General features: G+C 48.5%; 47 protein-coding genes (2 of these 47 cut by a window edge). 19 read left to right on the forward strand and 28 right to left on the reverse strand.

Translation table 11 applies throughout. From position 1 onward, the window contains the following. From ACJJI8_RS03000 to ACJJI8_RS03025, 6 genes are all read right to left on the reverse strand, one after another. Positions 1 to 233: the 5' end (the start) of a riboflavin synthase gene (locus ACJJI8_RS03000; RefSeq protein WP_108734575.1), read on the reverse strand. 430 nt of this gene lie to the left of the window's left edge; only the first 233 of its 663 coding nucleotides appear in the window; the start codon lies at positions 231 to 233; its stop codon lies beyond the left edge, outside the window. Then, a complete protein-coding gene (gene ribD / locus ACJJI8_RS03005; protein ID WP_444934222.1) occupies positions 233 to 1,378 on the reverse strand; it encodes a bifunctional diaminohydroxyphosphoribosylaminopyrimidine deaminase/5-amino-6-(5-phosphoribosylamino)uracil reductase RibD in 1,146 nt (381 codons plus the stop codon). Before ribD ends, ACJJI8_RS03000 begins: the two co-directional genes overlap by 1 nt. After that, positions 1,375 to 1,842, reverse strand: coding sequence for a transcriptional regulator NrdR (gene nrdR / locus ACJJI8_RS03010; protein ID WP_108734577.1), 468 nt, complete (start codon positions 1,840 to 1,842; stop codon positions 1,375 to 1,377). The genes ribD and nrdR overlap by 4 nt, the downstream gene beginning before the upstream one ends. Positions 1,843 to 1,995: 153 nt before the next feature. Further along, positions 1,996 to 3,264 carry a serine hydroxymethyltransferase gene (gene glyA, locus ACJJI8_RS03015; protein WP_108734578.1) on the reverse strand — a complete coding sequence of 423 codons (1,269 nt, stop codon included), beginning with the start codon at positions 3,262 to 3,264 and terminating at the stop codon, positions 1,996 to 1,998. A gap of 219 nt (positions 3,265 to 3,483) precedes the next feature. Then, entirely contained in the window at positions 3,484 to 3,981 is a 498-nt protein-coding gene (locus tag ACJJI8_RS03020; protein WP_444896051.1) for a porin family protein, read from the reverse strand. A 149-nt stretch (positions 3,982 to 4,130) separates the two neighbouring features. Beyond that, positions 4,131 to 4,619 (reverse strand): outer membrane beta-barrel protein, encoded by a 489-nt coding sequence (locus ACJJI8_RS03025; protein WP_444907217.1) that lies wholly within the window; start codon positions 4,617 to 4,619, stop codon positions 4,131 to 4,133. A gap of 480 nt (positions 4,620 to 5,099) precedes the next feature. Here ACJJI8_RS03025 and ACJJI8_RS03030 point away from each other — a divergent pair, with 480 nt between their 5' ends. Further along, positions 5,100 to 5,675 carry a hemerythrin domain-containing protein gene (locus tag ACJJI8_RS03030; protein WP_444896049.1) on the forward strand — a complete coding sequence of 192 codons (576 nt, stop codon included), beginning with the start codon at positions 5,100 to 5,102 and terminating at the stop codon, positions 5,673 to 5,675. A gap of 29 nt (positions 5,676 to 5,704) precedes the next feature. After that, positions 5,705 to 6,148 (forward strand): SpoIIAA family protein, encoded by a 444-nt coding sequence (locus ACJJI8_RS03035; protein WP_282931190.1) that lies wholly within the window; start codon positions 5,705 to 5,707, stop codon positions 6,146 to 6,148. A gap of 68 nt (positions 6,149 to 6,216) precedes the next feature. Here the strand turns inward: ACJJI8_RS03035 and ACJJI8_RS03040 are convergent, their stop codons facing one another. From ACJJI8_RS03040 to ACJJI8_RS03055, 4 genes are all read right to left on the reverse strand, one after another. Continuing rightward, positions 6,217 to 6,918 (reverse strand): putative adhesin, encoded by a 702-nt coding sequence (locus ACJJI8_RS03040; RefSeq protein ID WP_444896048.1) that lies wholly within the window; start codon positions 6,916 to 6,918, stop codon positions 6,217 to 6,219. Between the two features lie 362 nt (positions 6,919 to 7,280). Beyond that, the gene (locus tag ACJJI8_RS03045; RefSeq protein ID WP_444934223.1) at positions 7,281 to 7,943 is read right to left on the reverse strand and encodes a putative adhesin; all 663 of its coding nucleotides are present in this window, start codon (positions 7,941 to 7,943) and stop codon (positions 7,281 to 7,283) included. A 397-nt stretch (positions 7,944 to 8,340) separates the two neighbouring features. Continuing rightward, complete coding sequence (gene fnr, locus ACJJI8_RS03050) at positions 8,341 to 9,063, reverse strand: fumarate/nitrate reduction transcriptional regulator Fnr (RefSeq protein WP_444896046.1); 723 nt, start codon at positions 9,061 to 9,063, stop codon at positions 8,341 to 8,343. Between the two features lie 169 nt (positions 9,064 to 9,232). Continuing rightward, positions 9,233 to 10,099: an SDR family oxidoreductase gene (locus ACJJI8_RS03055; protein ID WP_444934224.1), complete on the reverse strand. Its 867-nt coding sequence runs from the start codon at positions 10,097 to 10,099 to the stop codon at positions 9,233 to 9,235. Between the two features lie 302 nt (positions 10,100 to 10,401). On the opposite strand from ACJJI8_RS03055, the gene ACJJI8_RS03060 reads away from it, so the two are divergent. After that, a complete protein-coding gene (locus ACJJI8_RS03060) occupies positions 10,402 to 11,424 on the forward strand; it encodes an adenosine deaminase (RefSeq protein WP_444934225.1) in 1,023 nt (340 codons plus the stop codon). Positions 11,425 to 11,476: 52 nt separating this feature from the next. Here ACJJI8_RS03060 and fnr (ACJJI8_RS03065) read toward each other — a convergent pair whose 3' ends face one another. From fnr (ACJJI8_RS03065) to ACJJI8_RS03085, 5 genes are all read right to left on the reverse strand, one after another. Continuing rightward, positions 11,477 to 12,205, reverse strand: coding sequence for a fumarate/nitrate reduction transcriptional regulator Fnr (fnr, locus tag ACJJI8_RS03065; RefSeq protein WP_108734587.1), 729 nt, complete (start codon positions 12,203 to 12,205; stop codon positions 11,477 to 11,479). A gap of 70 nt (positions 12,206 to 12,275) precedes the next feature. Beyond that, positions 12,276 to 13,658, reverse strand: a complete 1,383-nt coding sequence (gene hemN, locus ACJJI8_RS03070) for an oxygen-independent coproporphyrinogen III oxidase (RefSeq protein WP_444907212.1) — start codon at positions 13,656 to 13,658, stop codon at positions 12,276 to 12,278. Between the two features lie 123 nt (positions 13,659 to 13,781). Then, positions 13,782 to 14,480, reverse strand: a complete 699-nt coding sequence (locus ACJJI8_RS03075; protein ID WP_444934226.1) for an OmpW/AlkL family protein — start codon at positions 14,478 to 14,480, stop codon at positions 13,782 to 13,784. Between the two features lie 397 nt (positions 14,481 to 14,877). Beyond that, on the reverse strand, positions 14,878 to 15,783 hold the full coding sequence (gene mmsB / locus ACJJI8_RS03080; protein WP_444934227.1) for a 3-hydroxyisobutyrate dehydrogenase: 906 nt from the start codon (positions 15,781 to 15,783) through the stop codon (positions 14,878 to 14,880). A gap of 72 nt (positions 15,784 to 15,855) precedes the next feature. Continuing rightward, positions 15,856 to 16,962, reverse strand: a complete 1,107-nt coding sequence (locus ACJJI8_RS03085) for an enoyl-CoA hydratase/isomerase family protein (RefSeq protein ID WP_444934228.1) — start codon at positions 16,960 to 16,962, stop codon at positions 15,856 to 15,858. 180 nt (positions 16,963 to 17,142) lie between these two features. Between ACJJI8_RS03085 and ettA the strand changes: the two genes are divergently transcribed. Beyond that, on the forward strand, positions 17,143 to 18,807 hold the full coding sequence (ettA, locus tag ACJJI8_RS03090; protein ID WP_444907208.1) for an energy-dependent translational throttle protein EttA: 1,665 nt from the start codon (positions 17,143 to 17,145) through the stop codon (positions 18,805 to 18,807). A 2,459-nt stretch (positions 18,808 to 21,266) separates the two neighbouring features. On the opposite strand, the gene ACJJI8_RS03095 is transcribed toward ettA, so the two are convergent. From ACJJI8_RS03095 to ACJJI8_RS03105, 3 genes are read right to left on the reverse strand one after another with little or no spacing between them, the layout of a single operon-like run. Beyond that, entirely contained in the window at positions 21,267 to 23,384 is a 2,118-nt protein-coding gene (locus ACJJI8_RS03095) for an ATP-binding cassette domain-containing protein (RefSeq protein ID WP_444934229.1), read from the reverse strand. Continuing rightward, on the reverse strand, positions 23,377 to 26,106 hold the full coding sequence (locus ACJJI8_RS03100) for an ATP-binding cassette domain-containing protein (RefSeq protein WP_444934230.1): 2,730 nt from the start codon (positions 26,104 to 26,106) through the stop codon (positions 23,377 to 23,379). Before ACJJI8_RS03100 ends, ACJJI8_RS03095 begins: the two co-directional genes overlap by 8 nt. 2 nt (positions 26,107 to 26,108) lie before the next feature. Further along, positions 26,109 to 27,293, reverse strand: a complete 1,185-nt coding sequence (locus ACJJI8_RS03105) for an HlyD family secretion protein (RefSeq protein WP_444934231.1) — start codon at positions 27,291 to 27,293, stop codon at positions 26,109 to 26,111. Positions 27,294 to 28,266: 973 nt separating this feature from the next. Between ACJJI8_RS03105 and ACJJI8_RS03110 the strand changes: the two genes are divergently transcribed. Further along, the gene (locus ACJJI8_RS03110; RefSeq protein ID WP_444934232.1) at positions 28,267 to 28,584 is read left to right on the forward strand and encodes a hypothetical protein; all 318 of its coding nucleotides are present in this window, start codon (positions 28,267 to 28,269) and stop codon (positions 28,582 to 28,584) included. Positions 28,585 to 28,691: 107 nt separating this feature from the next. On the opposite strand, the gene ACJJI8_RS03115 is transcribed toward ACJJI8_RS03110, so the two are convergent. Both ACJJI8_RS03115 and ACJJI8_RS03120 read right to left on the reverse strand, forming a co-directional pair. Further along, complete coding sequence (locus ACJJI8_RS03115) at positions 28,692 to 31,565, reverse strand: TonB-dependent receptor (RefSeq protein WP_444934233.1); 2,874 nt, start codon at positions 31,563 to 31,565, stop codon at positions 28,692 to 28,694. Between the two features lie 497 nt (positions 31,566 to 32,062). Then, a complete protein-coding gene (locus ACJJI8_RS03120; protein ID WP_444907202.1) occupies positions 32,063 to 32,764 on the reverse strand; it encodes a glutamine amidotransferase-related protein in 702 nt (233 codons plus the stop codon). A gap of 315 nt (positions 32,765 to 33,079) precedes the next feature. Between ACJJI8_RS03120 and ACJJI8_RS03125 the strand changes: the two genes are divergently transcribed. The 4 genes from ACJJI8_RS03125 to ACJJI8_RS03140 all read left to right on the forward strand — a co-directional run bounded on the left by ACJJI8_RS03125 (position 33,080) and on the right by ACJJI8_RS03140 (position 38,286). Continuing rightward, on the forward strand, positions 33,080 to 34,681 hold the full coding sequence (locus tag ACJJI8_RS03125; protein ID WP_444896033.1) for an AbgT family transporter: 1,602 nt from the start codon (positions 33,080 to 33,082) through the stop codon (positions 34,679 to 34,681). Between the two features lie 736 nt (positions 34,682 to 35,417). Then, positions 35,418 to 36,476 carry an AraC family transcriptional regulator gene (locus ACJJI8_RS03130; RefSeq protein WP_444934234.1) on the forward strand — a complete coding sequence of 353 codons (1,059 nt, stop codon included), beginning with the start codon at positions 35,418 to 35,420 and terminating at the stop codon, positions 36,474 to 36,476. A 396-nt stretch (positions 36,477 to 36,872) separates the two neighbouring features. Continuing rightward, positions 36,873 to 37,127 carry a hypothetical protein gene (locus ACJJI8_RS03135; protein WP_413663408.1) on the forward strand — a complete coding sequence of 85 codons (255 nt, stop codon included), beginning with the start codon at positions 36,873 to 36,875 and terminating at the stop codon, positions 37,125 to 37,127. Positions 37,128 to 37,179: 52 nt separating this feature from the next. After that, complete coding sequence (locus ACJJI8_RS03140; protein WP_444934235.1) at positions 37,180 to 38,286, forward strand: YHYH protein; 1,107 nt, start codon at positions 37,180 to 37,182, stop codon at positions 38,284 to 38,286. 82 nt (positions 38,287 to 38,368) lie between these two features. Here the strand turns inward: ACJJI8_RS03140 and radA are convergent, their stop codons facing one another. Beyond that, positions 38,369 to 39,763, reverse strand: coding sequence for a DNA repair protein RadA (gene radA, locus ACJJI8_RS03145; RefSeq protein ID WP_444934236.1), 1,395 nt, complete (start codon positions 39,761 to 39,763; stop codon positions 38,369 to 38,371). 261 nt (positions 39,764 to 40,024) lie between these two features. Between radA and ACJJI8_RS03150 the strand changes: the two genes are divergently transcribed. The 9 genes from ACJJI8_RS03150 (at position 40,025) to ACJJI8_RS03190 (ending at position 48,296) form a co-directional block, all read left to right on the forward strand. Beyond that, a complete protein-coding gene (locus ACJJI8_RS03150; protein ID WP_444934237.1) occupies positions 40,025 to 40,468 on the forward strand; it encodes a pseudoazurin in 444 nt (147 codons plus the stop codon). 13 nt (positions 40,469 to 40,481) lie between these two features. Beyond that, entirely contained in the window at positions 40,482 to 41,279 is a 798-nt protein-coding gene (locus ACJJI8_RS03155; protein ID WP_444934238.1) for an oxygen-binding di-iron domain-containing protein, read from the forward strand. An 81-nt stretch (positions 41,280 to 41,360) separates the two neighbouring features. After that, positions 41,361 to 41,708: a hypothetical protein gene (locus ACJJI8_RS03160; RefSeq protein ID WP_444934239.1), complete on the forward strand. Its 348-nt coding sequence runs from the start codon at positions 41,361 to 41,363 to the stop codon at positions 41,706 to 41,708. Positions 41,709 to 41,816: 108 nt separating this feature from the next. Next, the gene (locus ACJJI8_RS03165; protein ID WP_444915465.1) at positions 41,817 to 42,305 is read left to right on the forward strand and encodes a DUF411 domain-containing protein; all 489 of its coding nucleotides are present in this window, start codon (positions 41,817 to 41,819) and stop codon (positions 42,303 to 42,305) included. Between the two features lie 11 nt (positions 42,306 to 42,316). Then, on the forward strand, positions 42,317 to 44,107 hold the full coding sequence (locus ACJJI8_RS03170) for a copper resistance system multicopper oxidase (protein WP_444934240.1): 1,791 nt from the start codon (positions 42,317 to 42,319) through the stop codon (positions 44,105 to 44,107). Next, a complete protein-coding gene (locus ACJJI8_RS03175) occupies positions 44,100 to 44,846 on the forward strand; it encodes a copper resistance protein B (RefSeq protein ID WP_444934241.1) in 747 nt (248 codons plus the stop codon). The genes ACJJI8_RS03170 and ACJJI8_RS03175 overlap by 8 nt, the downstream gene beginning before the upstream one ends. Positions 44,847 to 44,991: 145 nt before the next feature. Next, complete coding sequence (locus tag ACJJI8_RS03180) at positions 44,992 to 46,263, forward strand: alpha/beta hydrolase (protein ID WP_444934242.1); 1,272 nt, start codon at positions 44,992 to 44,994, stop codon at positions 46,261 to 46,263. A 49-nt stretch (positions 46,264 to 46,312) separates the two neighbouring features. Beyond that, entirely contained in the window at positions 46,313 to 46,825 is a 513-nt protein-coding gene (locus ACJJI8_RS03185; RefSeq protein WP_444934243.1) for a DinB family protein, read from the forward strand. Between the two features lie 451 nt (positions 46,826 to 47,276). After that, the gene (locus tag ACJJI8_RS03190) at positions 47,277 to 48,296 is read left to right on the forward strand and encodes a hypothetical protein (RefSeq protein ID WP_444934244.1); all 1,020 of its coding nucleotides are present in this window, start codon (positions 47,277 to 47,279) and stop codon (positions 48,294 to 48,296) included. A gap of 163 nt (positions 48,297 to 48,459) precedes the next feature. Here ACJJI8_RS03190 and ACJJI8_RS03195 read toward each other — a convergent pair whose 3' ends face one another. The 3 genes from ACJJI8_RS03195 to ACJJI8_RS03205 all read right to left on the reverse strand — a co-directional run bounded on the left by ACJJI8_RS03195 (position 48,460) and on the right by ACJJI8_RS03205 (position 50,968). Continuing rightward, positions 48,460 to 48,672: a hypothetical protein gene (locus tag ACJJI8_RS03195; protein ID WP_444934245.1), complete on the reverse strand. Its 213-nt coding sequence runs from the start codon at positions 48,670 to 48,672 to the stop codon at positions 48,460 to 48,462. Positions 48,673 to 49,017: 345 nt separating this feature from the next. Then, positions 49,018 to 49,815, reverse strand: coding sequence for an SDR family NAD(P)-dependent oxidoreductase (locus ACJJI8_RS03200; RefSeq protein WP_444934246.1), 798 nt, complete (start codon positions 49,813 to 49,815; stop codon positions 49,018 to 49,020). 94 nt (positions 49,816 to 49,909) lie between these two features. Beyond that, positions 49,910 to 50,968 (reverse strand): MBL fold metallo-hydrolase, encoded by a 1,059-nt coding sequence (locus ACJJI8_RS03205; RefSeq protein WP_444934247.1) that lies wholly within the window; start codon positions 50,966 to 50,968, stop codon positions 49,910 to 49,912. A gap of 134 nt (positions 50,969 to 51,102) precedes the next feature. Between ACJJI8_RS03205 and ACJJI8_RS03210 the strand changes: the two genes are divergently transcribed. Next, a complete protein-coding gene (locus ACJJI8_RS03210) occupies positions 51,103 to 51,714 on the forward strand; it encodes a TetR/AcrR family transcriptional regulator (protein ID WP_444934248.1) in 612 nt (203 codons plus the stop codon). A 90-nt stretch (positions 51,715 to 51,804) separates the two neighbouring features. Here the strand turns inward: ACJJI8_RS03210 and gbpA are convergent, their stop codons facing one another. The 4 genes from gbpA to ACJJI8_RS03230 form a co-directional block, all read right to left on the reverse strand. Beyond that, complete coding sequence (gene gbpA, locus ACJJI8_RS03215; RefSeq protein ID WP_444934249.1) at positions 51,805 to 53,499, reverse strand: N-acetylglucosamine-binding protein GbpA; 1,695 nt, start codon at positions 53,497 to 53,499, stop codon at positions 51,805 to 51,807. A 784-nt stretch (positions 53,500 to 54,283) separates the two neighbouring features. Beyond that, on the reverse strand, positions 54,284 to 55,111 hold the full coding sequence (locus ACJJI8_RS03220; protein WP_444934250.1) for a DUF417 family protein: 828 nt from the start codon (positions 55,109 to 55,111) through the stop codon (positions 54,284 to 54,286). A 155-nt stretch (positions 55,112 to 55,266) separates the two neighbouring features. After that, positions 55,267 to 55,635 (reverse strand): cupredoxin domain-containing protein, encoded by a 369-nt coding sequence (locus tag ACJJI8_RS03225; protein WP_282931156.1) that lies wholly within the window; start codon positions 55,633 to 55,635, stop codon positions 55,267 to 55,269. Beyond that, positions 55,636 to 57,671 carry the 3' portion of a heavy metal translocating P-type ATPase gene (locus ACJJI8_RS03230; RefSeq protein WP_444934251.1) on the reverse strand. It continues 208 nt past the right edge of the window, so 2,036 of the gene's 2,244 nt are visible here — the last part of the coding sequence; the start codon falls outside the window, past its right edge; its stop codon occupies positions 55,636 to 55,638.

Consider the following 57,671-nt stretch of genomic DNA (forward strand, 5'->3'; position numbering starts at 1 on the left):
TTTTTCCAGCGGCCCACCGTTGTCACATCCAGGGTTTCCGCAGAGACATCCGCCCAGTAACCATCACCGGGCAGGTCAACAACCGTGAGACAAACACCATTGGTGGCAATACTGTCCCCCAGTTGCACATCACCCAGATCCAGCTTACCGCTGCGCACGCGCACACGCAGGTCGCCGCCCTGGGGTTTTAACTCTGCGATCTCGCCTAAGGCTTCAATAATTCCGGTAAACATCAGCGCTCGATATCGGTTGTTGCAGTAATGCGCCAGTCGTGACCAACTGCGCGCATATCGGTAATCGTAATCGGCAGCATCGAGCCCATACGCTCGATAGGCAGTTCAAACAGCGGCCGCCCGGTGCTACCCAGCAGTTTTGGCGCCATATAAACAATTATTTCGTCGACATGGCCACGACAGAGGAATTCACCAGAGAGGGTCGCACCGCTCTCTACCAAAACTTCATTGCACTGGCGTCGCGCCAACTCCTTGAGCAGGGCGAGCAGGTCTACGCGACCTTCTTTGTCATGGGGTAAAACCACGACTTCCGCACCCGTTTTCTCAATACGCTCGCGGCGCTCGGCCTCCGCGCGCTCTGTCGTGCACACCAATGTGGGGGCATCCCCCTGTAAAATAAAGGCTCTCGCTGGGGTGCGCAGCTGGCTGTCAACAATTACTCGCAGCGGCTGCACTTCGGCGGCTCGCTCTGCGGCCAGCATTTCCAGTGCCATTTCATCGGCGCGCACATTGAGATTGGGATTGTCGAAGCGCACCGTCTCAACCCCGGTGATCACTGCACAACTGCGAGCACGCAGGCGCTGTACATCGGCGCGAGCCGCAGGGCCCGATACCCACTTTGACTCCCCACTGGCCATAGCGGTGCGCCCATCCAGGCTCATGGCGGATTTGCTTCGCACCAGGGGCAGTCCCAGGGTCATACGCTTGATAAAGCCAGGGTTTAGAGCGCGACACCTCTCTTCCAGGATGGGGCCTTCCACTTCGATCCCAGCATCGCGCAATATTTGCAATCCGGCACCGCTGACATTCGGATTCGGGTCCTGCATTCCGTAAATAACCCGGGCCACGCCGGCCTTTACCAGCGCCTCGGCACAGGGACCTGTGCGGCCGGTATGGCTGCAGGGCTCAAGAGTGACATAAACCGTAGCCCCCTGAGCCAGGTCACCGGCATCACTCAGGGCTTCGATCTCAGCGTGGGGTTCGCCGGCCCGCTTGTGCCAGCCTTCGCCGACAATATTGCCATCCCCGTCAGTAATCACACAGCCCACTCGCGGATTCGGCATAGTGGTGTAGAGACCGCGCTCTGCCAACTGAATAGCGCGGGCTATCAGTGCTTCCGCACTGTGTACAACCGTTTGACTCATTCTGTCTTCGATCCCTTACTGGTCAGGCGTTCAATCTCTTCTCTAAACTCGCTGACATCCTCAAAACGGCGATAGACAGAAGCAAAGCGCACATAGGCCACCTGGTCCAGCTCACGCAGTTGCTCCATCACCAATTCACCAATAGCACGCGCCGGCAACTCCCGTTCTCCGGTCGCCTGCAGGGCGTGTTTTATTTGAGATACCGCCGACTCCACCCGCTCAATACTCACCGGGCGCTTTTCCACAGCGCGCTGAATACCCGCGCGCAACTTGTCTTCATTAAACGGCTCGCGCTGGCCGTTTTGCTTGATCACTCGCGGCAGCAGCAGCTCCGCAGTTTCAAATGTGGTAAACCTCTCGTGGCACTCCAGGCACTCGCGCCGGCGGCGTACTTGGTCGCCCTCAGCCACCAATCGGGAATCGACTACTTTTGTTTCTTCTGCGCTGCAGAACGGACAGTGCATGTGGGATTATCCCCGGAATGGAAAATGGGCCGCAGTTTACCACAGCCGTTGCACTGTGTGACCGCAGCACGCACAGCCACAGTGCATCGCAAATTCAACAGGGACACATAAAAAAAGCGGCTCTATGAGCCGCTTTTTTGTCAGTAGTGCTGATCAGCCTTTTTTATACACAGGAAACTCTGCGCAAATACCCAGAACCTTCTGCTTCACATCGGCGATAGTTGCTTCAACATCACCTTTCTCCAGTGCATCCAGCACGTCGCAGATCCAGTGAGTGAGCTGTTGGGTTTCCTTTACACCAAAGCCGCGAGTAGTGATTGCCGGAGTGCCAACACGCAGGCCGCTGGTAATGAAAGGAGAGCGCGGATCGTTGGGTACCGCGTTCTTATTAACGGTGATGTTGGCGTTACCCAGGGCTTCATCCGCATCCTTACCGGTGTACTCTTTGCCAATCAGGTCAACCAGCATCAGGTGATCATCGGTCCCACCGGATACAATGTTGATACCGCGATCGAGGAAGGTCTCCGCCATTGCGCGGGCATTTTCCACAACCTTCTTCTGGTAGGCCTTGTATTCAGGGGTCATGGCCTCTTTGAAAGAAACCGCTTTCGCCGCGATCACATGCATCAGCGGGCCACCCTGACCACCGGGGAATACAGCGGAGTTGAGCTTCTTCTCAATTTCTTCGTTGGCGCGCGCCAGGATGATACCGCCGCGGGGGCCACGCAGGGTTTTGTGAGTAGTAGAAGTCACAACATCGGCGTGGGAGATTGGGGAGGGATACTCACCAGCGGCAACCAGGCCTGCAATGTGAGCCATATCCACAAACAGGTAAGCACCCACTTTGTCAGCGATCTCGCGGAAACGCGCCCAATCCATCACTCGGCTATAAGCAGAGAAACCAGCCACGATCATCTTCGGCTTGTGCTCAAGCGCCAGGCGTTCAACTTCCTCGTAATCCACTTCGCCAGTTTCCGGGTTCAGACCGTACTGCACTGCATTGTAGATCTTGCCGGAAAAGTTAACGCGGGCACCGTGGGTAAGGTGGCCACCGTGGGCCAGACTCATGCCCAGTACAGTGTCACCTGGGGCGCAGAGCGCCTGGTAAACAGCCGCATTAGCCTGTGACCCTGAGTGCGGTTGCACATTGGCGTAATCAGCACCAAACAGCTCCTTGGCCCGCTCAATGGCCAGGGTTTCCACTTTGTCCACGTACTCACAACCGCCGTAATAACGCTTGCCTGGATAGCCCTCGGCATACTTGTTAGTCAGGCTGCTGCCCTGAGCTTCCATTACCATTGGGCTGGTGTAGTTCTCAGAGGCGATTAACTCGATATGGTCTTCCTGACGAGAGTCTTCCTCCTGGATGGCTTCCCAAATTTCCGGGTCGTAAGAAGCTAAAGTGACAGATGAATCAAACATGGTGTTCCCTCGGTAAAGCGGGCTTGAGTAGAGGCTTGTAAAACTCGATACCACAGCGCCCAGACTTATGAGTAGGACCAAAGGCTCCCAGCGTGGGATGGCCCTACTGCTCAATGCATTCTGGGCATTTTAGAAAGGCGCGCATTGTACACCAAGGGCAGCATGAATGCGCAAATGCAGAGACGTGGCGGGACCAACCCGTCCACCTTAAAAAGACGGTCAGAATTTGTACACCACAGAGCCAGACCAGTAATTCACGTCGGACTCAATGATGGTGTAATCCAGTTCCAGGGTCGCCTCGTCGGTCAGTTTGAAACCAGCCCCGAGCCCGGCAGATGCCCCGTTATCCGAGTACTCTTTCTCCCAATTATCTATCTCCAACTCCTCATGGAGGTAGCCGATACGACCTTTCAGATAAATGTTGCCCGGGCTGCGGTAGGTGGCATAAACAGCTTGTGTTGCCAGGGAGTAGTTGTAATCGTACCAGTAGTAGTCGAACTCACCATCAATGACAGAGTCGGTGACTTCTGCCTCGAATCCCCAGCCAGAACCCCAGGTATAACCGGCTCGAATCCCCCCATTTAAAGGACTCTCCCCCCTGGCATCAACATCCAAAACACCGAAAACGCCACCGATATACGCACCCTGCCCATAAGCGGTAGCGGAACACAACAGAGCGGTAACTGCAGCCATTGCCTTGAGATTAAAGCCCACCATCTTCCCCTTAAATCTCGAAGTCTGATCAAAGGGCAGGGATTATAGGGACATGATCAATTGGCACAAGTGTTCACTTAGACAAGTCAGAATGTAACCTGGGAGCTTCTAAAAAGAGATGTCTCCATTAGTTAAATTTAGGAAAGGGACAATTAAAATCTCAGGCTAAACCCGCCTGACCAATAACTGACATCCTTCTCTAATACGGTGTACTCAAGCTCCAGGTGATAAATTTCATTCAGGCTATAACCAATTCCAGCCCCTAAGCTGACACCCAAGTCATCACTACTTTCGCTGCCAACAGAAACGTCTTCATAGAGAAGGCCCAGGCGTCCTTTCAGGTACCAGTCCCCCTCTGTTCTGTAAGTCGCATAAGTAGCAAGAGTACGTATGTCTACATCCACATTCCGACCATAAGCCTCAGTCTCACCACTTAATAGTGAACTGGTATATTCACCTTCCACCCCAAAACCCGAGGCCCGCACATAACCTGCTCGCAGTCCCAAATTCAGTGGATTATCGACCCCCTTGAAATCAAAATCAGCTATTCCGGCCACACCCCCCCAGTAGACGCCCTCGGCAATTGCGCCCGCTGAAACAACGAGTGCCAGCACACCTATACCAGCCTTAACTATTTTCATTAACACTCCCATCCTGTTGCATTAACTTTGTCGTGACACACAAATAGGGCACTGCGGAATAATTCGATGACAACCTACGACTTCAACACCAATAAATTTATTGAACAACGGGAAACATCGCAGCATGCTTAAATGTGCAACAACACGTCATTAGAAATTATTAAAACATGAAGGATCAAACACACCCTTATCTAGGTCCGACAGAAGAGCGTACTTGTGGAAAAAACTGAAGAAAGGGCTACTCGAAAATAGGTTTAATTTATCTTGTGGTCAAATACAACGAGGTACAGATAAGAGTTGAACCAAGGAATTCAGCGGCATGGTCAGCCTCATACCTATTGATAACCCCAGCCCTCCCCTGAGTAGGTAGCGGTAAATTCCACCTTGAGTCCCACTAAGTCCCCCTCACTTGATCCAAATCAACTTTGGATTGGTACATATGGCAACAATAGACCCATCGACAAATCGCGGAGGTCTGGGATGAATGCCATCTACCGACAACTGTGCTGTGACCATAAACATATGCAAGAGTTGCTCAACGCCTTTGAGCAATTACTCCTGGATCTTTTTGGCTGCGGCGACCGCGATCCAAACACCTTGTCACTGATCCTTGATGCTTTGGATTATTTATCGGCGTACCCGGATAGATATCACCACCCAGTTGAGGACTTAATATTTTCCCGGCTGTTGACTAAGCCAGTACATGACAGGGAATCAATTTACGAAGCGCAAATGCAGCATGAAAATATAGCCGCAGCGACAAAACACATGTGCGCTTTATTTTATGCTATTGCCAATGATGCGACCGTTGAACGGAGAGTGCTGCAAGGAGCTTGCAACACCTACCTGAAGCTGCAACGCAAGCATATGGACTTGGAAAATAAATCTATTTTCCCACAGATCGAACAGTACCTGGGGACTACCGACTGGATTTATATTCAGAAACAGGTCAGTGAATTAAGCTGCAGATATTTCGACAGGGCAACCAGAAAAATTTACGAGTCCCTGCACGAAGATCTGACACAACATCAAATGCCCGCGCAGGCATTAGCTTAGGTCACCAAAACAGCAGGGAGGAAATGTTAATGCAGTTTAAACGCCACGGCATATCCATTGGCATGGAACGCATAAATGATGAGTTTTTCCTTTACATAAAGGCAATTGGTGAGTTAACCCATGAGGATTATGAGCATATAACACCACTATTAGAATATGCTCTGGAAGGGGTAAAAAAACCTCAGGTTCAATTGCTGATTGATCTTCGGGATTTCGAGGGCTGGGGGATGCACGCGATCTGGGATGAGTTCAAGCTGGCCTTAAAGCACGGCAATGAATTCTCGCATGTCGCTGTACTTGGGGATGAGGAGTGGCAGCAAATAGCCACAAAAGTCGGGAGCTGGTTTGTTAGCGGTGAAGTCCGCTATTTCAAACAGCAACAAGAGGCCATGGATTGGCTACAGGAAACAAGGAAGACGGGTATTGGTCACAAGGAATCTGAAAAGGAATTAGCTTTCTCCACACACTCCTGATAAGTAGTGGATTAAGGGGGCGTTTACGCCCCCCTTTTTTTACCCGTAAATTACTCAGTTACTTATTTCTAAGTATTCACCTTCCTCTTTTTACTGTCCCAGGAAGGCGTTCCCAATATAAGATTACCTACGCTCAACTCGTTACGGCAAAAAGAACAGTAAATATTCTCATAGTGTAAGTTGTTCCGATGCAGAATATTGAGCACATCAGCCAGGGTTGGACTCTTTTGATTGTGCCTATTTCGAATCGTCAAGAAGTTAGCTTCCATCTTTGTGGTGTACAAAGAAGCACCAACTTTTGCGTCATACAGAGACTTTTGAAAGGGATCATTTAAGTCATATTGCTGCAGTCTTGCCTGATTCCGAATAGCTTTCACATTGTGATTATGGGCTTCATCCACAACATTCTGAATCTGAGCGTAACTCTCACCATCATTAATAAATCGGCGCGATAGGCGACCAAAAATCTGTCCGGCTGTACTGCCGTGGTACCCCTGGAATTTTTTCAACATATAGTTACGGCATATCTTACCCTTGCCAATATGCTCATGAACTTTTGCTTTCCCATCTACAACATCTTGTAGTCCAGGATCTTCCAACGTGTAACCGTGAGGTGCAAAGAAAAGCAGGTTGTCGCCACCGTGGCCTTTATTATAAAAAACCTGCTTGGTTGCGGCACCGTGGGCAGAAATCACCAGGGACGGCGCATCCCCAACATTGGTACCTTCCGGTGCAAAAATTTTGACTAAATCCAATTCACGAACAGGCATATGACACCTATCTAACGTCGAGTACAGAAATAAGAGGGTCACCCCTCCAAACAAAACAACCGTACTAACAACCTACTATGACCAATCATCCATACTCAAGTTTTATTGCATGATTTTTGACATTAGTCACGAAGAGGAAAATTTTTTGGACTAAGTATTAGTCAAATAAGTGAGGTATGAAATAAATATGACAAAAATAAGGAGGAATTGAGGAAAACAGTTTAGGCCCGGCAAGCTCAAGGAAGTGAGCTGTAACAAATTGGTAGATGGTGACCCATAATAAAAATGCATTCACATTTCTAGCTTAACGGGCACCATCTTCTCTCTACTTAAGAATTGAATACGAAGTTAGAAGACACCGTTTAGGTGGTTGGTCGCTGCATTTTGCTGTCCCAGGATGGGGTTCCAATAAGGATATTGCTAAAACTCACTTCGCTTCGACAAAAAGAACAGTAGATATTTTCATAGTGCAGATTATTTCTATGCAGAATATTTAGAACATCCACTAAGGTGGGGTTATCCATTTTTACTCTATTGCGAATAGTCAATAAATCCGCCGACATTACCGGCTTAACCCCTTTCTTAATATAAGGTTGATGCATGGGATTATTGGGATCCAGATTTCGCACCATCTCATTGTGCTCATGGGCATTATCCACAGCCTTTTGCACATCAGCATAGCTCTCACCTTTTATAAAAGGCCGGGTAATACGCCCTAAGATCTGGCCAGTAGTTGACCCGTGATACCCCTGATATTTACTCAGGGTATAATTATGGCAAACCTTTCCCTTACCAATCCATTCATGATATTTCGCGTTGCCACTCAAGACACTACCAATACCTGGATCATTTAGAGAGTAACCATGGGGAGAAAAGAAAAAGAGGTTATCCCCTCCGTGTCCTTTGGGATAAAAAATTTGCTTAGTTGTTGCACCGTGAGCGGAAATTACCAGGTTGGGAGCATCTCCCACCTGCGTTCCTTCCGCTGCAAAAATCTTAACTAGATCAAATTCTCTGACAGGCATACTTCCCTTCCTCTCACTTCTTATTTTGTTGAGGCTTACTGACTAGCGCTCTGTGACAAAGGCTACTATGGCTTATTGGATATTTGCTAGAGGTGTGAAATACAAAAAATACCAGGCAAGGGAGCTACAAATATCCAAGCTATACAGCTAAACCCTCTTAAACAAAGGAGAAAAGAAAACGTTCCCAAAATAGCGGCATTTAATTAGAACCATCGTACCCTTTTTGAGCGGCAGTATTCGCAGTTATTTTGGCTGAAATGGCCCAAGTGCTGCCAAAATAGGCAGGTAAGAGAAACTAACCTCAGGAAGAATTATGCGCCAATACCCGCAAACCAGTCTGACTAAAAAGAACTAGCTTCAAGAAAATCAATTGGAAAAATGAAAGCCTTTACTACTGTCAATCGTAGCCGCAATGGGTTCCAGCCAATTCACTCAACGCCAACAAGTCAAGGATTTCAACCATTCGACCACTAACATTCACCAGGCCATCTCGCTGAAAACGCGAAAATAAACGGCTCACCGTCTCCGCTGTTAACCCCAAGTAATTGGCGATGTCCGTCCTCGGCATAGAAAGTACAAATTCACGGGGGGAGTAACCACGACATGCATAGCGACTGGAAATATTAATCAACAATGCCGCTAAGCGGGCATCAGCAGCACGCTTTCCCAGCAACATTAAGATTTCATTTTCCTGCCGCAACTCTTCGGAAAAAATGCTATAGATTTGCTGCTGCAGTGCTGGAACTTCCTGAGCTAAGGTTTCCAGTTGGTCAAATGGCAACAAGCACACACTGCTGTCTTCCAGCGCCTCCGCATAACTGGGGTGAACCCGACTACTATAAGCATCGAGCCCCAACAGCTCACCAGGAAGGGCGAAATGTGTTACCTGGATATTCCCATCTGCACCAATGACTACCGTTTTGACACTTCCAGAGCGAATCGCATAGAGATTTTGGAAAGGGTCACCTGCTCGATACAAGGTTTCACCCGCTTTAATTACCTTTTTCTTGCGGGTAACACGTTCAAGCCGATCAATATCCGCCTGCACCAGCCCTGCAGGCAAGCACAAACGCCTGACTGAACAGTTACTACAACTTACGGCCTGCGCTGACTTGGTCATAGCTAGGCAACCAAATTCTTTTACTGACAGTAATACTATTGCCGGCCATGAATCAGCTTTTTGACTCTTTCATAAACGGCTTGTCCTGGTAAATACACTCCATAATACTAAGCAACACACATGGTAGTTAGTAACTTGCCCTATGTGCTAAATTCGTAAAGTTAAAAGATTAAAATTCAGGTAAAAAGCTTTCGATTACCATTCGTTGCTGTTTTTTACCATCCTGATCCAAGCCGCTCTTAAAATTGCAAAGTTCATTGGCCCACTTGGATGTTCTGACCCGAATAGGTGGCTCCTCAGCCTGTACCACTTGTAAAACCACGTCGGCTACTTGGTCAGATGTCTGGTATATCTCAGCTGTCTGCTCTGGGCTTCGCGACCTCATACCACCAATATACTGATTGAAGACCCCCTGGTATTCATCTTCGGGATACCCCTGGCTCCGCTCCAACTGCGAAAGCACATTATTGGCAAACTCTGAGTGGATTCCACCGGGCTCGACAGCGGTAAAATTAATATTAAAGGCAGGGGTTATATAACTTGCCAGAGCCTCTGTATAACCCTCAACAGCAAACTTTGCCGCACAATACAGCTCATTGAACGGCTGCCCAACTAGCCCCCCCACTGACGAAATATTGATAACGTGTCCACTACGAGCTTCGCGCATATGGGGTAAAACTGCTTTAGTGCAGCAAACTACACCGAGGTAGTTCACATCCGTCACCCAACGTATCTCTTCTTCGCTGGCGTGTTCAGTGGTCTTTACAAAACCAGCGCCAGCATTGTTGATCAATAAATCGATACGCCCAGCATCCCGGGTAATGGTATCGACGCAGTTCTGAATACTATCAGAATCTGTTACATCCAATTCCATCACTTCGAGAGCCGCCCCCTGAGGAGCGGCATTTATCAGCTGGTCGGCCTTGGAGAGATCTCTCATGGTGGCAAAGACCCTAAACCCCTGCTTGGCCATTTGCAGCGCCAGACTCTGCCCCAGCCCTGTAGAAGTCCCGGTAATCAAGGCAACCTTACTCATTGCTCTCTCCTCAGTATCTGTTAGTCAATCTCAAAATGTAAACTACTCAGTGCAGTATACACATGAATAGCAGAAAGTAAACCGATCAGTATATTTTCTGGCAATATATCTGGCTGCGGCTAAACAATAGGGCTGGCGAGTCAGAATAAGCCGTAAAATAAGCTCCGCCAGCTTTATTCTCAGAGGGCGTAACCTGATACCATTAGCGCCCTTCTATAGCCCAGACAGTTTCTGTGAATCGGAATGTTGGATAGCCTCCGGCGCATTCACGTTCACAGGTAGTCCCGCAACAAGGTATTTCTATGTCCATTGCCGATTTGAACTTTTTGAAAGCACTGCCAAAAGCCGAGCTTCATCTCCATATCGAGGGTTCACTGGAACCGGAGCTAATGTTCGAGTTGAGCAAGCGCAACAATATTGAAATTCCCTTTTCCAGTATTGAGGAAATTAAAGCTGCTTATAAATTTCATAATTTACAGTCGTTCCTCGATATTTATTATCAAGGCGCTTCGGTCCTGATCCATGAGCAGGATTTTTATGATCTGACCATGGCTTATCTCAAGCGCTGTCGTGAAGACAATGTTGTCCACACAGAGATCTTCTTTGACCCCCAAACCCATACAGAGAGGGGCATTGATATCGGTGTGGTTATCAAGGGCATTAACAGCGCTCTTGATGATGCAAGAAATGAGTGGGGAATAAGTAGTCACCTTATTTTGTGCTTCTTACGCCACCTGAGTGAAGAGGAAGCAATTGCCACCTTGGAAGCGGCAAAACCATACCTCAACTTAATAAAAGGTGTAGGGCTGGACTCTTCTGAGCTGGGTCATCCACCCAGCAAATTTGAAAAAGTTTTTGCTATGGCCAAAGAGCTAGGGCTTGAGAGAGTTGCCCACGCTGGTGAAGAGGGGCCTGCCGATTATATCGTAGAGGCTCTCGATCTTCTGGACGTGAGCCGTATCGACCATGGGGTTCGCTGCGTTGAGGACGAAGCACTAATTGAGCGCCTGAAAGCGGAAAATATCCCCCTGACCGTTTGCCCGCTCTCCAATACCGCACTCTGTGTCTACGACAATATGAACCAACACCCCATTTTGTCACTCCTCGAGCGCGGCCTGTGTGTCACTGTTAATGCAGATGATCCCGCTTACTTTGGCGGTTACGTTAATAAAAATTATCTGGCCCTTAGCGAAAGTCTGGGCATGACTAAAGAGCAGGCGAAAAAACTGGCCCTGAATAGTTTTAAAGCGAGCTACATTTCGGAGGCAGATAAAGAAAAGTGGGCGGAGGCAATATCAGCAGTCGAAACGGTTGCTGAAGTTTAGTGGATTGGGTAGTGTCCTGACTGACTATAAAGCCAGGACACTATTTAAAAATTCAGTCTTCATCATAACCACAGTGAGTACCCGCTAGCTCACTGAGTTCAATTAAATTAATAATCTCAACTGATCGACCACTCACCTTAATTAATTTTTCTCGCTGAAAACGCGAGAAAAGCCGGCTGACAGTTTCCGCTGTCAAACCCAAATAATTGGCGATATCAGTGCGCGGCATCGATAAAACAAACGCACTGTGAGAGTATCCACGGCGAGCGTAACGGCTGGAAATATTAATCAGAAGAGCCGCCAAACGCGTATCGGCAGAGCGCTTACCCAACAACATTAAAATATCGTTTTCCTGGCGCAACTCTTCAGAAAAAATGCTGTAAATCTGCTGCTGCAGGGCTGTCACCTGCTGGGCCAAAATTTCCAGTTGAGTAAAAGGCAGCAGGCAAACACTGCTGTCTTCCAATGCTTCCGCATAACTCGGATGTACCCGAGTACTGTAGGCATCCAGACCGAGCAGTTCCCCAGGTAAAGCGAAGTGGGTGACCTGAGTGTCACCATCTGCAGCAATCACCACAGTTTTAAAACTGCCTGAGCGAATTGCATAGAGATTGGCAAACGGATCGCCAGCTCGGTAAAGGGTCTCCCCCGCTTTAATTATTTTCTTTCGACGCGTGATCTGCTCTAGCCGATCAATATCAGACTGACACAAACCAGCTGGCAAGCACAAACGCCTGACTGAACAGTTGCCGCAACTAACAGCTGTAGAGGAATCCATCATACTAAACCGGTCGGTAAACTAATTTGCCGCAATTGTAACGGCTGTCGAGCCGTTAGTCTCCTACCGGTAGCTATAGAACACGTGAATATTTCGCATCTGTTTCTTGACTGTGCAAATACATATCAAATGCAGCGGCAACATTTCTCACGAACCAGCGGCCTTCCTCGGTAACAATAATATTTTCGTTATCCTGATAAATTAGACCATCGTCAAACATAGGCTGTAAGCGCGCTAATTCCTCAGAGAAATACTCCTCAAAGGAAGCACCTATACGCTGTTCAACAAGGTTTTTATCCAGGCGCAAACGACACATTAATTCACTAATAATCCACTGGCGCAAACGATCTTCATCATCCATTAACCAGCCGCGGCAGGCTGCAGATTTCCCTTCTCCAATCGCCTGAGTATATTCTTTTAAGCGATGTAAATTTTGCCAGTAGCCATCGCGACTGTAGCTGATCGCCGATGCCCCCAGACCGACCAAAGCATCTGCCGGCATTAGGGTGTAACCCTGGAAATTGCGCTGCAGCATACCGGCATGGGCTGCCTTAGCCAGTTCATCCCCGGGACGGGCAAAGTGATCCATCCCCAAAAATTCATACCCCGCCTTACCCAGGTGCTCTACAGCCGCCAGCTGCATCGCCACTTTTTCTGCGGCAGAAGGGATTAAATCCGTATCAATCAGGCGCTGGGCCTTAAATCGGTGTGGCAGGTGTGCATAGTGATAGAGAGCGATGCGGTCCGGTTGCAGCTCCAGCACTTTATCCAAGGTGCGGTGCAGGCTGCTCAGCCCCTGCTTGGGTAGTCCGTAAATCAGGTCGTAGGAAATGGACTCAAACCCGCGCTCACGCGCCGCTACGGTCAACTCCGTAACTTGGTCGGCACTGCAGATACGATTGATTGAACGCTGAACTTCGATATCGAAATCCTGCACCCCCAGGCTCAAGCGGTTAAAACCCAGTTCTCGCAGGGTATCCAGGGTCTCTAACTCAAGGGTACGTGGATCGGCCTCAATACTGTATTCAACCCCGTCGCCTGGGCGCAAATCAAAAACTTCAGCCAACCCTCCCATTAAGCGACGCATATCACTATCACTCAAGAATGTCGGCGTACCACCGCCCAAGTGCAATTGGGTAACGGGGACATCAGCCACCTTATCCCGGTACCATTGGGCTTCCTGCAGCAAGTGATCCAGATAACTGGAAGCCAATCCATACTGGTGAGTGATTACTTTATTACAAGCGCAGAAGTAACAGAGAGAACGGCAAAAAGGAATATGAACATAAAGGGACAAGCTGCGAATATCCTGCAGTGCTGCCCAGGGCTCAATTCCATTTAATGTGTGAAAACGATCGGCGGTAGGATACGAGGTGTAGCGCGGGCAGGGTCCGCTATAACGGGATAAGAGTTCTTCAGACAACCCTCCCACGGGGCTTTTAATCTCTTGCTTCATATTCATTCACACCTCGTTCGGTAGTTTGCTTGGAAATCCGACACAAACAAAAAAGCAGCCACCGGGTCTTCGACCAGAAAACCACAGTGACTGCTCTACCCCAGACCTATTTATTGCTACCTTTTAGAAGCGGTAGCCCAGACCAGCCATGTAAACCAGCGGATCAATATCCACATTGGCAGTCACTTCACCCAGGCCAGGTACTTTGACTTTGGCGTCGGTCTCGATGTCCATCCAGAACACAGACATATTGAACAGCCAGCGTTGATCGGCGCCGAAGGTAAAATCGATACCGGCTTCTGCTGCCAGGCCAAATGAATTGTCCAGGGACAGTTCTGCATCACCGGTGGCGCCAAGGCTTTCGAAAGCGCTATCGGCGGTGCTGCTGATTTCTTCATCAAAGAAAGCGGTGTAGTTCACACCCAGGCCAACATACGGCTGAATGTTGGACTGTGGCTCCATCGGATACCATTGAACCAACAGAGTCGGCGGCAAATGCTTGGTTTCCCCCAGGTCGAAGCTGCCCAGGCCCTCGCCAACAACTTCGATATCGTGGCTGAACGGCGTTGCGGCAACCAGTTCCAAACCCCAGTGATCGTGGAACATGTATACGCCGGTAAGACCCAGAGCGGAGCCATCATCAACGTCAACGCCTGTCTGGGGAATGCTTCCCCCATTCAGGGACAGTGCGCTGGAACTGGTATCGGGTGCTACAGTGGCCATGCCACCGCGCAGAATTAAACTGCCTTGTTCATAGGCCAGTGCGGGTGCAGAAAGTACGGCGGTCAAAGCGGCTGTCGCACAAGCAGTTATACGATTCATTAACTTCTCCATAAAGCGATTAGGCATTTTTCCCGACTCAGGAAGGGCCCCCCTCCAGGCACAATCACAAGTCGCGGACAGGTTACTCGCTGACTGCCTGAGGCTGCTTGATCCAAATCAAGCTGCCGAATTACCTGGAAAAAAATCCATTGGAATGTGCAGCAGCAAGATAATTGCGCTGTTTAAGGGAGACCCGTTTCCGGGAAGGGGCGGGGAAGATAGCGGCTCAGAAAGTCCGAGGGAACCGAGCACTCAACTGTATTTGATACGATCTTGCCAAATTGAGAACTACCGCAAATTTTTTCTTTAGATGACAGAGTTAAGGGCAAACAAACCAGGCCAAAACTGCACCACTGCCGACATTGCCAGACTGTGGTGCAAGGCCTTTAAACAGGCGCTAAGTAAGGCTGCCCGCTGGACGCCGGAACATATTCTGAATACTGGAGAAATCCAGTTGCTGGTTTTCCTCACTAGCGCCATGCAGTTGGAAAAGATTTTTCGCCAGGGCTCCCATCGGAGTAGAGGATGCACTGGTTGAGGCGGCATCCATAGCCAGTCCCAGGTCCTTGAGCATCAATGCCACACTGAAACCGCCGGCATAACCCTTTGCCGAAGGCACGCTCTCCATAGTGCCCGGGTAGGGATTGTAGTTAGCCAGGGACCAATTATTACCCGAACTTTCCCGCATAATATCGCTCAGTACCTTGGCATCCAGCCCCTTATCCACTCCCAGCTGTAAAGCTTCTGCGGTACCGGTCATATGGATCGCGAGCAACAGATTGTTGCAGATCTTTGCCACCTGCCCGGCACCGGCAGCACCGGCGAGGAATATCTTACTGCCCATCACCTGCAGCGGGGCCCGCGCTGCATCAAATGCCGCTTCATCCCCGCCGCACATAAAGCAAAGCGTCCCCGCCTGTGCCGCAGCTGTACCACCGGATACCGGAGCATCTATCGCTCTCAACCCACGCTCCCCGGCAGCCTGGCTGACCAGGCAGGCATCCTCTGCAGAGATAGTCGAACAGTCGATAACCAGGGTATCGGCCGGGAGTTGCTGCAACAACCCAGCCTCTCCCAGGTAGAGCTCTTTCACCGCGTCGCCACTGGGCAACATGGAAATTACGATATCCGCGCCCTCAACAGCCTGTTGGGCACTGTCACAGGGCAGGCAGCCATCTCGCTGTGCCTGTTCCAGAGCAACAGGGCTCAAATCAAATGCCGCTACGGTATAGCCGGCCTTCGCCAAGTTGGCAGCCATGGGGCCACCCATATTACCCAAACCAAAAAAGGCTATCTTTTCCATAAAAGCCACTCCCTATTTTGTTGTTGGTATCCCTGGCGATTAACAGCCCGGGACGCTCGGTAAATACGATATCTACAGGTCGGCCAGTGGGTGCTCACCAGCCCAGGGTCCCTCAAAGCAGCTTTCCACCTGCGCAGGTGTAATCTGTTCCAAGCTGTTAGGTTGCCACTGGGGTTCGCGGTCTTTATCAATCAACAGCGCGCGCACCCCTTCCTTAAAGTGGCCACTGGCACAGAGGTTTACCGCGAGTGCCAACTCCATGCGGTAGATATCCGCCAGGGACAGGTGTCGAGCCCGCTGTAATTGCTCCCACACAATCCAGGGTGTCAGCGGAGAGCCACCTGCCAAAGTGGCAGCTGCCCGCTGCAACCACTTATCCACACCCTGGTATGCACTGATGGCGGCGCAAACCTCTGGCAAGGTGGCAAAATCGGTAAGCTGCTGGATTTGGTCATAATGCTCTCGCAGAGCAGACTCAGGCCGCTCCAGAAGGGGCAGCTCCTGGGATTTAAGGCAATTGCTAATTAACTGGTGATTGGCTTCCAGGTTTTCACCGAAACTGAGCTCCGCTAACGCAGACAAGACTGATTCCCGCTGATCCTGGCCTATCATACGGTCCGCCATACCGGTAAACAGGGCATCGGCACCATTAAACTGCGCACCGGTCAGCCCCAGGAAAAGCCCGAGGCGCCCGGGCATACGATTCAGGAACCAGCTGCCCCCCACATCGGGAAACAAACCAATCGTAATCTCCGGCATTGCCATGCGAGTGGTTTCGGTCACAATCCGGTGGCTGGCTCCCGCCATAATGCCGATACCGCCCCCCATCACGAAGCCACCGCCCCACACCACGACGGGCTTGGCGTAAGTGTGAATCTGGTAGTCCAGGCGATATTCGCGGGAGAAGAAGTCGGTGGTGAATCCGTAGTCCGGTGTCTCACCATAGGCGGCGGACTCCCGATACAGCGCCACCACATCGCCGCCAGCGCACAGCGCCTTGTCGCCACTGCCATCGATCCAGACTGCTGCGACTTCAGAGTCTTCAGCCCAGCGGTCCAACTGGGCCGACAACAAGTCGATCATGGGTGAATTTAAGGCATTCAGAGCCTTGGGGAGGTTTAACGTCGCGATCGCCAGGGCGCCGCGTCGGGAAAACAACACCGGGGAATCCTGATCCATTTTTATTCGTCTTATAGCTCTTGTACTAGATAGTGTCGCAGTTAAACACAGATCACATTTGACGTCAGCCACACGCGAGTACAGCGGGCTACCTAAGAGATGCCCGGTTGCACTTTTTACGCAAACTGATAAGTTGCGCGCAAAATCTGACCGATTCCAACACCCATTACGGAACCCCAAATGGCCGAATACGTATACACCATGAACCGGGTGGGCAAAGTAGTGCCCCCCAAGCGCGAGATCCTCAAGGACATCTCCCTCTCCTTCTTCCCCGGCGCCAAGATCGGCGTACTCGGTCTAAACGGCGCAGGTAAATCCACCCTGCTGCGCATCATGGCCGGGGTCGACCAGGACTTTAACGGCGAAGCCCGCGCAATGCCCGGCATCAAGGTCGGCTACCTGCCCCAGGAACCGCAACTCGATGCCAGCAAGACCGTGCGCGGCAACGTAGAGGACGGTGTACGCGAAGCCATCGACGCCCTTGCCGGCCTGGAACAGGTCTACGCCGATTACGCCGAGCCCGACGCAGACTTCGATGCCCTGGCCAAGAAACAGCAACAATTCGAAGACATTATCCAGGCCTGGGACGCCCACAACCTGGAGCACCGCCTGGAAGTTGCCGCAGACGCCCTGCGCCTGCCGCCCTGGGATGCGGACGTAAACAATCTGTCCGGCGGTGAAAAACGCCGTGTGGCCCTTTGCCGCCTGCTGCTGTCCCGCCCGGATATGCTGCTTCTCGACGAACCCACCAACCACCTGGATGCGGAATCCGTATTCTGGCTGGAGCGCTTCCTGCACGATTTCACTGGCACTGTGGTTGCCATCACCCACGATCGCTACTTCCTCGACAATGTTGCCGGCTGGATTCTGGAACTGGACCGCGGCCACGGCATCCCCTGGGAAGGTAACTACACCACTTGGCTGGAACAGAAAGAAAAACGCCTGGAGCAAGAGCAACGCGGCGAACAGGCTCGCGCCAAAGCCATGCAAAAGGAACTCGAGTGGGCCCGCCAAAATCCCAAGGGCCGCCAGTCCAAAAACAAGGCCCGTTTGTCCCGCCTGGAAGAAATGCAGTCCCAGGACTTCCAGGCCCGCAACGAGACCAACGAAATCTACATTCCGCCCGGCGAGCGTCTCGGCGACAATGTGATTGAGTTTAAAGATGTGAGCAAAGGCTTCGGCGAGCGCCTGCTGATCGACAACCTGTCTTTCCGTGTGCCCAAGGGCGCAATTGTAGGTATCGTCGGCGGTAACGGTGCCGGTAAGTCCACCCTGTTCCGTATGATCAGCGGCACTGAGCAGCCAGACTCCGGCGAGATCAAGATGGGTGAAACCGTTAAGGTCGCCTACGTTGAACAGGGCCGTGAAAATCTGGATGACAGCAAGACCGTATGGGAAGCCATCTCAGACGGCCACGATATGCTCAAGATCAACAACTACGAAGTGGGCTCGCGCAACTATGTTGGCCGCTTTAACTTCAAGGGCAGTGACCAACAGAAGCGCGTAGGCGAACTCTCCGGCGGTGAACGCGGACGCCTGCACCTAGCCTATACCCTCAAGCAGGGCGCCAATGTACTGCTGCTAGACGAACCCTCCAACGATCTGGATATCGAAACCCTGCGCGCCCTGGAAGAAGCCCTGCTCAACTTCCCCGGCTGTGCCCTGGTAATCTCGCACGATCGCTGGTTCCTGGACCGCGTTGCCACCCATATCCTCGCCTATGAGGGTGAGAGTGAAGCGGTATTCTTCGAGGGTAACTATACCGAGTACCACGAGGACTTTGTGCAGCGCAAAGGTGAGGATGCAACGCCCCATCGGATGCATTATAAGAAGCTTAAGACTTGATTTTAAAAGAAAAAAAGCCCGCTTAAGCGGGCTTTTTTTCTCGAAAGCGCTAAATAAAATACCGAAAAATTCAAAGCTTAGAACGCTGAGTTTGTATCAACATTAGTTCTTGGGTCTCGCAAACACACCTTTAAAGCGAGTATTTCTAAATAAGGATTTCTGCCCCCCAGGTAGCAACTTTCCCCTGGTGGTATGGGAACCCGAAGTATAAATCTTCTCTGAATATTCGATCATAACTGCAACCAATAAAAACACTCCTACAGAGCTTACCCAATTCCAGCTGGCTTCAATATCGTTATGATGTTATGAAAAGGTCACATTGATATTTCCATAGGAAAATCGATTTATATTATCTAGAGGGAAAATAGTGTCAACGAATAGAGTAGAGAATAAAAAGAGATGCTTAGTCAGACAAAAGCCAGAGAAAAGCAGCAGAGACTGCTTTGTATATATTCTCTGGCTCACGATACGTTTTACCGCATCAAGAGATCTATCTAAATCAATCTCAAATTTGTGATCAGTTAGGCGGAAGCTCAACAACCGCTTGTGGACCAGCCTGAATATCAGTTTCAGTATGCATTATGCGTCTCCTTTATCATTTCAATCTCTTAGGTACTTGGTTCGACTTACTCTCTGTCAAACACAATACAGCTTAACGCGATTACATTACATCACACCAATAATACTCAAATTTTTTGAGGAAAAGATCACAAAAAATGATCATTATTCTCAAGCCAATTTAGCAGAAAAAACTTTCAACCAAAACAGCAAGAATTGGACTGATAGCTGCACGATGGTACAGGTTAGCAATACGCTTTCTAACCAAAAAGTTAAGACACCTGAAAAAATCACCAACTAAAAAAGCCATACAATTATCTAATTAAGTTTCTTGACAAAAGAGGGAAACCACTCCATACGTAGATTATCACGCCATAGAGATACCCATGAAATCAATATAATTATGGCTACGTAAGCAGGAAAATATACTTTACATCTAAGGAGAGGAACATTTACCTGTAAAAAATTTTAAGTAAAAAGCTCCCCTCACAGTTTCAACTAGTTTGATCCGTCACTGCTGGACTGATTACTGTTATTAGCATTGCTAGCAGCTTCCGGGTCAGCATCTACAACTGCTTGTGGACCAGCTTTGATATCAGTTTCAACGTGCATAGCACACCTCCATTTTCACTTTGGGAAGACCGGAGACCCATACCTCCGATACAAAGAACCAGTATTCACCCTCACTTGGCTACCAGACACTAAAAAGGATTCTCATAAAGAATCTGATTAACTCAGCGAACAGGTTTAGCAATAGACAACTTGCTGCGGCGATAATGAGAAGTCAACAAATACTGCTTCCTGTCGACATTTTATAAAAGAGCTTAGTTAAAAAACAACTGGTTTCCGCACCAAATGAGTTGCGAAACCGAATAAATTTGAAAACCCCAATTAGAAACCACCAAACTTAAAAAAAGCAGGCGGCAAATTCATTCTACAGGGGCGCCAAAGGCCTCAAGAATTAAAATATGCCCCTCACTCTGGCACGATGGTACGTAATTAGGATTCCTACAGAGTCGATGTCGTTTTACCAAACCTCCATCAGTCACTTAGAAAAACTTATGATAATAAACCTATTCAAATCTGAATTAACCAACAACCAGGAGAAATTAATTAATTCTAGTCTACCCTGCTAAAACGAAGCCTAAAACCTCATTGCTGATGGTACGGCACCCTGTAGGTTTTACACTCCAAAGCACTAAAAAGGCTATTTTGTATACTATCTTGCCTAGAGTACTTGCAGAATAACCTTATCTAATAGCAACTTAGCACCCAGAAAAATAACTCTAATGCAAGAAAGCCAAGTGAGACAAGAAGTCAGAATGGATAGTTATCAACGGACGGGGTGCCTATTTTAGTTGAGCCATTACGCCACTCTCACCGACATAAGTTAGGTAATTTGATGCTAAAGGTTCATCATGCTGCGCATAACAAAGTGTGAACTCAGATATACTTTGAGATAATCTATTTAGTCGAGCAATTAATCTCACTTGTCCTCACAGGGCAAACAGGAGATGAAAGCCTTATAGATAGATTACAAAGTTTCAACTTCATAAAATCTTTTCAAGTGCCGAATCAATCTATTTAATAAAAACCAGAGAGATTATTTATTCAAGCGTGATGTAAAATACTCCATGGCAATCTTTACTTATGCTCCTGGAGTTAAGGCTGCACGAACAAACGCCTGAGTTTCAATTTTGTTATACACCTAACCCTGCCTTTTGCAACACACCTGTTTTCGAGATGTCTAGTTCAGGCTAATGATCTAGCTCTGGGGAATCTGACTAATTTTAATATGATGTCCAGCTTGTATATCAGTTTCAAGGTACATAAAACATCCCCTTCCTTTAACTGTTTAAGTAAATCGGGAAACAAATGATTCCCATGAAAAATTTACTACTTTATGGGTGGGCAATCACCATCAGGGTTTTTGCATTTTTTTGCACACAGGCTATCGCCATCTGCAGATTCTCCGGATCGAGTGCCGCAAAACTCTCGTCCAGCACCACTAACTCAGCATTTTGCAAAAGCGCACGGGCGATAAATAAACGGCTCATCTCACCATGGGACAACCTCCACCCCATCTCGCCCACCGTTTGTAAAATCCCCGCCGGCATTTTTTCCAATAGCGGGGTCAATCCCAACTCATCACAAATTGCATAAGCCTTGCGCAGACTCTCCTGGCGAGGTGGCCACTGGTATCCCATCAATAAATTAAAAAGAAATGAATCTCCCAACACATGATTTTCATGAAACTGGGGAGCTGATGCGACCATCCTGCGCCAAGGTTCAGCACCGATACTTGCGCGGTCGTAGCCATTGAGCAGCAACAGGCCATCATCCGGTTTCTGGATGCCGGTGAGAACATTCGCCAATGTGGACTTCCCTGAACCAGAAGTGCCCTGTAGTAAAAGCCGGTCGCCGGGATAAATGCTGAGGTTGCATCCCGCCAACACTGCTTGATCTTTTCCCTCGTAGGTGAAACGGATATCGCGTAAATAACACAGCGGCTGCGAGGAATCCTGCTGGCCGGCCGACGCGGCCATTGCCAAACCCGCACTGCCCCTTAAGTGGCGATCTTCCAGGGAAAACAGTTCACGTACTTTTTCCCAGGAAATTGCGGCACTTAAGGCGCTGGTAAAACCATTCATACACTTTAAAACTGCGCGATACCCCAACAACATGCCTCCAAAGGCAATTGCGAGTTGGGTGCTATTGGCACTGTCGCTAATAAATATTGGGGCCAGCCCCACTATCCCCAAAAGTAACCATAGGCGTGGCAAAAAAGCCTGTAAACGCACCATGGTGTTATCCATGCGAGAGGAACTCTCCAGGTAGTCATTTAACTCACTGTCTTCACCCTGGTGCCACTCGCCGGGTGCCTGCTGCGCGAGCCGGGTGCGGTGGCCGATCATTTTCTCAATCAAGCGATGGGTCATAGACAGGCGCTGTGCTGTCCACTCTTTGCGGCCGTAGTACTGTGCTCGCCCCAGGAAAAATGCAACCACTAAAAATAGGGGCAAAATTGCTGCATAGATAAGACCACCAGCTCCCATCAGCAAAATTGAGGCTGCAATTAACAGCTCTACAACACCGAGCAATAATAAAAAGGCACCCTGTAATGCACTGGCTTCTATATTCTCCGCATCGTAAACCCTGCCCAATACCTGACCCGAACCCATATGGCGAATACGACTGGGAATGACGCGCAACGCGCTGGCGAGCAATCGCTGTTTCAGAAGTGCGCCGGTCTCAACGGAGACCACACCGCGCAGCCGGGCTGTGAGCAGGGATAGGGGAACCTGAGTCACCAACAACAACACCCAGGCAGATAGCCAGCCGGTATCAATATGGCCCTCGAGCACAGCCCTACCTATCACCCACCAGCTGCACAGAAAAATAGCCATCTGGGCACTGTGACAGGCAAGCATGGCGGCAAAGCGCCAATACAGCCCACGCTGGCGAAGCTGTAAGCGGAAAGACCGATGAGAGGATTGACGCAACAACCAGAAATCATCCAAGCGTACGCCGGCAAGGTTTTCTCGCAGTAGGGCGGTCATGGCTTTCTTGCGCCGACGCCCTTGAATGTCTGCACTATCCAGCAACTGTTCGATACGCTCGCGCTGGGGCCCTTCAAGCTCGCGAGCCAGCTGCTGAATAACCAGCTCTAGGCAAACTTTCTCCAGGTGCAGTGCCGGTGTGAGCAGCTGTAACTTATGCCCCCTGCCACCACACAGTGCGATAAAATATTCCCCCTCGGGAAAGCGAACCCGCAATAGCGCCGGGGCGGCTCCCAACAGCATGGTTTCCAGCTCTGGGTAGCTACAACTCACCTGCTCCACTTGCAAGTCCAAAGCTTCAGCACCTGCCTGCAACCTGGCATTCAACTCCAGGGTGCTTCCAAGGGATTTGTGCTCCGCTACTTCAGGCTCCAAGCCGCTGTATTTTGCCAACGCTTGTAAGGCGGCCTCCAGCTGCGACACTGGCCAGCAATAGGACATTAATTCTTTACTACTCACTGGCAACCTCCGTAAACCGGGAGGCCGGTGTCGCCCCAGGAACTCCTTGTACTTCTGTCAATTGACCGCTGGCCATGCGCAAGTGACGCCAACTGCTACTCTGCCAACACTCTTGCCAGAGACTGCTTTCAGCTGCCAGTAGCTGCGCATAGCGCGTGTCGCCCTGGGTTTGAAGCTCACTGGGATTACCATCTTCAATAATGCAACCCTCGTCCACGACCAAAACACGAGGAAAGTCCCGGGTTTCACTGATATCGTGGGTAATACAGATCAGGGTGACCCCCTGCCAAACCTCCCGCACCCGGTTCATCAGGCGCTGCCGCTGTTGGCGATCAAGCCCCCTGAACGGTTCATCCAGAATCACACAAGCAGTTTCCTCGCGGCCAAGTGCGCGCCCCAGACGTACGCGCTGCCCTTCACCACCACTGACCAGGGCACCACTTTCGCCTAACGGGCTTTGCAGCCCCTCCGGTAACGCTGCTACCAGCTTGAGTAAATCCGCTTGCTGTAAAATGGGGTAAAGGGGAGCTCCGGGCTTATTGCCGTAACTCAAGTTTTCCAGAAGGCTGCTATTCCACAGCTGAATTGCGGGATCAACCCAGGCACAGTGAAGGCGAAAACGATGCAGTAACTCTCCCTTCAACTCTCCACCATTGAGCATCACACGGCCACTGGCGGGTTTGTGCCACCCCAGCAATAATCCGGCAAGGCTCGACTTGCCGGCGCCGGATGCTCCGACCACAGCAATTTGCTCACCGGGGCTGATTTCCAGATTTACCTTGTCGAGAATAGTACGACCGCTGGCATTAACGGTGACATTCTCAAACTTGATACCCACCGGTTTTGCCGGGGAAAATTCCACACTATCAGCGGAACTTTTATCTGTGTCTGTTTCAGTGACTGCTTGCAGCGGTTCGAGGGCTCTCAGTAAAAAATTCCGTTGCCGTGGATAACTTCGCATCAGTCCCGCAATATCTTCACCCAGCGGCGGCAGTGCCAATACCCAATAAATCAATAAAAGCAGATCGGGGCTTGCCCCTCGTGCATTAACACAATAAATCACCAATACACTACTGAGGGTACAATTAATCAACAGCTGTACCGCCTGGCTATTGAGCTGAAAACTCAGTGATGAGTATCCAGCCCTTATCCATTCAGTGAGCAGGTTTTCATGCTCACGCCGAACAGACTCACCGGCGCCGTGCGCACGGATTGGAATAACTCCCAGCAGCGCATCCATATAGAAGCGAGCCAGGGCTCCCGCATGAGTTTGTACTCTCATACTGTAATCAGTGAGTACTGGATGGAACATCAAGGGTACAGCGACTTGCAATACCGACATGACTAGCACCAAAGGAGCGGCAGCTGGAGCAAGCCAGATTATTCCGAGTGCAGTGGCGAACAGGGAGAAAATTTTAAAAATGAGACTCGTTCCGAGAACAGGCAAATCTCTCAAGGCGGCAATACGATGTGAGCGTTCGGCTGTATCAGAGGTGGGACGGCTCTGAAAGAAATGATCAGGTATTTTGGGTAGGGCCGCTAAAAACCGTATGCGGAAACGATTTTCCAAACGGCGCCCGACCACCATTTGGACTTTTCCTGCGGGAAACTGCAAAAGCATTAATGTGATCATAAAGAACAACAGCAATGCAATCGTGCCTGCTCGCTGTATCTCTGTCGCTAACTCGCTGTGGATATCAATCAGGCCACGGAAAAGCAAGGCTTCGAACATCAGCCCCAATACCGCTCCGAGCATAGCAATAACTATAGTGAGTGGCGCAATCAATCCATCTTCGCGCATCAACCCCCAGAGCTGCCTGAGAGGTTGAACCGGTGGCTCCCGCAAAGCCCTGGATAGCGCTTCCGATTTCGGTTTAACTTCACTGACATCGCGAACCCCTTTTACGCTCACTATGACCGCGCCACTAAACTCCAACTGCTCCGGCGACAGTTCAATTGTCTCTGCAGGCTCACTTCCACGGGGACGGGACGGTCGAGCACACCAGTAATTCTCTGGTACTAAAGAAAATGCTTGGGTGGTATCTGTAGTAAATTCAACAGACAGCCGCTGCAACATACCACTGATCTCAGTTCCGCGCTTTATCGCCCCGGACGTAACCAATGAGGTGAGCATTCGAACAGATGCATCGAGAAATGCCAACGAGAGCCAACTCTCATCCTTTAGCGCTTTTTCACAGAGCGTGGCGGCCTCTTTATTGCCAACCTTTAACTGAGCAATACGCTCTTTCAGCGGGGCAATAAAATCATTACCACCTGCCCAGTTTCTCCAGCCCTGAGGGGGCACCCGTGCGGTATGAACATGCAACTCATCCAAAAAACGACGCGCGCTGGGCCAGCGCCTACCACTGGCGGGATCCATCACCTGCACAATACCGCGATGATTTTTCCAGGCCACGACAAAATGAGTGTTACCGTTTGGTAGCCGTACCACAACCAATCCCGGCAAGTAGCCGGTGGAGCTCAATAAGAGATGATCCACGGGAACCACCATCTGGGCAGCTTCTAGCCCAAGCTCTACCGCAATTTTTTCCAGGGTATTTATCGAGGTTCCATCTACATCAGTCTGGCAGGCATCGCGCAAATGGCCGTAGTGTGTATTTACACCAAAACCTTCGAGCAGACACTTCAGGGAAGCCGGACCACAGTCCATATTAGAGGTCTGAACTACCTCTGGAACTAACCAGCGTCTTTTGCTTTCCACTGTTACGCTCCCTCTTCCACTGTCTCTGCGGGAGCTTTGCCCGAGAGTATCTCACCCGTCCTTTGTAGAAGCAGTTGGTATGGTGTTTTCTTGCCTGTGGCAATTTCTACCCTGGCCGGTAAATCATGCAGTAAAGGGAGATGGGGCGGTGCTTCACCTTGTAAGGATAGCTGTACAAGAACTTTGCCTTGCTGGACGGCACTAGCGACCCGTTCTACTCGGGCCTCCAATTGCCCATAACGGGCCCAGGAAAATCCATCCAGTTTTACTTGGGCCTTCTGTCCGGGCTGGATATGTCCCAGAGCTAATGCCGGAGGAAAAAATGCCTGAACCGAGATAAGGCCCTCTGCCTGAATAGTCGCTATTTGCTGACCTGCCGCAAGAACCTCGCCCTCCCTAATTTCTGCAAGGGCGGCGAGTTTTCCGGCAATTGGTGTCCGCAATTTTTGCTCATTCACTGCCAGGTGGCCTTGCTGGATACGGGTATCTACTTCTGCAAGCTTGCCATCTATATCTTGATTTCGTTGCGTTAAGCTACTCACTTCCAACTTATATTCACTGATTAACTGTGCTCTTCGATCCTCCAAAGCGCGAATATCCGCTTGTAGTTTAAGTGTCGCCATTGCCATTTGCTGGTAGGCACGCTTTGCGGCTAAATAATCCAACTCTGAACTTTGCTGTTTCTCCAGTAATCGCTCATAGCGATCAGCAACCTCCGCTTGAATTTTTTGATTGCTAACCTGAAGTTGGTACCTTTGCTCCAGAAGCTTCAACTGATCGCTAAGGGATTTTTCATCTTCGCCAAATTTTTTATCTAGTAACCGTCGCTCTCGCTGAACTGAGCCAAGTTGGTCCTTCAAGCTTTCAGATACTTTGGTATCGCCCTTTAAACTCAAGTCAAGTACGGACGTATCAAGTTGTACCAGGGTATCCCCAGCCTCAAGGGTATCACCTAGTTCAGCATCAACGGTGATCACACGACCAATCCTCTGGGTACTCACATGAATTGTGTTTTGCTCCTGCTCCAACCGCGCATCGTCACTTACGCTATAGATGGTGATATCTTTCGTAAAAAACCAAATTAACCAAGCAATCAGAATTAAAAATCCTAACGAGGTAGCAACAACCAAAGCGCGGATAGAGTCTGAGGCAATAGCTCGAGTAGTATGAGAAAAAGGCGTTGACAATGCAGTAAACCTATTAGTCAACCTGCAAGGCAGGTAAAGAATTAAATCTCTGTTTTTGCAAATTATTGTAAACTAACCGCCCCAAATTAGATTTGTTAAATTTAAATTTTTTACATTGAGGAGTCAATTAAAGTCTATACTTCATTTCTCGACAAATAACAATCATTTCACACTTTTAATCTACTCATTACAAGCGTGCTTAGCCCCCCTGATGTCACCGATATCAATTCATTCATGACTTCCCTACTAGGATTACCTAATAAGAAGCAAGGTATATCGATGTCGCACATATTGATATTAAGTTTGTATTAAGCCGCATAGGAATATAATTGCCGGACAGAAGTACCCTTGTCTTATTACAAGCCTTTGCCACCAAAAATCTTAGCTTTAAAAAGAAAACCGACTAGTCTGCATACTTCACGCTTGCATGAATCTTACCCGTATGACCAGTACATTAGCCGCCTTCCTTAGATAAGCTATACTTCTCGACAACTGAAAATTTCTTTCCGGTTTGACAGACCTATACAACGATATGGGAAATTAACTCAGCGATAGAACACTCTAAATCACAGCATATTTATTTTTTATACTAAATTTGAGTAACAGATATCTTTAACCCCCGACAAAGCCGAATTATAAATTATTTACGCATTGCGTATTTCGCAATACATTTCGCTGATAATTGAGCTTCCTCCAAATCGACACATCAATCTCATTGATCGACCAACCACAAACCACCACCCACTTTTCACATATAAAATATCGCTATATAAATGCACAGGCAACTAAAAGATTTTGAGTTACAGACATTAAAACCCTCTACTATGAAAACTATGATCAACTACATTATTCAACCACTTCTCTTTATTAAAAGCTAAAATTAAACCTTAAAGAATGACCAACCAAGACAAACTTATGACAAATACACTTTAGGACAGACACCAATTTAACTAATTCAAACCGGAAACCAAGTATGGCCAGCTGCAAAATTTATCTTGATGAGTCTAAGCTATCTCCAGATTCAACCCCATCCTTTTTAACAGAGCTACTAAACCGGGAGCTTGATGTAGAAGAAGATACTGCTGTTGTGATCATACCTGCCACCTTAGCAGTTCCTGCAGGCTGCTATATTGAAATATTATGCAAAAGGCAACCCAACAGGACTCATCAGGTCCTACAAAGTCTTGCCATTCAAATTGATGAATCCGCTCGTAGATTATTTCAAATCGAAGAGCCAATTAGAGTTCGAATTATTATGCTGGAAGAAGATTTTTTCTTTGGGGTAAATTAAAAAGAATAAAGCTTATAGCACAGACAAACAACCAAAGATTAAACCATATAAGTCCAGGCAAGTTTTTACTTGCCTGGACTTAATAAACATTAAGTTAAAAATCAAATCTAGTTAAAATCATATCTAAAACCTAAGCGAATACTGCGAGGAGTTTGATAATAATAAGCACGCCCAAAGTATTCATATGGCTCTGATGTCCCATCAAGATCACCTTGTTCCTCTACTTCTAAAACAGCATCATCATTAAATACATTAAAAACATCCAAACTAACCAACAACCTCTGATTGTCGGCAAGCTCAATCGGGTATTGCGCATTTAAGTCAAGGTTCCAGTAATCATCGGTTCTTCCCAAACTACCCCGTGAATTGAGCTCCCCTTGACAATAAAAAGATTCAGATCCATATGCTTGGGCAAAAACATCAGTGGGATGCATTCCAAAGCAATTTTTTGGGCGACCCGTTTGCCACATAAAATTAGTCCCTAATCTCAATCCCATATCAAAGCTGTAAGTACCAAATGCCTTTACCGTGTGCCTGCGATCATTTGGCAAGTTACCATACCCACCTTGTATCAATCCCGGTTGATCAAAGTTAGTTGTTAAACCTGAATCTGTTTGCCCATTATCTGAGCGAACGTAACCTTCATTATTACCCCAGCTATGCCCCCAAGTATACGAGGCATCTAATGACCACCTGCCATCAAATGGGCGCTTGAACGTAAATTCAACTGCACCATATTGTCGCTTCGCTTCTGGATACCTTAATTGAGCTGCCGATAAATTGATATATTCACCCTGTTCAGGGATATAAATCCGCATATTGTTGCCGGGGTTAGTCAATACGTACTGATGGAAGCCTCCAAATATATCTTCGACACTTGCTCCATCAACTTTGGATGCATCCCAAGTACCTGACGAGTTATAGTAGTCAATTACCGCAGCATCAATTGCCAAGTCTTCCAACGCGACTTCCAAATTGCGATAAATACCACGTACACCCAGCTGAATACCACTATCCATAATATATTCGTAGCCAAGAATATACTCAGACTGATACATTGGATCAATATTCTTATCTACAACACTTTCGGTGTCCTTTAAGCTCCCATCAGCATAGTAGCCAAGACCGTCAGATTCACCTAAGTTACACGGAGTTGCGTCATTATTCAGGCAAGAACCATCCCAGTCGAACCACTCAGTGGTATATAATTCTGTACCCGCAAGTCTTACATTCGTATTTGAAGCCACAGGAAGGTAATAAAGGCCAAAATTTGCAAATACCTTTTGCTTTCCTTCGCCAGTTGGGTCCCACACAGTAGAAAATCGAGGTGCCCACTGATCACTCACATCAATAAATTTCTCTCCAGCAGCATTTTTATTGGTAAAAGTCTCATTCCGTAAACCCAACTGAACAGACCAGTCATCTGTTATCTGCCAGGTATCCTGCAAATAAAAAGCTGTAGACTCTGTTTCAAAGCTGCCCACATTTTCATAAATAAGGTTGCGAGCCCGCCCTAGCTCTGGATAGAGCCTCCACACCTCTCCTCCTGAATATGTGGTATTTTCTGTAAGACTATTTGCCTCATTATCAATACCAACTTCAACAAAGTGATCATTAATAGCCCAAGAAAAATCTACACGGAACATTTCCCGTGTATCTTCACCAACTTCCACTGTCGATCCAACCCATTCACCGATTGATACTCGACCCGGGTTATACCAATAAACAGTAGAAGCATCTTTATTTTCCGGTATTTCACTTCGGTCCTGTGTGTTTTCGCCATAGGAAATACTTAAAGTCATATTATCATTTAAATTCCCGATGTAGGAAGCTATCCAATTAAAACCTCCCCTTCCATAAACAATATCTCCGATATATTCGCCTGTTTGCTCTGTGTCGGAATCATAGTTATAAATGCCTTCTACAATATCTCTTTCATCACTAAAGGCGGTAAGCTCTATTCGATGATCTTCAGTAATATAGCCATCTATTTTTACTCCCCAAAAATCTGATTCGGTTTCCTCTTTATAGCCACGACCACTGGTCATCCCATAGTATTCTTTGTTTTTTAAAACACCACTATAGAGAGCATAAAAGAACAACCTATCTTCTATGATTGGCCCTGAAGCATAAATATTTGCCTCCCGGGCATTTAGTTCATCCTGATCATTATCGTAAACGAAGGTATTTGGAGCGGTTTCAGTCTCCTCATCAAAATAAAAACTATTACCAAATTTAAATTCATTAGAACCACTCTTGGTAGTGGCGTTCATTACCCCACCCGTAGAGCGGCCAAATTTGGCTGAATAGCCACCAGTTTTTATCTGTATATTATCGTAAAATTCAAATGGAACTGTAGAGTAACCCAATCCGTTTCTAAAATTAGTAGTATTTAATCCGTTAATATAACTGACATTTTCTGCAATTGATGCTCCAGCAAAACTAGTCCCACCACCAAACTCATCAAAGGTACGATCGCCTCTGGAAACACTTGGCGCTAAAAGCGTTACAGAATCTAAATTTCGAGCTACAGGAAGCTCAACAATTTCATCTGATGAAATAACCAAACCTGATTCGGCAATCCCTGTATCCAACTGAGAAATTCTCTGCCCTTGAACAATAACTTCCTCCATTTCATAAGTATCGCCAAGAGCAATATTAATAGTCCCCCCCAAACTCACCGATACTGAACGAGATTCCGTAATTTGACCATCTGAATGAAGTTCTAGCTGGTACTCTCCAGGCGGCAAGCTCCCCACTCTGAACTCGCCTCCATTACCTATAGAAACATCCTTGGAAATACCTCGAGCAATATCTGTAATTCTTACTTTGTCTGCTTTTTCAGTATTTAACACAGTCCCCCTAATCGTACCCGTCGTATTGTCTGCCAGAACAATTGAGCTTATCGAAAGAGTGGCACCAATAGAGATCGCCAACAGGCTTTTAGAGAACCCCTTCTTAACTTTACATATAGAAACCATAAAACCCCCAGAAATTATCTTTATTTAAATAACTGGGACGCAATCTGGTACATCGAGATAAGCATCCCGAGAAAACTCATTCTCAACTTTGCAAATAAAAAACACACATAAAAATTGCAAATCAGTTCTCAAAAACAACAAAACCTTAAAGGGTTTTAATAAAAATCAAACAAAAGTCTGATATGCGTTATAGAGACCATGCACACGCTCAATAAAGAAAAAAATTAAAACGCCATTAAAGCAAATAAGACGAATGACAGATTCAGAAAGTGGTACGAAAAAGCTAACTGTGAAAGCTGAATATTTAACGCTTATATATTCCTCATAATATGAAGAAAACGAAATAAACTAATAAACAACAAGCCATTTCTACTTGAAAGGGAATGCCAACATCAGCCATCGAATTTAGTCTATTGAGTATTAATCAAATATTTGTATGAGGAGAACCAAGTATAAAAAGGTGGGCTACCCCACCTTAAAGTTTAGCTGGCGTAATACTACTTACGTAAAAACTCCAACATCCATCTGGCAACTGCATTTTCATGGATATCGTTCTTGAGCGACTCCTGCCCTTTATCAACCACAGCTTCACCAAAAGCCTGCCGTCGAAGCTCCATTAAGCTATTCGAGTAGGGCTTAGTGAATTCCGGATGCGCCTGGAAGCTAAGCATATGATCATCCACCTGCACCATTGCCATTGGGCAGAACTCACTGGAAGCCAGTACTCGCCCACCAAGCGGCAGCTGATCCACCTGATCCTGATGCGTTACTAAGAGACTAAAGTTGGGGGCGGGTTCAGACATCCAGCTAGGCGTCTCCTGCATTTCGTAGGTGTGCACCCCCAGCCCCCAGCCCTTATCTGACTTACGAGCCCGGCCTCCCAGTGCCTGGGCAATTAACTGGTGACCAAAGCAAATACCAATGGTCGGCTTTTTCTCACCATGTAACTTGCGTACAAAATCCATTAAGGGCGCAATCCAGGGTTTGTCGTCATAAACGCCTGTCTTGCTACCGGTAATCAGGTAAGCATCTACTTCATCTATATGGTCGGGATACTGGCCGTGCTGGACTTCGTAGGTGTTAAACTCCAAATTGGAGTCCTGGTCGCGCAACAAGTCGGCAAACATCTCCGGGTACTCCCCAAATTCGCCGACAAGCTCTTTGCGCACATCATCGGTTTTTAAAATTCCAATCTTCATTATTTTCACCGCTGAATTGACTACATAGTATTGGGATTATGGCATATCCAGTCATCAGAGACCGCAATCAGAAAGATTTGCCCCACTGTAACAAGCGCCATAACAGCACATCTTTCATCATAGATCTTTTACCTATCCGGGTCGCCTGATAGCTCTTTGGCCTACCGCCTAGGAGCAACATTTCTCTCTGGGCATTCTTAGCTGAAGTAGTTTTGTGTATGATCTCGGCTTTAGCACATTTTTCAGCCAACCCTTCGGCTACAAGGCGGCCCAGAGGCAATTAGGGTCGCTTGCAGTAACGACTGAGGACCAACAATGACCACAACAACCTCCCCGAGTGATCGGCAGGACAGTCCCCCAGGGCGCAAGACAGCCTTTATCCGCTTCTTAGATGCAGTGGAATGGCTCGGCAACCTTCTCCCCCACCCAATCACACTGTTCGCACTATTCGCCGTTAGCGTGATAGTCATTAGTGGTATCGCTTCTTACTTTGGCCTGTCTGTCCCCGACCCCCGCCCGGTTGGCGCTGCTGGCCGAGCGCCAGATGGCGTTATTGAGGTTTTCAACCTTATGAGTGGCGATGGCCTCAGGATGATCGTTACCAGTCTGGTTAAGAATTTCACCGGATTTGCTCCTCTGGGGACAGTTTTGGTGGCTCTATTGGGGGTTGCGATTGCCGAGCACTCCGGCCTGTTAAGTGCCGCTGTTCGCGGCCTGGTACTCCAGGCTTCCAAACGCACAGTCACTGTCATAGTGGTTTTTGCCGGTATCATCTCTAATACCGCCTCTGAATTGGGCTACGTGGTACTGATCCCATTAGCCGCAATGATTTTCCACTCCCTCGGTCGACACCCTATCGCTGGCCTGGCCGCCGCGTTTGCCGGTGTCTCTGGCGGCTACAGTGCTAACTTGCTGCTGGGAACGGTGGACCCGCTGCTATCGGGGATCACAGAATCAGCAGCCCATATGATCGACCCGACCTACTCCGTGGGCCCGGAAGTAAACTGGTTCTTTATGATTGTCAGTACCTTCCTGATCACCGGGGTTGGTAGCTGGGTGACCATGAAGATCGTAGAACCCAAGCTGGGTAAATATGATCCCAGTGAAGCATCTGTCGACCTGACTCAAGACAAAGTTGGCACCCTGACCGACGCCGAGAAGCGCGGCCTTAAGTACGCAGGTTTGGCTGTTTTGGGCGTATCTGCAGTACTCGCTTTGACGGTGGTGCCTGAGTGGGGTGTTTTACGTAATCCCGAGACAGGCTTGGTCGCGGGCTCTCCGTTCCTAAAAGGTATCGTCTCACTGATCCTGGTGTTCTTCGCTATCCCGGGATTTGTTTACGGTAAGGTTGTCGGCACCATGAAGAATGACCGAGATGTCATTGATGCCATGGCCAAGAGCATGAACAGTATGGGGATGTACATTGTCCTGGTGTTCTTTGCTGCGCAGTTTGTCGCCTTCTTTAAGATCACCAACCTGGGCACCATTTTTGCCGTTTTAGGTGCTGATGCGCTACAAAGCATCGGCCTCACTGGGCCACTACTGTTCCTGTTCTTCATCATGATGTGTGGCTTTGTGAACTTAATGCTGGGCAGTGCCTCTGCTCAGTGGGCAGTGACAGCTCCCATTTTTGTACCCATGCTGATGCTGCTGGGCTACGCCCCGGAAGTAATCCAGGCGGCCTACCGTATCGGTGACTCTGTGACCAACGTTATCACGCCGATGATGAGTTACTTTGGCCTGATCATTACTTTTGCTGCGCGCTATAAGAAAGACTTGGGCATGGGTACATTGATCGCCACTATGATCCCCTATTCCATCTTCTTCTTTATCGGATGGACAGCCCTGTTCTTCATCTGGGTTTTTGCCCTGGGACTGCCCGTCGGCCCCGGTGCAGCTACCTACTATGGTGGCTAATCCACTGATTAATCAGTAATCCTAGAGCCCGCTTATGCGGGCTTTTTTGTCTCCCCAAAATGACCGTACATTTGAACTGGTCATTTATATCCGCTGGTAACTACCCAAAAAGTGTTAAAGCGTTCCTGAAATCACCAGTCATTCAAGATAGCTTTAGGCAGGGGTAAAAAAGTGGATAAATTAAGAAAAAATTATTATTCCCAGATATGGAGTCACCATAAAACAAAAAAATTTTTTTGCTGTCATAAGGGAATAAAGTTTCAATGTATTAACTTTAATTGGTATTTTTTTTCATTAGGTGACATTTTGATTATAAGCAAAAGCCAAAAGCCCTTCGAATCCACAAAAAAAAACAAGTAATATAGGCCTTGAAATAATACTTAGCGGAGACTGATAGGCGGATTGCGCCAGTTTCGGCTGCCTTGTTTTAATCTCATATATTATTTTCTCAGGATGAGTCGTGTGCACTTTGTGGTAGTTAGTGCAGTAACAGTTATCCATAGCGCACAATACATATCAGGAATTCGAAATAAAACAGGCATTCGCCAATATGACGGTTTTGCAAATCCGTCAGACAATGCCCAGGAATGTGTAATCCTGGAATTTGCATTTATTTGTAGATTCCTAAAATTATCGGGCGCGCCTATCAGTTGAATATTTCCGCTCAAATAGAAGTTGCGACCCGGCACGCCTAATAATTAAATCAGGCTGGGTTCTTGGAAGGATTTGGAAGAAATTGACCCAACAAATAAGAGCTAAGCTGTTAACCGGCTTTTATGACCAAGTATCCCAGCTAAACGGCTGCCCGGAAACACTGCTTAATAGCGCCGGTATTAACCCCGAGCAGGTTGAAAAACTCGAGGGGTATCTCCCGTTGAGTAAAGTGACTGACCTTGTTGAAAAGGCCGCACGACAACTCAATTGCGCGGATTTCGGACTGAGACTGGCAAAAAGCCAGGGGGCTGCCGCCCTCAGTTCTCTTGGAGCAGCAGTATTGCAGTCGTTGACCCTCGGGGAATTCCTCAATGCTGCCGTAAAGCAATTCGCCGCCCCTCCTTATAACCTGCGAGTTGAATTGGAAGTAAAAGGGCTCCAAACGTTTATAACTTTTCATTGTTTAAATGATTTAGAAAGTTATATACCTTCGGACTCTCCATTACCTCTCGAGCTATTCCGGGAATTTCTCCTTGGGGTTTCTGTTGTCGCACTACAAATATTATGTGGTGAAAAGTTCAATCTGGAGGCGGTTCATTTAAAGTCCAAACAGCCGCTCCACGACCAATATGAAAACTTTTTTGGTACAAATGTACAGTTTTTACAAAATAGCGACACCTTGATTCTAAGTAGCGGCCAGTTAGCCCAACCGACCGAGAAGTGCAACCCGGTTTTAAGGCCTCTATTAAAGTCTTATATCGACAAAGTACTGGAACAAGGTGAGTCAAACCTGATTCACCAGGTAGAACAGCTGATCTATTGCCTGATGCCGCTAAAGCGCTGCAGTTTGCAGGAAGTCGCCAATCAGCTGGGGATGCACAAGCGCACCCTGCAGCGCAGGTTGCGAGATCGGGAATTGGTGTTTGAGGATATTCTCGACCGTATTCGCCGCGAACGCGCAGAACATTACCTCAGTAGAAAGTTGCCACCTATGGCCCAGATTTCCAATATGCTGGGGTATCGGGAGCAGAGCTCATTTAACCGGGCCTGCGACCGCTGGTTTGGTACCACTCCAATGAAAGTTCGCCGCAGGTTGTTGAGTGAAGCTGCGGCGAAAGCTGCACTGGAAACTGAAAGTTAAAGCCCCTTCAGAAAAATACAGAATCAGTCGTGAAACAAGCCAGATTTTAGCTTGTGCCACGACTGATTAAATACCCAGCCTTTCCTACTTACTCATCCCCTAATTCCCACCTCCACCACTGATCAATTAGAGCCTGTCAGATCTCTGGATCATTAGTCGTAAAGTGAGCTCTCCAGCCCCACACTTCTTTACAAGTGATCCACATTACTTACTCATTCCTCGACTATTTTCGATGGCAGTCCCAGGCCAATTCGAGAAGCCAGCCCTTCGCTGAGCGGTAATCGCCATTTCCCGAGTCTATAGTTTCGGGCGACAGCAATAACCTCTGTCAAAACCCAATGAGCAAAGTTGAGGCTCCAGGGACTCCCCTCAAAGTGCCTACGACAGGAGAACACGATGAAAAAAATATTTATCCCAGTAGCAGCCCTCTTACTGGCCACAAATGTATCTGCACAGCCGCGCCAGCCTCCGCAGGAAGCGATTGATGCCTGCAGCAGCTTGGCTGAAGGAGACGCCTGCACTGTCGAGACACCCAGAGGCACATTGGAGGGCACCTGCCGTATGCCCCCGCAGATTGAGCAGCTGGTCTGTGTACCTGCCGGCGGCAAGGGCAAAGGCGGCCCTCGCCCCATGGAAGATGAAGAACAGTAACTCCCAATAAATCGCAACCGGCCAGCGGTACTGTAAATCTTGAGATGTCATTATGAAGAAGTGGTTATTTGTGGGGCTTTGCAGTATTGCGCCTCTCTCGCTGGCTCACGTACCCGATAGCGCCCTGGAGGCTTGTCGAAACCTGTCCAGTGGCGCCAGCTGCTCAATGGAACTGCCCAATGGCCGAGCCAGTGGTCGCTGCCGCAACCACCCCCAATCACATGGCCTAGCTTGTGTTCCCGAGCGCAAACCGACTGCGCGCTCTACAGGAGGGGGCGCCACTGGTGGGCGCCACACCGCTCGCAAACACACAGTAGTGCAATCCGATGGTCTGCAGCACACTGTCCCTGCTACCGAAGCGCCGATTACCTTTAGTGAAGTGAGTATCAGTATCCAGGGACCCTGGCGCGTTATTGAGGCCAACGGTATTTCCGAGCATAAGACTGGTACCTTCCCCAATCGCGGCAATCCCCATGAAATCGAGGTGCAGCGCTACCGTTTCCGAGTTCCGGCTATCCCCCAAATTGCCGCTCAATCTACACCGGTTCCGTTGCAGAATTTTGGTATCGGACTGAACGGAGTGCCTTTCGACCCCAGTGCTGCGGAATGGTACCTGGGCAATCGGGGACGCTGGCGCTACGAAGCCCTATCCGGCGCGATTCAGCTGGGTGTAGACGATAACTACGCCCATGTTCAGCCCAATGGTGCCTATCACTATCACGGAATTCCCACCGGTTTATTACAGCGCCTGGGGGTATCGAAGGAAAGGCATTCGCCACTGATTGGCTGGGCTGCCGATGGATTCCCCATTTATGCCCTGTACGCCTATGCCGATGGTTGGGAACCGAAATCCGGGATTGCGGCAATGACTTCAAGTTATCAGGTGAAACCCGGGAAACGCCCCAAGGGCAGTAAAGAACCCGGTGGCTACTACGATGGTACCTTTGTGGATGATTACCACTATGTGGCTGGCTCCGGCACATTGGATGAGTGCAACGGCAGAATGGTTCGCACCCCGGAATTCCCCAAGGGCACCTATGCCTATTTTCTAACAGAGGACTGGCCCATTATCCCGCGCTGTTACAAGGGCACTCCGTCAGAGGATTTTCGTCGGGGCCCCGGTAACAACCGGCGCAAGGGTGCAACTAGGCGCCCCTAGCGCAGGAGGCTCTGAAAGCTCACTTCTCCAGGGGAATACGCAAGGTATTCCCCTGTCAAAACAGCCGTCCCCGGCTGGGCTGTCAGCTCATATCAATTACTGCCAGCGCTTCCGCCAGGGTTTTGACCGAGTGCATTTCCATTCCCTCGATATCGTTCTTCAGGCGGTTGGCTGCAGGCACAATGGCTTTGCGGAAACCGTGTTTGGCGGCCTCGCGCAAACGCTCCTGGCCCGAGGGCACCGGGCGAATCTCGCCTGACAGCCCCACTTCCCCGAATACCACCAGATCCCGGGGCAGGACACGGTTGCGGAAACTGGAGACTACCGCCAATAAGAGTGTCAGGTCGGCGCTGGTTTCCATCACCTTTACCCCGCCGACCACATTGATAAAGACATCCTGGTCCCCCACCAAGACCCCACCGTGGCGATGCAACACAGCGAGCAGCATGTTCAAGCGGTTCTGGTCGAGGCCCACCGCTACCCGGCGGGGGTTGCCGAGACTGCTATCGTCCACCAGGGCCTGCAACTCTACCAACAGCGGCCGGGTGCCCTCCCACACCGAAGTCACCACAGAACCGGCTGCGATCTCCTCGGCCCTTTGCAGGAAAATGGCTGAGGGATTGGATACCTCTTTCAGGCCCTGCTCTGTCATGGCAAACACGCCGAGTTCATTGACGGCCCCAAAGCGATTTTTATGCGCTCGCAGTGTGCGGAAGCGGGAGTCGTGGGTGCCTTCGAGGAGAATGGAGCAGTCGATAATATGTTCCAGCACCTTGGGGCCCGCGAGACTGCCATCTTTGGTGACATGCCCCACCAGGATCAGCGCCGTGCCGGTCTGCTTGGCAAAGCGGGTCAGGTAGGCCGCACTCTCGCGCACCTGTGCCACAGAGCCCGGTGCCGATTGCACATCGCTCATGTGCATCACCTGGATCGAGTCCACTACCATAACCCGAGGATTCACTTCCTTGGCCGCCAGGCAAATACGCTCCACATCGGTTTCACTGAGCAATTGCAGAGACTCCGTGGGCAGCCCCAAGCGCTTAGCGCGCATAGCAACCTGCTGGAGAGATTCCTCGCCGGTGATGTATAGCGCCGGCATTGAAGTCGCGAGATGGCACAGGGTCTGGAGTAAAACAGTGGATTTACCCGCACCGGGATGGCCGCCGATCAATACGACGGAGCCAGGCACCAGCCCGCCGCCTAGCACTCGATCCAGTTCCGAGGCCGTAGTGGGAATACGCGGCAATTCACTGAGGTCGATTTCCGATAGTTTTTGTACTTTGCCAGCACCAGCGGAACCGGCGTAACCACTTTGTGCATCGGTAAAATTCGCGGCGCGACTGTCCTTGTGATCCGGTCCCAGGCGTACTTCCGATAGGCTATTCCAAGTGCCACAAGCACTACACTGCCCTGCCCATTTGGTGTAGTCAGCGCCGCATTCATTACACACGTAGGCAGTTTTACGTTTTGTGGCCAAAGCACTCTCCCGAAAAGTCACAGAATTGATCGGCGCACAGTTTACCCCTTATCCGGCCGAGGCGGGTGGTGCTCAGCAGTCTAAAATGACTCTCCTACACGGATCCCTTCTATTGGCATCTTCTCCTTCTAATTGGTCTATCTACGCGATTGATCTAGATCAATTCACCCAGCCCCCTCCGAGATAACATCCGCCGCTGCCTCTACCCACTAATGGGGAGGCGCTGAACAACACTGACTAACCATCGAACAGGAAGTAAGTATGTCGTCTATTACTCTTCGCGGCGCGATTCTGGCGCTCGCCATGGCCTCGACCTCCGCCCTGGCTGCGGATCACGAAGTTAAGATGCTGAACCAGGGCAAGGACGGCATGATGACTTTTGAACCGGCATTTCTCGCAGTAGCACCGGGCGATTCTGTCACCTTCCTGCCCACTGATGCGGCCCACAACACTCACTCAGTTTTGTCCCCTGCCGAGGGCGCTACCTGGAATGGCAGCATGGGAGAAAAGGTGACTGTCACTTTGAACCAGGAAGGTGTCTACGTATACCAGTGCGACCCACATCTGCCGCTGGGTATGGTTGGGGTAATTCAGGTAGGTAAGGCAACCAACTTGGAAGAAGCTAAGAAGCATGTCGAAGGCATGAATGCCACCATCGCCATGAACAAGGAGAGGCTCACTCAATACCTCGGCCAAGTCCAATAAGAGGAGTCGCGGCGTGGACATCCTATTTGAAAAAGGTCACCACCTGGTTGCGCGGTTCGGCGATTTGGTTAAAGAGCAGAATGGCAGCGATGGGGTACAGGCCAATCAATTTGTTATTCGCCGCGGCACCAAAGGGGCGCTTATCGATCCTGGCGGCGATCTGACTTACACACACCTCACCATTGAGCTCAGCCGCCATTTGAACCTGAGCGAACTGGACCTGATCCTGGCCTCTCACCAGGATCCGGATATTATCGCCTCGCTGCCGCGCTGGATGCTGCATTCGCGCTGTAAGGTGGCCGTGTCGAAGCTGTGGTCGCGGTTTTTGCCACACCTGGTTTCCGGCTTTGTCGCCTCGCGTGCCGGTGCTGAACGCTGGCAGGAACGGATCATGCCTCTGGACGATAAGGGAGAAATTATCCCCTTCAGCGACAGCGAGATCTGGGCGCTGCCAGCACACTTTATGCACTCCTGTGGCAACTTCAGTTTTTATGATCCGGTCAGCCGCATATTATTTTCCGGCGATATCGGTGCCTCACTCGGTGGTGAGGAGGGCGAAGTCAAAGATTTCGACGAGCACCTGCCGTCGATGGAAGGGTTCCACCGCCGCTATATGGGCGGGAACTGGACCTGTCGTCTCTGGGCCAAGATGATTCGGGAACTCAACCCCGCAATGATTGTGCCCCAGCACGGCGGTTACTTTGCTTCGGGCGATGTCAAAGAGCGCTTCCTGGGCTGGCTCGAGCGCCTCGAATGTGGGCCGGACCTGTTGCAACACCAGGACTTCCGCCTGCCCCTGGGCCGCTCTTAATCCGCCATCCCGCAAGCGGGAAGTTGCACCGGCAGAGGCCAGCCCATACACTGCGGGCTGGCTTGTTTTCTGAATACCGCCATGCACACCGGGATCTTCCGCCTATTTTTGCTCATACTGCTACTGGCCTTCGGCGGCCAGGCAGTTGCGTCATCCTGTGCGGAAACACACGAACCCCCAGCGGCATCCATCGCTGCAGAAGAAAAAGGCCATTGCGACGAGGCAACCCTTGAGAACTGCAGCGACAGCCATCCCTCCAGTTGCACTGCTGAATGCAGCTGCTGTGCAGGGCCAGGCACCAGCTCTGCGGTAAACGCTCAATATAAAATCCTTGTATACAACCGCAATCTACTTGTAACTGCCTACCGGGAATTTAATTCCTCTCCAGATCCGGAAATGGCACTGCGCCCACCCATATTCCGCACTTAACGGGCCCCGTATGCCTAGGCATACGCGCACTCCCCAGTTTTACTCCAAATATTTTTTATAAATACTCGCACGCCTGTGTGCGCCCTAAATCTCATCATCGGAGTTCATATGAACCGTTCAATTTTGGTCGCTATTGCGGCGCTACTCACAACCCTGGCATTAAATGCCTGTGCCGAATCTTCAGACCCCAAAAAGGAATCTGTGAGCCTGACCACTTACAAATCCGCCACTTGCGGCTGCTGCAAAATTTGGGTTGAGCATGCCCAACAAAGTGGCTTTGACATCGTAGCAAAGGATGTCGAAGACCTTAACGGCGTGAAAAAGCAGCACCATATCTCTCCGCGCTACCAATCCTGCCACACCACAGTGTCAGAACAGGGCTATGTTTTTGAAGGGCATGTACCTGCAAAGCTGATACAGCGTTTCTTGCAGAATCCACCGCAAGATGCCATTGGCCTCGCAGTGCCAGGTATGCCCCTGGGCAGCCCCGGTATGGAAGTGGGCGACCGTTTTACGCCCTATCAGGTAATGCTGCTTAACAAAGACGGCAGCAGCGAAATTTACGCCGAAATCAATACGGCACAGGAGCAGTTTTAGAAGGGACATCGATGACAGAGAGCTTCCGCACCGACGCCGTATCGAGGCGTACTTTCGTCACAGGTCTCGGAGCGGGAGCCCTGCTGCTGGGGTTATCCCACAGTTCGCGCCCAAACTCGCCTACAGCTTCGGCAACAACCCTGCGCGGTAATCACTTTGATTTATCCATCAGTTACCGCCAGGTAAATCTTACCGGGCGCGAACGACAAGCCCTTACCATTAATGGCAGTCTACCGGGCCCCATTTTGCGCTGGCGGGAAGGGGAAACTGTCACCCTAAATGTCCATAACCAATTACCCGACAAATCCTCCCTACACTGGCACGGTGTTAGGGTACCCAGCGATATGGACGGCGAACCGGGGTTGAGCTTTAACGGCATTCAACCCGGGCAAACATTTCGCTACCGATTCCCTGTGCGCCACAGTGGTACTTATTGGTATCACAGCCAATCCGGGTTTCAACAACAGCGGGGGCTAATTGGGGCAATAGTCATTGATCCGATATCTCCAGAACCATTTTCTTACGAGCGGGATTATGTTGTTGTCCTATCCGATTGGAGCGATGAATCTCCCCAAACTATTTATACCCATCTAAAAAAAGACCCAGACTACTACAACCGGCAACAGCGCACGGCTACAGATTTATGGCGTGAGGTGCGCACAAAAGGTGTCGCACAAACCTGGCGGGACCGGCATCAATGGAACTGGAAACAGCTTTCCGACCGCAGTATCTCCCAGGTCACAGGCGAGACTTACACCTACCTGATTAACGGGCATACACCCGATACCAATTGGACTGCATTATTTAAACCTGGTGAGAGGGTTCGCCTGCGATTAATTAACGCAGCTTCGATGACCTTATTCGACCTGCGTATCCCCGGCCTGAAAATGAAGGTGGTGGCGGCCGATGGACAAAATATCGAGCCCATTAGCGTCGATGAAATTCGTATTGGCAGCGGCGAAACCTATGACGTAATTGTCGAGCCAGAGAGTGAACAGGCCTACAGTATATTTGCGCAGTCCATGGACCGCAGTGGCTATGCGCGAGGCACACTGACAAGTGATATACGTCTGAGCGCAGAGATTCCCGCGATGGATCACCGCCCAGTGCTCACCCGGCAAGATCTGGGACTAGGGAGAAAAACCGAAGAGACAGACACACACTTTAAAACAACCCAAACTGCTCACACCGAAAAACATTCCAATTTGCCCGATGCAACTGAGGGGGGATGGTTTTACGGAAACCTCGCTGCAGCGGGGCTCGGTAGTAATAGCCCTATCATTCACCAGCCAAGTGAATCCGGATTCAGGGTGGATCACCGCGCGCTGACGCCAGCAAACGGCATCTCTGACCCCGGTGTCGGACTCAGAAACCATAAGCATCGTTATAACCGCCGTGTACTGACTTACAGCGACTTGCACAGCAGTGAACCCACCCAGGATGAGCGGGAGCCACAGCGGGAATTACAGTTACACTTGACCGGCAATTATGAGCGCTATCTCTGGTCAATAAATGGTGAAAAATTTCGCGATGCCAGCCCATTATTATTTCGGCACAAAGAGCGCCTGCGCATTACACTGGTCAATGACACTACGCTTCCCCAACCCATGCACTTACACGGTTTTTGGAGTGAGCTGGAAACCGGCGACGGAGAGTATTTACCTCGCAAGCACACGGTGATCGCACAACCCGGATCAAGCATCAGTTACTTAGTCAGCGCCGACACCTATGGCCGCTGGGCTCTGCACAGTCAAATGCTTTACCAGAGGCCCGGTATGTATCGGGAGGTGCGCATTGTTTAAAAATGTTGCAGGGATAGCAGCAACACTATGGATACTTGCTGCCCAGGCCAGCTATGGGCAGGCAGAACCTCAGCATCAGCACCACAGCTACCAGTCCTCTGGCGAGGATAACGAAGGAGAACCCATGGCTGAAGTCAGCCTCGACTATGTGGAACTACGAGGTGATAACGGCGGGGAAATCGAGGGAGACTTCAGTTATGGCGGAGAGCAAAATAAGTTTGTTGCCGAAGTCGACTATGAGCGAAGCAGTGGGGAGACTGAAAAAAATGAACTCTGGGCGCTCTATAGCCGGGCAATTTCAGCAAACTGGAATTTCCTAATTGGAATTCGCCACGATTTTAATCTGGAGACTACCAGCCGGAATTGGGCTGCTGTGGGTATTACTGGAGAGTCTCCCTACAAATTCGAAATGGATGCAGTATTTTTCTATGGAGAACATGGCAGTACTGCATTTCGCCTGGAAGGCGAGTATGAAATAAAGTTGGCACAGGACTGGAATCTGGTCCCACGTATCGAGCTGAACTTTTTTGGGCAGAACGATGAGGCCCGAGGTAGCGGCTCTGGCTTATCGGAAGCGGAAGTCGGCTTTCGGCTCATGTATGAAGTCACCAGGAAATTCTCACCCTATATTGGCGTCCACTATGAACGGGAAGTGGGCAATGCCGCTGATTTCGCCCGTGAAGAAGGTGAGGATGTGGACTCAACCGTATGGGTACTGGGGTTTAGAGCTTGGTTTTGAGAAAATCCAACTTTTATATCTATACAAGTTGTACCACTTCGCATCAGCTGTAACCAACTTTACCACCCCCTCAATCTGTCATAGCATCTAATAGATCTTAATCGCCTTTTTAAGAAAATTTAAATTCAGCAAGGATGCCGGTGATATGATTTTTCCCCGAATACTGTTAATCGCAGTTTCTTTACTGTGTGTGGGACTATCAGCAGAACCTGAAAGCCCACAGAGCCACTCTTCTGTTAGCACGATCAAACACCTGAGTTATGGCAATGAAATTCTTTTCTCATCCAGAGTCTTGAGTCGTGAAATATCAATCAACATATATTTACCGCAAACGTTCCATCAAGCATCAAAGCAGCATAGATACCCGGTTATCTTTATTAATGGCACTCACGGCGAAGAATTTTTCCACGCCTTAACCGGGGTAGTAAAGCATCTAAGTAGCGTAGAACGTATGCCGGAAAGTATTGTAATCAGCCTTAATGATGGTGGTGATGAACCGGAAACCTACCTACATGGAATGTGGAAGCATACCACTGAGGAGAAGTTTAGCGCCCTGGGAAACCCTGAGACCTATAGTAAATTTCTAACTGAAGAACTATTCCCATATTTAGAAAGCAATTACCGCGCACTCAACAATAGAATGATTATTGGTGTCTCAACTAGCAGTATCTTTCCTCTCTACGCCCTAACTAACAAACCTGGATTGTTTCAGTCTTACTTCTTTTTATCTGCAGCTGACATATTTGGTATGGGGCCCACTTCAGAGAGTACTTTTATTAATGAAATAACCACAAGTATGCAGACCTCATCAAACAAGATCAATGCTTTTTATTTCGCGATGGCTGACAGTGATATGCGTAAAGATAAGCGCTATGAAAAAATCTTAAGTCAAATTAACACCAAACTTTCTCCTTACGCAAAAGAGAACCTCAAACTAAAAATAGAAATTATTAACAATGAAAACCATTACGGTGCCTTTATAAAAGCCGCGTTATCGGCTATCGAGCTTAATTATCCCCACGAAGAATGGTCCGCAAATTATCGAGAATTGATATCCCAGCCTGGTGACGCCTTACAAAATATCGATCATTTCTACCAATCACTCTCACAGAAATATGGCTTTCCTATTTTACCCAGGGCTACACGTTGGAGAAATGTTAACAAATTAAGCTATATCACCAGTTTGTTACTAAAGGATGGTCGCATCCAAGAAGCTATCAGTGTTGCAAGGCGGTGGGTGGAATATCGGCCAAATTCTATTGACGCCCACCAAAGTTTGGCCCGGGCGTTACAACAGAATGATGAAATTTCAGAGGCTTCTGATATTTTGAAAAAAGCACCAGAAATTTCTCGCAATCAGGATAAAAGTAAAACGGCGGCGATAAATCGGCAAATAGCTGAACTCAAGCTCAATTAGCATACGATTAAAAATTGTATTTACTTAAAATAAAAGGAGATAAATATATATGGATTTCACCAGTGCTTTTCAATATAAAAAATGGGCCAACTTAGAGTTATTATCAGCTGGCGAAAAGCAACTTCATCTTCTACCCAAGGAAGATGCGAGCTTCTTTATCCGTATACTCAATCATACTGCGGTGGTCGACAGCCTATTTATAAGCCGCATTACCGAAACACAGGAGCTGTTTTCTTCAGATAACACCATTGAGACACCTACGATTCCAGAACTAAGAGATAGAATGAATAACAATGATTCCTGGCTAATCAACTTCTCTCAAACAGCAACTTTATCCGATCTTGAGAGAGTAATTAATTTTCAATTTACGGACGGGGATTCTGGGCAACTATCAATCTACGAAATTTTTGTGCATTTATTGACCCATGGCAGCAATCATCGAGGAATGGCATCGCGGACGCTATCTGCGAAAGGCTTAGAGAGACCAAAAGATACTTTTACCCGCTTTCTACATGAAGTTGTAGCCTCAAAGACGAAAAATAGTAAGTACTCACAATGTTAAATCAAGGGGTAAATTATAGAAAGTTATTTTTAGGAGATAAAAGCAATAAAACAATGAGTATTGTGATGAAAAACTATTTTTTACAATCTTCAGATTTCCTCAAAACACTATCTTATAGGTTGCCACATAAAAAGCAAGAACAAATAACTTTAACATGTTAACATTTGCAAGCTGTAATAAGACATAAAAGATAAATAGCTAGGTAAGCGGATTAAGCCACTTGTCATTTAGTTCAGTCGTACCAATATTGAAAATAGTATTATTAAGAAAAACCTAAAAAGATCAATAAGATAGAATTGATACAACAAAGACTATAAACTGACAAGACTCTATAATTTTACATGCCGCAATGTAGGGTTAAGCACCAATTTCCAGGGGTAACAACTATTAAACGAAGCCCTAAATAAGACTTAGATAGAGCATCATATTGAGCAATAAAAGGAGTTTATCTTTGAAGTACCTTCAAATTTTATCTATTTGCACTGGCCTTTTGACTACAACTTCCATTCCTCTGGTAGCAGAAGAAGTAGAACCCACCCCGGCAATGGATTTAAAAGAGCCACCAATGGTGATAATCCATGGGCCTATATCCATCCCAGTCTTGGCTGACCCAAGAAATGTTGTTCCTGATCATCTAGAAGCATTTGGTTTCTATCAGTCAGGATGGGAAAAAGACGACATTCCGGATGCTGCGAAATTATCAACTTTTGTCAATATTGACTATGGAAAAGTTGACACATATATGGATGTTGCAAAAAGCAGTGGCACCAAAGTCTGGATATCACTTCAATCAATTTTCTTTAGTGGTTATGATGACGGCTATAAAAAGAACGATGATTATTATGAAAGTTGGTTAGAAGCCAAGGAAAAGCTAAAACCTTACGAAGACATGATCTATGCGTTTGATCCTCTTGACGAGCCATATCATCGCTCTGACATGGACAATGATGACTTAAAGGAGTACCTGGAGGAAATAGGGCTTCTACTCAAGGCGGATTTCCCCAATGCACGTAGAGGTATAACTTTTACAAAAGACACCGTCGGAGAAATGAAGAGTAAATACAAGGGAGAATGCGTTAGAATCTGCTCCAGATTACCAGCCCCCCCAAATAATTATGATTTATTTGGCGCGGATTACTACAAGCATAAAAATTTTCAGTCCGATGTTGTTAACGACCTTATGTATGCAACACAAGACATGGATGTAAAATACCACATAGTACCCCGTGCATTTAAAACCGACAGTCCAAGCTATAGTGTCATGACTGAAGAGGAGTTAGTTCTCCGTGCTTGGGATGCTTATGATTTTGCTGCAAGCAATGAAAAAATTGTAACAATCTTTCCCTTTGTCTGGCGCACAGCTGGGAATAATGAACATGATGAATACAGTTATTATGGTGTAAAAACTCTGCCACTTGTAAGATCACAGTATGAGATTCTTGGAAAAGCAGTTGCAATGTTTAGAGACTAAAAGGAAATAATATTTTCCAGGACGTCCACTTCTGAATAAAAAGTTGGGGTTACCGGAACTTCACTCTGGTAACCCTATGCTTAGCAATTTAAATTACACCCAACCTGAGCCACAAATCACAATACATTTGCCCCCTCCTTCGAGTATAAACTTCAAATCCGAGCTATTTAGTCACTAGGTTTAAATTATCAGCTGCCCTCACCTCATCTTTCCACCAAGCCTTTGTTGTTGTAGGAGATCGCAGGCGAACAGCCTCTCCAATAATAGGCGTTACCAAAGTGACACCCCGATCTTTGGCTGCCGCCTGTGCACGCTCTAAGGGTTCATACCAATCGTGCAGGGCAAGATCAAAAGTACTGTTGTGGATAGGTAACATTGCTCGCCCTCCGAGATCGAGATGTGCCTGCACACTCTCTTCGAGAGGCCTGAAAAGGCCAAAAGATACTTTTACCCGTTTTCTGCATATAATTGAGCCTGAGAGATTGACATCAACCAATACTTCCAACGAAGACAGATCTAAAAGAAAGAGAATCTGGGTTTAATAGTGTGACAACTGGGGTTAGCAGCCTACTTATTTTTAAAAGAAAAAATAAGGAAATCAAGATGATTCCCAAAACCTATAAAAATCTATTCTAATATAAATCTCCCAAAAGGCAGCCCTGGCATAAACAATCTAGGCTACCCTCAAAGTACTTCCAGGAAATCACTTAACGGCCTTTAACTATCTCTGTTTTTTATTATCCACTATCTTTTTAAATACATTCCCAGATAATTTTAATAACTTAGCGCGACTTAAGATTCGAGGCAAGATACTAAGTAATACCTTTTGCCTCCCTGAAAGCACATAGCTTCTGTTGGCAAGAAATCCATGTAACCCTACTTTGGCTACATGCTCCGCAGTTTCGTACTGTTTTTCATCAACACTTACATCATTATTTGCCACTGCCGCAAAGTTTGTCTTAGTTCCACTAGGACATAAACAAGTTACTGTGATACCTGTACCTTCCAATTCGTTATATAAAGCCTCTGAAAAATTCAAGACATAACTTTTGGATGCAGAATATACGCCTGCATAGGGCACTGGCATTAAGGCTGCACCTGAGGCGACATTTATAATTCCTCCAGATCTTTTACTTTTCATACCATCAAGGTATAGGTAACAAAGCTCTGTCAATGTACTAATATTGAGTTGCAGCATCCTTTTATAGGTTCGAAGGTCAAAATCCTCAAAATTGCCCCATTTCCCAAATCCAGCATTATTAATAAGAATATCTACATCAAGTCCTTTATCTTTCGTTTTCTGAAATAATTCCTGTGCAGCCCCCTCTACGCTTAAATCCATAGCAATTAAGGACACTTGGACCTGATATTTCTCTTTAATTTTCTTGCTGACTTCTGCCAAGCCCGCTTGAGATCTAGCAACGAGAACCAAATGAGCTCCCTTATTCGCACACTCATAAGCAAACGCCTCCCCAATCCCTGAAGAGGCACCTGTGATTAATACAGTTTTTGACTTCATAGTACAGCCACTTAAATATTTAGATATGGGAAAAATTTTAAATGAACAAAAGATGTATAACTTATATTTACCTAGCCACGACTTAAGCGATAACTTATTTAGTTTTTTCAACTAAAAGTTCCCGCCACCAGGGTTTGGTTGGCAATGGATTTCTCAACTTTACCGGTGCACCTATCACCGGTATTAACAGCTTTACAGCCCGATTTTCCGCAGCAATTTCTACACGCTCGAATGGTTCAAACCAGTCATGCAGAGCAAGGTCAAAAGTACTGTTGTGGATAGGTAACATTGCTCGCCCTCCGAGATCGAGATGTGCCTGTACACTCTCTTCAGGCATCATATGAACCGAACTCCAAAGCTTGTTGTAAGCACCCGTTTCCATCAGTGTCAGGTCGAATGGACCAAATCGCTCACCAATTTCACGAAAGCCACTAAAATAGCCACTGTCACCGCTAAAGAATATACGGCCCTCGCGCCCTTCAATTACCCAGCTGGCCCACAGTGTTGAGTCTTTATCCGTAAGTCCACGCCCGGAAAAATGCTGAGCCGGCGTCGCGGTAAAGTGCAAACTCCCCAGGGCAAAGGATTCCCACCAAGCTAGTTCCTCAATTTTTTCTGCTGGAATACCCCAGTTACGCAAGCGACTTCCCACTCCGGTAGGAACGACAAATTGCTCTACTTTATCCCTGAGCGCGCGAATACTATTTTTGTCCAGGTGATCGTAATGATCATGGCTGATTACTACTACCTTAATCGAGGGGAGGTCACGAATCTCTATGGGCAATGGATGAAAGCGCTTTGGGCCCATCCACTGAACCGGGGATGCCCGCTTGCTAAATACCGGATCTGTCAAAACATACTGATCATCCATTCGAATCAGTACTGTGGAGTGCCCAAGGCGATATACGGCACCCTCAGCGACTGGGGCTGCCAGCTCTGCAGCGGGAATCTGTCGCAATGGAATAGGCTTCACCGGTGCGGGGGCTGCACGATCCGCCTTAATGTAGGCGCCGATCATCTCAACTATATCAGCACTGCTGACTTGGTAGTCAGTGTCACTGTTGCGGAACTTCTCGGGTTGATTTGCACAGCTACCAAAGAGACCTACCGACATAACAATCACTCCTGCCAGAATCCACCAGCGCTTCTTCATTTCACTTACCATGTAAACTATACAGTGCAGTGTATAAACTAACTATATAAAAGTAAACTATATAGTGTAAAATTTGCGTAAGAAGTAACTCGCCGGCAATGGAATCCCCCGGCCCAGATTTCACAGAGATACCCATGACTGAAAAGAAACCAACCAGAAGTGAGCTGAAACGCCAAGCTATTATTGATGCCGCCAAGCAGGCTTTTCAGGAGCTGGGAGTGCAGGGCACGAGTATGGACGAGCTGGCAGCCCGAGCACAGGTATCAAAACGCACCGTGTACAACCACTTCTCCAGTAAAGAAGCCCTGGTTATGTATTTGATCGGTGAACTCTGGCAGCAGGCTACCCAGCCCTCCGGTTGTGACTACAACCCGGATAGTGATATGCAGTCACAACTCCGTACACTGTTAGAGCAGGAAATAAAAACGATCTGCAACCCTCAATATATTGAGCTCAACCGTATGGCCTTCGACTACTTCTTCCACCAGCCGGAAGCACTACAGAAGGAAATGGAAAAATATAAGGCCCATGAAACCGGGGTGCAGCGCTGGATCAAATCTGCCGTAACTGATGGGCGACTAAAGTCTCTCGACATAGAGGTCGCCAGTGGGCAGATTCACAACCTGATTAAGGGCGGTTGCTACTGGCCTCAGTTACTTCAACTCTCTGGCCCACCGAGCTCCGCCGAGCAAGAGGCACTGGCCGAGCGCACTGCTGCGATGTTTTTAAGTTATTACCAGGCTTGAATCGCTACCCTTAAAGGCCATTTTTCACCTACTAATTTACTCATAAAAAAGGCCCCCAAAGGGGCCTTTTTTTATCTTATCGGGAACAAATTACAGTCTTTCCCAGAGTATCTCCCAGTTCCCGCCAACACCCGGCTCGAACTGTTTTGCACCTCTTCTCACTTCCTTACAGTAGTGGGAGTAAGCAGAGTCCTTACACTCGTAGACATTACCATCACGGCCCAGGACTTTAGTGCCCGCAGCATAGTTTCTATGGCCTCTAGGGAAGACATAATCATAATCCTGATCACTCGAGGATTGGTCATCGTCATTGGAGCTATCATCGTCTCCGTTTGAAGTATCGTCGTCATCATTAGAGGTGTCGTCATCGCCGTTGGAGCTATCGTCGTCACCATTAGAAGCGTCATCATCGCCGTTGGAGCTATCGTCGTCGCCGCTCGAGGAGTCATCATCACCATTGGAAGTATCGTCATCCCCATTCGAGGAGTCATCATCACCAGAGGTGTCTTCAACCAGGTAGAAGTTCAGAGTGTTTTGATCAACCATGTTGCCATCGCGGTCTTTTACCACCACTACAACCATATGGTGCCCTGCTACAGTCTCTGAGAGAGTCAAGCTAGTACTGGCAGTATCACCATCATCAATGTTATTGCTATAGCTTGCTAGAGTATCACCGCCATGATTTACCACTGTAACCTCAACGCTGACATCTCCCGTAGCACTGAGAGCCAAGTCTAGAGAAATAGCACCGCCTGTAATTGTGTATTCACTTTCAAGGCCACTTACCGTTACTTCATAGTTGGGCTCTTCTTCGCTCAACTCGTAACCGATCTCGACATTTTCCAGGCCACTGCCATCTTTTAGATAAATGCGGTTGATACCGTACAGAGGCTCAAAACTATTATCACCATCGAAATCACCGGCGCGGATATCGGTCTGCTCTGCATTAATCAACTCAGCCAAATCGTGTGACCAGTTTTCAGCGATGCCCTGCTCTTCGGAGGCAATTTCCAAAACAGTGCTGTAAGATGAGTTTTCACCTGAGCCATCAAATACGCGGGTATATACTTTATCGCCAACGTTCAAGTCCTGCGTCGGATTGATGGTACCCGCAGCGCTCCACTCGGTATTAGTGACATTATCGCCATCGAACTCTACATCGATAACATTGTAGAAAGCGTTAACCGTATCACCTACATCCCAAACAGCCAGAATTACATGATAGCCCTCGCGATCCGGCACCTGACACTCATGAGTTGTATTTACATCTGGCTGTTCATAATTGCCATCTATCTCACAGAATGGGTCGAGATCAAATTGATCGCGAGTCAAGACTGAATTCGGATTCCAATCTTCTTTAGTAATATAGTATTTCCAATCACGAGTTACATGGTTGGCGGTGAAGTACCATTTGAAGGTTTGCCAACCGGAGCTAATATAATTTTTTACCCAGCGATCAGATGTCTGTTCATTAAGCTCAGACCAGGCACTGCTTCCTCCACTGGCAATTTGCCCATCGGCAGGGCCGCTATCGGGAAAGCCTTCTGGACCTTCAATACTCTGTGGCTCCCACTGAACTGCGCCGCAATTCAAATTCATTTCACCGGTATCTAATGCGTATTTACACAGGGTACCACGCGCAGAAGCTACACCACCGTCAGCGGCCTCAACATAACCATGACTGAAAGCATTAGAACTGGCACCGGCTAATACCACTGCCATTAATGTGCGATTGACTATCGGTTGTTTAAATACGGATGATAATTTTTTCTTACGTAGAATCATATCTCTGCCCATTTATTACTTTGCGCTCAACTTCCTTCCCCAGCTGAACACAAATTTTTACTTTTAGAGGATGTAAATCCTGCAACGCTAGCGACAGAGTTATGGACCACCACTAATTGGCACGGTTCCTATTATTTTTAAAATTTAAACAAACAACTTTTAGCGTGTCACCGAAAGATAATCCTAATTTTTAATAAATACCACCCCATTAAAAGTTCCATATAAACACAAAATAAAAACATAAATAATGACAAAATAATTTCTTACAAAATAGAAAAATGACGACCAAAAACAAAAAATAAGACCACAATTACGGGCAATTACTGCAACATAAAATCAATAAAGGCGACATCTAGTGGTATTTTATTCCAGCAAGGGAAGTCAGGTATAAATCCGAATATACCGCTTATAAAAATATAAAAACAAAATATGGAAGAACTATGAATTTCACACTTAAACCCTCCCGGAACTCAATATGAAACCCTAACTAACTCCACCTATCGCTTACCGGCAAAAATACACGGTGCACCCACGACAAAATAGAAGCAGAAAAAACCTAGAAAACAACGACCAATACTTCTTCTGTAACTAATCAAGCAGAGGGTTTTCCAATGAAAATTAAAAATATTAGTTTTTTAAAGCTATCACTTCACTGAATTCACGCCGGCCAGATATCCCTAAGCCCACAGAAAATGCCACCTTTCGATAACTTACAAATAGTATTCCCAATATATCAAATCTGGCATTTTGGGGGCCTCAGAGCAACTCTTTGACCCCATCAGTTTTAAGATTTAATCATGGAGTTTCTAAAGCCCAAGATTAATATCAGGTTTGCGATAAACCACAGATCTTTAATAATAAAAATACCGCTGGAGCTAAGTTGCCAGGGAGCTACCCAACTGCCTGGATAGGAGTAGAGGAAGGTCTGGGTTGTTATAAATACTGCGGCACAAAGCAATAGCCCCGGCCAAAACAGCTGCCGGATATAAATACCCAAGGCGAGGATAGCCAGCGCAATCAAGTCATATATACCGATAAGATTTGAGGCCACCTGCACGCTAAATACACTGTATAACCACGACATCAGTGGCGAAGTGCTTACCAGACCTTCAATCCCCTCAGCCTCAAGCGCTGTGAATTTCATCCCACCAATCCAGAGTAATACCAAGCCGACAGGGAAATAATTGAGCCATATCAGCTTTAGTGGACTCAACGAATCCCGATACAACCAGGTAATACCTAAGGTTAACAGGGCAAAGTACTTAATTATCCCCTGTCCTGAGCCAATTGCCGGAAAGCCGCCCAGGGAGTCGATCCAATGGCCGCGGCCAAGAAGACTCAGTAGGGGCACTAGCGATATTAAAATCAGAAGGATTGCCAGGGGCTTAACAACCCGCTCAAAGCGAAGGGCGAGTGCCCCCAAAATAGCGGCGACTGAAAAAATAATAGCGGTCAGTAAACGTATAGAGGAAAGCACCTCCTCATTAGTGACACCGTAGAATTCAAATACACGCTTGATACCACCCCATTGGCCGGAAAAAAGCGCCACCGTAATAAGCGCAAAGGCGATGGCCACCAGGGCGAAGGGAAGTTTTCGAAGAAGGAATGACATTTGTTGACGACCTCTTAACAAATTAGAGCTTAGTCACCAGCCTGACCAGAGCCCCTCTCTCCATACAGGTGAAAGGCGGCTCTGGGGTATTGGTTAAATCTATGTCGTCTTGGCCCGGGGAATTATTACACCCCCAAAGAGAATCACATTTACTGTTACTCCAGTATCAATGTGCCCCGATACATTTGCATCTGGCAGTTGAACGGGTATTCACCCGGCTCGGCTTTTGGTATTTCCACCAAGGTATCCTGGTTCAGGGCAAGCTGAGCGCTGACTTCCAAGTCTGGAAACAATACCCACTCGGAGCAGGGACTTGGGTCCTCCCGGTGAAAATGCAAAGTCGCTGTGCGACCGGCGGGCAGGCGGATAAGATCCGGTTCGTAAACTCCATCCTTAACCAGAATCTGTAAATTATCCGTGCTCGGCGTCGCCTTACTGGCACTTCGTTTTGGCCCCAACCAAAACCACCAGATAACAGCCAGAATCATCAGCACACCGACGATATTTACGAGAACTTCAGCCATTTAGCGAGCCTCCGATGGTTTAAAGAAGCGCAGGCGGTTGGCATTACTGACCACCGTCAGGGAAGAAAGCGCCATAGCACCACCGGCAACAATGGGGCTCAGTAACATACCCGTAATCGGGTAGAGGACACCGGCGGCGATGGGAATACCCAGAGTGTTATAAATAAATGCGCCAAACAAGTTTTGCTTGATGTTGTGCAAAGTGGCCCGGGACAACTCCACGGCATTGGCGACCCCGTGCAGAGAGGAACGCATTAGGGTGACATCGGCGCTCTCAATAGCAACATCGGTACCGGCACCTATCGCAAAGCCCACATCGGCCCGCGCCAGGGCCGGGGCATCGTTAATCCCGTCACCCACCATACCCACTCGCTCGCCTTTTTTTTGTAATTCAGCGACGATCCCCTCTTTATCTTCCGGCAATAGTTCTGCGTGAACTCGATCGATGCCCAGTTGCCGGGCAACCGCTTCGGCACTGCCGTGATTGTCCCCGGTAAGCATTTCAATGCGTAAACCCAGTTTGCTCAGTCGCTCGATTGCAGTTTGCGCATCAGCGCGAATCGGATCGGCTACGGCAATAATCCCCCGCAACTTGCCGTCCACGGCGGCGTACATCACCGTGCGCCCCGCCGCAGCCAACGTGGCTGCCCGCTCATTCCAGACATCCAGGGGAATGGCTTCCTTTTGCATTAACTTGGTATTCCCCAACAGCACGCGACTGCCACCGATATCACCACTCACACCGTGAGCTGTGATGGCTTCAAAGTTGGCTGGAGACTGCAATTCAAGGTTTTTATCGTGAGCGGCCGTCACTATGGCTTCGGCCAAGGGGTGCTCTGAGCCCTGCTCCAGGCTCGCCACCAAGCGCAGCAGTTCATCTCTGTCGCCATCACTATCGATATCTGTTAGACGCGGAGAACCCTCGGTGAGAGTCCCGGTTTTATCCACAACCAGGACATCCAGGGTGCAGGATTGTTGCAGGGCCTTGCCGTTGCGCACCAGTACACCATACTCGGCACCTTTGCCCACCCCCACCATAACGGACATGGGAGTCGCCAAACCCAAGGCACAGGGGCAGGCGATAATCAGCACCGAAGTCAGTACCACCAGCATATGGGCAACCCGAGGATCGGGGCCCAAGTTGAACCAAACCAGTGCGGCCACCAGGGCAATAATCATCACCACTGGCACAAAGATGCCGGAAATCTTGTCCGCCAAGCGCGCGATAGGTACCCGGGAGCTCTGGGCATTCTTTACCATCTCGATAATCTGCGCGAGGCGGGTGTCGGAACCCACTTTATCTGCGCGAAACAACAGGCTGCCATTTTTATTCAGGGTGCCGGCGGCGAGGCTGTCACCCTCCGCCTTTTTCACCGGCACTGGTTCCCCGGTGAGCATGGATTCATCTACCAGGCTGCGCCCTTCAAGCACAGTACCATCCACCGGAATTTTCTCGCCGGGGCGGACGCGCAGCTGGTCTCCCTGCTGCACCTGCTCGATAGGCAGATCCACCTCTCGGCCGTCTCTCAATACCCGCGCGGATGTATCCTGGAGCTCCAACAGCTTCTCCACTGCGGCACTGGTGCGCCCGCGAGCCCGAATTTCCAGTGCCTGGCCGAGGCTGATCAGGCCAATAATCATGGCACTGGCCTCAAAATACACATGTCGTGCCGCTTCCGGTAAGAGATGGGGGACCAATACTACAAGCATGGAGAAGAGCCAGGCCGTTCCCGTGCCCAGGGCCACCAGCGTATCCATAGTGGCATTGTGGTGGCGCAGTGCCTTCCAGGCACCGCTGAAGAAGTTACCGCCACAGAAGACCAGCACTGCCAGGGTAATCAGCCCCATAGCACCCCAGGCCAGCTGCTCCGCAGGGGTATTCACCGATACCTTGTCAGTGATCAGCCCCCAAGCCATCATTGGCACGCCCACGCCCAGAGCAAATGCCGAGCGCCACAACTGCTGGCGGTAGTGCCGCTGTGTCTGCTCCCGCTGTTCCGCGCGCTGCTCTCGTTCACTACTTCGCAGGAGTTCAG

It is taken from the genome of Microbulbifer maximicatervae (SeqCode), assembly GCF_052467695.1.

What these genes read in the sequence shown, in the direction of transcription:
- glyA (WP_108734578.1), bottom strand. Translation starts at nt 3,264, where the DNA reads ATGTTTGATTCATCTGTCACTTTAGCTTCTTACGACCCGGAAATTTGG.
- nrdR (WP_108734577.1), bottom strand. Translation starts at nt 1,842, where the DNA reads ATGCACTGTCCGTTCTGCAGCGCAGAAGAAACAAAAGTAGTCGATTCC.
- fnr (WP_108734587.1), bottom strand. Translation starts at nt 12,205, where the DNA reads ATGATGGATTCCTCTACAGCTGTTAGTTGCGGCAACTGTTCAGTCAGG.
- ACJJI8_RS03185 (WP_444934243.1), top strand. Translation starts at nt 46,313, where the DNA reads ATGGATTTCACCAGTGCTTTTCAATATAAAAAATGGGCCAACTTAGAG.
- ACJJI8_RS03055 (WP_444934224.1), bottom strand. Translation starts at nt 10,099, where the DNA reads ATGAGTAAGGTTGCCTTGATTACCGGGACTTCTACAGGGCTGGGGCAG.
- ACJJI8_RS03030 (WP_444896049.1), top strand. Translation starts at nt 5,100, where the DNA reads ATGAATGCCATCTACCGACAACTGTGCTGTGACCATAAACATATGCAA.
- ACJJI8_RS03135 (WP_413663408.1), top strand. Translation starts at nt 36,873, where the DNA reads ATGAAAAAAATATTTATCCCAGTAGCAGCCCTCTTACTGGCCACAAAT.
- ACJJI8_RS03040 (WP_444896048.1), bottom strand. Translation starts at nt 6,918, where the DNA reads ATGCCTGTTCGTGAATTGGATTTAGTCAAAATTTTTGCACCGGAAGGT.
- ACJJI8_RS03195 (WP_444934245.1), bottom strand. Translation starts at nt 48,672, where the DNA reads ATGTTACCTATCCACAACAGTACTTTTGATCTTGCCCTGCACGATTGG.
- ACJJI8_RS03025 (WP_444907217.1), bottom strand. Translation starts at nt 4,619, where the DNA reads ATGAAAATAGTTAAGGCTGGTATAGGTGTGCTGGCACTCGTTGTTTCA.
- ACJJI8_RS03110 (WP_444934232.1), top strand. Translation starts at nt 28,267, where the DNA reads ATGGCCAGCTGCAAAATTTATCTTGATGAGTCTAAGCTATCTCCAGAT.
- ribD (WP_444934222.1), bottom strand. Translation starts at nt 1,378, where the DNA reads ATGAGTCAAACGGTTGTACACAGTGCGGAAGCACTGATAGCCCGCGCT.
- mmsB (WP_444934227.1), bottom strand. Translation starts at nt 15,783, where the DNA reads ATGGAAAAGATAGCCTTTTTTGGTTTGGGTAATATGGGTGGCCCCATG.
- ACJJI8_RS03205 (WP_444934247.1), bottom strand. Translation starts at nt 50,968, where the DNA reads ATGAAGAAGCGCTGGTGGATTCTGGCAGGAGTGATTGTTATGTCGGTA.
- ACJJI8_RS03045 (WP_444934223.1), bottom strand. Translation starts at nt 7,943, where the DNA reads ATGCCTGTCAGAGAATTTGATCTAGTTAAGATTTTTGCAGCGGAAGGA.
- ACJJI8_RS03160 (WP_444934239.1), top strand. Translation starts at nt 41,361, where the DNA reads ATGCACACCGGGATCTTCCGCCTATTTTTGCTCATACTGCTACTGGCC.
- ACJJI8_RS03170 (WP_444934240.1), top strand. Translation starts at nt 42,317, where the DNA reads ATGACAGAGAGCTTCCGCACCGACGCCGTATCGAGGCGTACTTTCGTC.
- ACJJI8_RS03210 (WP_444934248.1), top strand. Translation starts at nt 51,103, where the DNA reads ATGACTGAAAAGAAACCAACCAGAAGTGAGCTGAAACGCCAAGCTATT.
- ACJJI8_RS03035 (WP_282931190.1), top strand. Translation starts at nt 5,705, where the DNA reads ATGCAGTTTAAACGCCACGGCATATCCATTGGCATGGAACGCATAAAT.
- ACJJI8_RS03020 (WP_444896051.1), bottom strand. Translation starts at nt 3,981, where the DNA reads ATGGTGGGCTTTAATCTCAAGGCAATGGCTGCAGTTACCGCTCTGTTG.
- ACJJI8_RS03060 (WP_444934225.1), top strand. Translation starts at nt 10,402, where the DNA reads ATGTCCATTGCCGATTTGAACTTTTTGAAAGCACTGCCAAAAGCCGAG.
- ACJJI8_RS03165 (WP_444915465.1), top strand. Translation starts at nt 41,817, where the DNA reads ATGAACCGTTCAATTTTGGTCGCTATTGCGGCGCTACTCACAACCCTG.
- ACJJI8_RS03120 (WP_444907202.1), bottom strand. Translation starts at nt 32,764, where the DNA reads ATGAAGATTGGAATTTTAAAAACCGATGATGTGCGCAAAGAGCTTGTC.
- gbpA (WP_444934249.1), bottom strand. Translation starts at nt 53,499, where the DNA reads ATGATTCTACGTAAGAAAAAATTATCATCCGTATTTAAACAACCGATA.
- ACJJI8_RS03115 (WP_444934233.1), bottom strand. Translation starts at nt 31,565, where the DNA reads ATGGTTTCTATATGTAAAGTTAAGAAGGGGTTCTCTAAAAGCCTGTTG.
- ACJJI8_RS03075 (WP_444934226.1), bottom strand. Translation starts at nt 14,480, where the DNA reads ATGAATCGTATAACTGCTTGTGCGACAGCCGCTTTGACCGCCGTACTT.
- ACJJI8_RS03140 (WP_444934235.1), top strand. Translation starts at nt 37,180, where the DNA reads ATGAAGAAGTGGTTATTTGTGGGGCTTTGCAGTATTGCGCCTCTCTCG.
- ACJJI8_RS03125 (WP_444896033.1), top strand. Translation starts at nt 33,080, where the DNA reads ATGACCACAACAACCTCCCCGAGTGATCGGCAGGACAGTCCCCCAGGG.
- ettA (WP_444907208.1), top strand. Translation starts at nt 17,143, where the DNA reads ATGGCCGAATACGTATACACCATGAACCGGGTGGGCAAAGTAGTGCCC.
- ACJJI8_RS03200 (WP_444934246.1), bottom strand. Translation starts at nt 49,815, where the DNA reads ATGAAGTCAAAAACTGTATTAATCACAGGTGCCTCTTCAGGGATTGGG.
- ACJJI8_RS03220 (WP_444934250.1), bottom strand. Translation starts at nt 55,111, where the DNA reads ATGTCATTCCTTCTTCGAAAACTTCCCTTCGCCCTGGTGGCCATCGCC.
- ACJJI8_RS03085 (WP_444934228.1), bottom strand. Translation starts at nt 16,962, where the DNA reads ATGGATCAGGATTCCCCGGTGTTGTTTTCCCGACGCGGCGCCCTGGCG.
- fnr (WP_444896046.1), bottom strand. Translation starts at nt 9,063, where the DNA reads ATGACCAAGTCAGCGCAGGCCGTAAGTTGTAGTAACTGTTCAGTCAGG.
- ACJJI8_RS03150 (WP_444934237.1), top strand. Translation starts at nt 40,025, where the DNA reads ATGTCGTCTATTACTCTTCGCGGCGCGATTCTGGCGCTCGCCATGGCC.
- ACJJI8_RS03225 (WP_282931156.1), bottom strand. Translation starts at nt 55,635, where the DNA reads ATGGCTGAAGTTCTCGTAAATATCGTCGGTGTGCTGATGATTCTGGCT.
- ACJJI8_RS03180 (WP_444934242.1), top strand. Translation starts at nt 44,992, where the DNA reads ATGATTTTTCCCCGAATACTGTTAATCGCAGTTTCTTTACTGTGTGTG.
- hemN (WP_444907212.1), bottom strand. Translation starts at nt 13,658, where the DNA reads ATGAAGCAAGAGATTAAAAGCCCCGTGGGAGGGTTGTCTGAAGAACTC.